The organism is Domibacillus sp. 8LH (genome assembly GCF_038806185.1).
In the GTDB taxonomy this organism is placed as follows: domain Bacteria; phylum Bacillota; class Bacilli; order Bacillales; family Domibacillaceae; genus Domibacillus; species Domibacillus indicus_A.
Map to the genome: position 1 here is coordinate 1 of NZ_JAVJNG010000027.1, position 48,387 is coordinate 48,387.

Annotated in this window: 45 protein-coding genes and 1 pseudogene; 31 read left to right on the forward strand and 15 right to left on the reverse strand. The window is 39.7% G+C overall.

Going from position 1 to position 48,387, the window contains the following annotated elements:
- The first annotated feature begins 456 nt into the window (after nucleotides 1-456).
- The 11 genes from RG959_RS20265 to tnpB all read left to right on the forward strand — a co-directional run bounded on the left by RG959_RS20265 (nucleotide 457) and on the right by tnpB (nucleotide 12,075).
- On the forward strand, nucleotides 457-1,230 hold the full coding sequence (locus RG959_RS20265) for a TerC family protein (RefSeq protein WP_342798663.1): 774 nt from the start codon (nucleotides 457-459) through the stop codon (nucleotides 1,228-1,230).
- A gap of 394 nt (nucleotides 1,231-1,624) precedes the next feature.
- Nucleotides 1,625-1,996, forward strand: a complete 372-nt coding sequence (locus RG959_RS20270; protein ID WP_342798664.1) for a hypothetical protein — start codon at nucleotides 1,625-1,627, stop codon at nucleotides 1,994-1,996.
- A 173-nt stretch (nucleotides 1,997-2,169) separates the two neighbouring features.
- On the forward strand, nucleotides 2,170-3,252 hold the full coding sequence (gene xylF / locus RG959_RS20275) for a D-xylose ABC transporter substrate-binding protein (RefSeq protein WP_342798665.1): 1,083 nt from the start codon (nucleotides 2,170-2,172) through the stop codon (nucleotides 3,250-3,252).
- Nucleotides 3,253-3,320: 68 nt separating this feature from the next.
- Complete coding sequence (locus tag RG959_RS20280) at nucleotides 3,321-4,859, forward strand: xylose ABC transporter ATP-binding protein (protein WP_342798666.1); 1,539 nt, start codon at nucleotides 3,321-3,323, stop codon at nucleotides 4,857-4,859.
- On the forward strand, nucleotides 4,837-6,006 hold the full coding sequence (locus RG959_RS20285) for a sugar ABC transporter permease (protein ID WP_342798667.1): 1,170 nt from the start codon (nucleotides 4,837-4,839) through the stop codon (nucleotides 6,004-6,006). The genes RG959_RS20280 and RG959_RS20285 overlap by 23 nt, the downstream gene beginning before the upstream one ends.
- Before the next feature lie 152 nt (nucleotides 6,007-6,158).
- The gene (locus RG959_RS20290) at nucleotides 6,159-6,527 is read left to right on the forward strand and encodes a carbohydrate ABC transporter permease (protein WP_342798668.1); all 369 of its coding nucleotides are present in this window, start codon (nucleotides 6,159-6,161) and stop codon (nucleotides 6,525-6,527) included.
- A gap of 32 nt (nucleotides 6,528-6,559) precedes the next feature.
- Entirely contained in the window at nucleotides 6,560-7,678 is a 1,119-nt protein-coding gene (locus RG959_RS20295; protein ID WP_342798669.1) for a Gfo/Idh/MocA family protein, read from the forward strand.
- A gap of 12 nt (nucleotides 7,679-7,690) precedes the next feature.
- Nucleotides 7,691-8,734: an NAD(P)-dependent alcohol dehydrogenase gene (locus RG959_RS20300; RefSeq protein WP_342798670.1), complete on the forward strand. Its 1,044-nt coding sequence runs from the start codon at nucleotides 7,691-7,693 to the stop codon at nucleotides 8,732-8,734.
- A 24-nt stretch (nucleotides 8,735-8,758) separates the two neighbouring features.
- Nucleotides 8,759-9,919, forward strand: a complete 1,161-nt coding sequence (locus tag RG959_RS20305; RefSeq protein ID WP_342798671.1) for a Gfo/Idh/MocA family protein — start codon at nucleotides 8,759-8,761, stop codon at nucleotides 9,917-9,919.
- A 25-nt stretch (nucleotides 9,920-9,944) separates the two neighbouring features.
- Nucleotides 9,945-10,694 carry a ThuA domain-containing protein gene (locus RG959_RS20310; RefSeq protein WP_342798672.1) on the forward strand — a complete coding sequence of 250 codons (750 nt, stop codon included), beginning with the start codon at nucleotides 9,945-9,947 and terminating at the stop codon, nucleotides 10,692-10,694.
- Nucleotides 10,695-10,860: 166 nt separating this feature from the next.
- Nucleotides 10,861-12,075, forward strand: a complete 1,215-nt coding sequence (gene tnpB / locus RG959_RS20315) for an IS200/IS605 family element RNA-guided endonuclease TnpB (protein ID WP_342798673.1) — start codon at nucleotides 10,861-10,863, stop codon at nucleotides 12,073-12,075.
- 392 nt (nucleotides 12,076-12,467) lie between these two features.
- Here tnpB and RG959_RS20320 read toward each other — a convergent pair whose 3' ends face one another.
- Nucleotides 12,468-13,613 carry an ROK family transcriptional regulator gene (locus RG959_RS20320; protein WP_242235518.1) on the reverse strand — a complete coding sequence of 382 codons (1,146 nt, stop codon included), beginning with the start codon at nucleotides 13,611-13,613 and terminating at the stop codon, nucleotides 12,468-12,470.
- Between the two features lie 136 nt (nucleotides 13,614-13,749).
- Here RG959_RS20320 and xylA point away from each other — a divergent pair, with 136 nt between their 5' ends.
- From xylA to RG959_RS20355, 7 genes are all read left to right on the forward strand, one after another.
- Complete coding sequence (gene xylA, locus RG959_RS20325; RefSeq protein WP_342798674.1) at nucleotides 13,750-15,066, forward strand: xylose isomerase; 1,317 nt, start codon at nucleotides 13,750-13,752, stop codon at nucleotides 15,064-15,066.
- A 120-nt stretch (nucleotides 15,067-15,186) separates the two neighbouring features.
- A complete protein-coding gene (xylB, locus tag RG959_RS20330) occupies nucleotides 15,187-16,683 on the forward strand; it encodes a xylulokinase (RefSeq protein ID WP_342798675.1) in 1,497 nt (498 codons plus the stop codon).
- Nucleotides 16,684-16,695: 12 nt separating this feature from the next.
- Nucleotides 16,696-17,622 (forward strand): aldose 1-epimerase, encoded by a 927-nt coding sequence (locus RG959_RS20335; protein WP_342798676.1) that lies wholly within the window; start codon nucleotides 16,696-16,698, stop codon nucleotides 17,620-17,622.
- A 79-nt stretch (nucleotides 17,623-17,701) separates the two neighbouring features.
- Nucleotides 17,702-18,688: a glycoside hydrolase family 43 protein gene (locus tag RG959_RS20340; protein WP_342798677.1), complete on the forward strand. Its 987-nt coding sequence runs from the start codon at nucleotides 17,702-17,704 to the stop codon at nucleotides 18,686-18,688.
- Nucleotides 18,689-18,787: 99 nt separating this feature from the next.
- Nucleotides 18,788-19,246, forward strand: a complete 459-nt coding sequence (locus RG959_RS20345; protein ID WP_342798703.1) for an aldose epimerase family protein — start codon at nucleotides 18,788-18,790, stop codon at nucleotides 19,244-19,246.
- Nucleotides 19,247-19,365: 119 nt separating this feature from the next.
- Complete coding sequence (locus tag RG959_RS20350; protein WP_342798678.1) at nucleotides 19,366-20,349, forward strand: aldo/keto reductase; 984 nt, start codon at nucleotides 19,366-19,368, stop codon at nucleotides 20,347-20,349.
- 358 nt (nucleotides 20,350-20,707) lie between these two features.
- Complete coding sequence (locus tag RG959_RS20355; protein WP_342798679.1) at nucleotides 20,708-21,331, forward strand: YesL family protein; 624 nt, start codon at nucleotides 20,708-20,710, stop codon at nucleotides 21,329-21,331.
- A 222-nt stretch (nucleotides 21,332-21,553) separates the two neighbouring features.
- Here the strand turns inward: RG959_RS20355 and RG959_RS20360 are convergent, their stop codons facing one another.
- The 5 genes from RG959_RS20360 to RG959_RS20380 form a co-directional block, all read right to left on the reverse strand.
- The gene (locus RG959_RS20360; RefSeq protein ID WP_342798704.1) at nucleotides 21,554-22,450 is read right to left on the reverse strand and encodes a carbohydrate ABC transporter permease; all 897 of its coding nucleotides are present in this window, start codon (nucleotides 22,448-22,450) and stop codon (nucleotides 21,554-21,556) included.
- Between the two features lie 17 nt (nucleotides 22,451-22,467).
- A complete protein-coding gene (locus RG959_RS20365; protein WP_342798680.1) occupies nucleotides 22,468-23,346 on the reverse strand; it encodes a carbohydrate ABC transporter permease in 879 nt (292 codons plus the stop codon).
- A 68-nt stretch (nucleotides 23,347-23,414) separates the two neighbouring features.
- Nucleotides 23,415-24,734 carry an extracellular solute-binding protein gene (locus RG959_RS20370; RefSeq protein ID WP_342798681.1) on the reverse strand — a complete coding sequence of 440 codons (1,320 nt, stop codon included), beginning with the start codon at nucleotides 24,732-24,734 and terminating at the stop codon, nucleotides 23,415-23,417.
- Nucleotides 24,735-24,843: 109 nt separating this feature from the next.
- Nucleotides 24,844-25,629 (reverse strand): response regulator transcription factor, encoded by a 786-nt coding sequence (locus RG959_RS20375; protein WP_342798682.1) that lies wholly within the window; start codon nucleotides 25,627-25,629, stop codon nucleotides 24,844-24,846.
- A gap of 1 nt (nucleotide 25,630) precedes the next feature.
- The gene (locus tag RG959_RS20380; RefSeq protein WP_342798683.1) at nucleotides 25,631-27,373 is read right to left on the reverse strand and encodes a sensor histidine kinase; all 1,743 of its coding nucleotides are present in this window, start codon (nucleotides 27,371-27,373) and stop codon (nucleotides 25,631-25,633) included.
- A gap of 304 nt (nucleotides 27,374-27,677) precedes the next feature.
- Here RG959_RS20380 and RG959_RS20385 point away from each other — a divergent pair, with 304 nt between their 5' ends.
- From RG959_RS20385 to arsC, 6 genes are all read left to right on the forward strand, one after another.
- Nucleotides 27,678-28,832 carry an endo-1,4-beta-xylanase gene (locus RG959_RS20385; RefSeq protein ID WP_342798684.1) on the forward strand — a complete coding sequence of 385 codons (1,155 nt, stop codon included), beginning with the start codon at nucleotides 27,678-27,680 and terminating at the stop codon, nucleotides 28,830-28,832.
- 13 nt (nucleotides 28,833-28,845) lie between these two features.
- Nucleotides 28,846-28,998, forward strand: coding sequence for a hypothetical protein (locus tag RG959_RS20390; protein WP_342798685.1), 153 nt, complete (start codon nucleotides 28,846-28,848; stop codon nucleotides 28,996-28,998).
- A gap of 219 nt (nucleotides 28,999-29,217) precedes the next feature.
- The gene (locus tag RG959_RS20395; protein ID WP_342798686.1) at nucleotides 29,218-29,979 is read left to right on the forward strand and encodes a polysaccharide deacetylase family protein; all 762 of its coding nucleotides are present in this window, start codon (nucleotides 29,218-29,220) and stop codon (nucleotides 29,977-29,979) included.
- A gap of 950 nt (nucleotides 29,980-30,929) precedes the next feature.
- Complete coding sequence (locus tag RG959_RS20400) at nucleotides 30,930-31,277, forward strand: ArsR/SmtB family transcription factor (RefSeq protein ID WP_251273004.1); 348 nt, start codon at nucleotides 30,930-30,932, stop codon at nucleotides 31,275-31,277.
- 15 nt (nucleotides 31,278-31,292) lie between these two features.
- Complete coding sequence (locus RG959_RS20405) at nucleotides 31,293-32,591, forward strand: arsenic transporter (protein WP_342798687.1); 1,299 nt, start codon at nucleotides 31,293-31,295, stop codon at nucleotides 32,589-32,591.
- Nucleotides 32,592-32,625: 34 nt separating this feature from the next.
- The gene (gene arsC / locus RG959_RS20410; protein ID WP_342798688.1) at nucleotides 32,626-33,045 is read left to right on the forward strand and encodes an arsenate reductase (thioredoxin); all 420 of its coding nucleotides are present in this window, start codon (nucleotides 32,626-32,628) and stop codon (nucleotides 33,043-33,045) included.
- A gap of 474 nt (nucleotides 33,046-33,519) precedes the next feature.
- Here the strand turns inward: arsC and RG959_RS20415 are convergent, their stop codons facing one another.
- The gene (locus RG959_RS20415) at nucleotides 33,520-33,717 is read right to left on the reverse strand and encodes a hypothetical protein (protein ID WP_342798689.1); all 198 of its coding nucleotides are present in this window, start codon (nucleotides 33,715-33,717) and stop codon (nucleotides 33,520-33,522) included.
- A gap of 1,346 nt (nucleotides 33,718-35,063) precedes the next feature.
- On the opposite strand from RG959_RS20415, the gene RG959_RS20420 reads away from it, so the two are divergent.
- Nucleotides 35,064-35,180 (forward strand): GapA-binding peptide SR1P, encoded by a 117-nt coding sequence (locus tag RG959_RS20420; protein WP_251273007.1) that lies wholly within the window; start codon nucleotides 35,064-35,066, stop codon nucleotides 35,178-35,180.
- 391 nt (nucleotides 35,181-35,571) lie between these two features.
- Here RG959_RS20420 and RG959_RS20425 read toward each other — a convergent pair whose 3' ends face one another.
- Nucleotides 35,572-35,892: a hypothetical protein gene (locus RG959_RS20425; protein WP_342798690.1), complete on the reverse strand. Its 321-nt coding sequence runs from the start codon at nucleotides 35,890-35,892 to the stop codon at nucleotides 35,572-35,574.
- 688 nt (nucleotides 35,893-36,580) lie between these two features.
- On the opposite strand from RG959_RS20425, the gene RG959_RS20430 reads away from it, so the two are divergent.
- A complete protein-coding gene (locus RG959_RS20430; protein WP_342798691.1) occupies nucleotides 36,581-36,835 on the forward strand; it encodes a hypothetical protein in 255 nt (84 codons plus the stop codon).
- 197 nt (nucleotides 36,836-37,032) lie between these two features.
- Here RG959_RS20430 and RG959_RS20435 read toward each other — a convergent pair whose 3' ends face one another.
- Nucleotides 37,033-37,884 (reverse strand): aldo/keto reductase, encoded by an 852-nt coding sequence (locus RG959_RS20435; protein ID WP_342798692.1) that lies wholly within the window; start codon nucleotides 37,882-37,884, stop codon nucleotides 37,033-37,035.
- A 424-nt stretch (nucleotides 37,885-38,308) separates the two neighbouring features.
- Nucleotides 38,309-38,743 carry a MerR family transcriptional regulator gene (locus RG959_RS20440; protein ID WP_342798693.1) on the reverse strand — a complete coding sequence of 145 codons (435 nt, stop codon included), beginning with the start codon at nucleotides 38,741-38,743 and terminating at the stop codon, nucleotides 38,309-38,311.
- 196 nt (nucleotides 38,744-38,939) lie between these two features.
- On the opposite strand from RG959_RS20440, the gene RG959_RS20445 reads away from it, so the two are divergent.
- The 4 genes and pseudogenes from RG959_RS20445 to RG959_RS20460 all read left to right on the forward strand — a co-directional run bounded on the left by RG959_RS20445 (nucleotide 38,940) and on the right by RG959_RS20460 (nucleotide 42,553).
- On the forward strand, nucleotides 38,940-40,112 hold the full coding sequence (locus tag RG959_RS20445) for an MFS transporter (RefSeq protein ID WP_342798694.1): 1,173 nt from the start codon (nucleotides 38,940-38,942) through the stop codon (nucleotides 40,110-40,112).
- Nucleotides 40,113-40,229: 117 nt separating this feature from the next.
- Nucleotides 40,230-41,390 carry an FAD-dependent monooxygenase gene (locus tag RG959_RS20450; RefSeq protein WP_342798695.1) on the forward strand — a complete coding sequence of 387 codons (1,161 nt, stop codon included), beginning with the start codon at nucleotides 40,230-40,232 and terminating at the stop codon, nucleotides 41,388-41,390.
- 81 nt (nucleotides 41,391-41,471) lie between these two features.
- A pseudogene (locus RG959_RS20455) lies at nucleotides 41,472-41,624 on the forward strand (oxidoreductase); the annotation flags it as partial.
- 260 nt (nucleotides 41,625-41,884) lie between these two features.
- On the forward strand, nucleotides 41,885-42,553 hold the full coding sequence (locus RG959_RS20460; protein ID WP_342798696.1) for a YjbE family putative metal transport protein: 669 nt from the start codon (nucleotides 41,885-41,887) through the stop codon (nucleotides 42,551-42,553).
- On the opposite strand, the gene RG959_RS20465 is transcribed toward RG959_RS20460, so the two are convergent.
- Nucleotides 42,535-43,065, reverse strand: coding sequence for a hypothetical protein (locus RG959_RS20465; RefSeq protein ID WP_342798697.1), 531 nt, complete (start codon nucleotides 43,063-43,065; stop codon nucleotides 42,535-42,537). The two genes, RG959_RS20460 and RG959_RS20465, sit on opposite strands and share 19 nt — an antisense overlap.
- Before the next feature lie 481 nt (nucleotides 43,066-43,546).
- Between RG959_RS20465 and RG959_RS20470 the strand changes: the two genes are divergently transcribed.
- On the forward strand, nucleotides 43,547-44,554 hold the full coding sequence (locus RG959_RS20470) for a rod shape-determining protein (RefSeq protein ID WP_342798698.1): 1,008 nt from the start codon (nucleotides 43,547-43,549) through the stop codon (nucleotides 44,552-44,554).
- A 350-nt stretch (nucleotides 44,555-44,904) separates the two neighbouring features.
- On the opposite strand, the gene RG959_RS20475 is transcribed toward RG959_RS20470, so the two are convergent.
- The 4 genes from RG959_RS20475 to RG959_RS20490 all read right to left on the reverse strand — a co-directional run bounded on the left by RG959_RS20475 (nucleotide 44,905) and on the right by RG959_RS20490 (nucleotide 47,900).
- Nucleotides 44,905-45,117, reverse strand: coding sequence for a hypothetical protein (locus tag RG959_RS20475; RefSeq protein ID WP_342798699.1), 213 nt, complete (start codon nucleotides 45,115-45,117; stop codon nucleotides 44,905-44,907).
- A gap of 205 nt (nucleotides 45,118-45,322) precedes the next feature.
- Nucleotides 45,323-46,099 carry a YibE/F family protein gene (locus RG959_RS20480; protein ID WP_342798700.1) on the reverse strand — a complete coding sequence of 259 codons (777 nt, stop codon included), beginning with the start codon at nucleotides 46,097-46,099 and terminating at the stop codon, nucleotides 45,323-45,325.
- Nucleotides 46,096-47,235 (reverse strand): YibE/F family protein, encoded by a 1,140-nt coding sequence (locus RG959_RS20485; protein ID WP_342798701.1) that lies wholly within the window; start codon nucleotides 47,233-47,235, stop codon nucleotides 46,096-46,098. Before RG959_RS20485 ends, RG959_RS20480 begins: the two co-directional genes overlap by 4 nt.
- Nucleotides 47,236-47,684: 449 nt before the next feature.
- Nucleotides 47,685-47,900: a hypothetical protein gene (locus RG959_RS20490; protein ID WP_342798702.1), complete on the reverse strand. Its 216-nt coding sequence runs from the start codon at nucleotides 47,898-47,900 to the stop codon at nucleotides 47,685-47,687.
- Nucleotides 47,901-48,387: the final 487 nt, after the last annotated feature.

A 48,387-nucleotide genomic window follows, 5' to 3' on the forward strand; every position in this document is an offset into this window, starting at 1 on the left:
GCCGTTAAGCTCTTCAGCGCCGATGGTAGTTGGGGGTTTCCCCCTGTGAGAGCAGGACGCCGCCAGGCAAAAGCAGAAAGGACAGCAGAAGCTGTCCTTTTTTGTGTTTTGTATAGGAATCGGTCTGCTGCTTCTTGTTTTAAGATTGGAAAATTAAATACGTTTAGGAAGCTGTATAATCCTTCTTTCAACGGTTTTATCTATATGATCGATTAGCATCGTGTCATGATGATTTTATTATAATTTATCTTTGTGATTTCAGAGAGACCGGTGTGTACGGCCTGTCACCCTGTTTAGGCAGAAGTCATTTTCTTTAAAACATAACTGGGCAATGCAGTGGACCAAAGTGTCAGAGCATGCAACACTGCTGTAGGATTAACTGTGGAATGTAAGGGTAATACTATTGTTATCGAAACTTTTATATAACAAATGGTGTTTTAGAAAGGGGAGAGATGAATGGAGTCAATCTGGCTAGAGTATGCTTGGGCATTGTTAATCCTAATTGGATTAGAAGGATTGTTATCGGCTGATAATGCCCTTGTATTAGCGGTTATAGCCAAGCATTTGCCTGAAGATCAGAAAAAAAAGGCTATAAGTTACGGAATTATCATGGCTTTCTTTTTCCGATTTGCTGCACTTTTTGCCATTTCTTTTATCGCAAACGTCTGGCAGGTACAAGCGATAGGAGCAGCTTATCTTCTTTACTTGGGCTTAAAGCATGTCATTCAGGCCCGGTTCGGGAAGAAAAATGAGAATATTCGTGAGGAAGTTAAAGAGGAAGCTGCAGGGAAAGGTTTCTGGCCTACTGTTGGGAAGATTGGTTTAGCCGATCTCGCTTTTGCCATTGACTCGATTCTAGCTGCGGTTGCTCTAGCCCTCGGCCTTCCGGATTCGCCGCTCGGTGAATTCGGCGGGATGGATGGGGGTAAGTTTATTGTTGTTCTTCTTGGAGGGATTGCTGGCCTTATCTTGATTAAGTATGCAGCAACCTGGTTTGTGCGGCTTCTCGATCAACGTCCGGCATTAGAAACAACTGCCTATGCAATTGTCGCCTGGGTCGGTGTCAAGCTCGCTGTCATCACTCTTGCCCATGAGGATATTGGTGTCTTAGACCATGATTTTCCACACAGTACCGCTTGGACTCTGGTCTTCTATGGAGTATTAATTGGCATTGCTCTGCTTGGCTGGTTTGCACCTGCCAATAAGTCATTAGAAAAAGAGGACTTATAAAAGGTAAAAAAAGAAAAGGTGACAGTGAGTATGAGAAAAGACGGGACTTTTATGAAGGATGAGCAGCTTACTATTCATTAATATTCATCTATTATAAAACTTGGCTTTCTAATACATGAGAGATATTATGTTGCGTTCAGAATAACCCAATAAAACAAGCGCTATCCTTTGAAAGACAAGGAACGGCGCTTGTTTTAGTTAGGAAGAAGAAGTTTCACCGTTACATATTGAATAATATATTCACGTTGAACGCGACATAACAAATAAAATAGGAGGGTCTTTTTGACAGCAAAGCAGGGATAAAATACGGTTGATCCGATTCGATACCCAGAACAAATCCGGGCGATGAAAGAATATCTGCGAATTAAAGAGAAAAAACAAGGAAAATCCTGTTATGTTAATGGATGTTCCCAAAATCAAGTCTGCACAGGATATGGCAGGGCTTGCTGCGGAAATTGAGCGCATGGAGTCGTCACTAAAGGTGCTGAAATCAGAGCTGAAAAGGTTTGTGGACCAAAATGGTGCGGTTGATACAGCAGACAAAGTGTGGACTTACAATGTGGCGGTCTCTTGGGAGTTTCATGAGTCTGGCCTGAGAAATATGGCAGACCAGCTGGCGGTTAAAGGAATAAACCCGTGGAAAGTCACGATGATCTCCGCGGTAAACCTGAAAAAATCGGCTGGGGTAAAGAGGTGCTGCGCTAATTTGGACAAAAAAAGAGAAGAAACGCTTTTCGTCTCAAAACAGATAAATAGAGGTAAGTGATAGTATAGCATATCCAAAATACCCCCCCTCTACGGTAATCTTATATAACTCACTATTAATTATTATAGTAAAACTTTGTTTAGCTACTAGACAAACAAAGTTGCTCCTGCTATACTCAATTCCAAGATTAAGAGTATTCAAATTCTTATTTGATAAAAAAAGGGGGCAAATAGATGAATAAATGTAAGGGGTTTCTAAATGTTTTAATGATATTGTTACTAGTATTTATCCTGGCAGCCTGTGGGCAAGATGCAGGAAAAAATGTAAGCGGTAGCAATTCAGGGCAAGTTGAAAAGGAGATTAGAATAGGTCTTTCTGTATCTGACTTATCTTTAGAAAGGTGGCAACATGACAGAGATATATTTGTTAAGAAGGCAGAGGAACTTGGATCTGAAGTCTTAGTTCAGTCAGCAGATGGTGACGAAGCAAAACAATTGTCACAAATTCAAAATATGCTTTCACAGGGAATTGATGTACTTGTTATTATTCCTATAAATTCTGATTCTTTAACACCGGTTGTCGATCAAGCAAAAGCTGAAGGTATTCCAGTATTAGCATACGATCGTTTAATCAATAATTCAGAAGTAGATGCATATGTTTCCTTCGATAATATACGCGTTGGAGAAATGCAGGCAGAATACTTGGTAAATAAAGTTCCCAAAGGTAAATACTTTTTAATGGGTGGATCACCGACGGATAACAATGCAAAGATGTTTAGGGAAGGACAAATGAATATTATCCAGCCTCTGGTAGATAAAGGTGACATTGAAATTGTAGGCGATCAATGGGCAAAGAACTGGGAAGCAAACGAAGCACTCAAAATAATGGAGAATGCGCTTACAGCTAATAAAAACCAAATTGATGCTGTTGTTGCTTCTAATGACAATACGGCTGGTGGCGCCATTCAAGCATTGTCAGGTCAAAACTTAGATGGGAAAGTAGCGGTTTCTGGACAAGATGCTGACATTACAGGTGTCCAACGTATTGCAGAAGGTACGCAATCAATGACAGTTTATAAGCCAATTAAAACTATTGCAGAAATGAGCGCAGAAGTCGCGGTTAAACTTGCGAAGGGTGAGAGTGTTCAAGCCGAGAGTTCTGTTAATAATGGAAAAATGGATGTGCCATTCATCAAACTAGATCCAATTATGGTAGGTAAAGAAAATATTGTTGACACTATTATAAAAGATGGTTTTCATTCCTATGATGAGATTTACAAAAATGTCCCTGAGAATGAGCGTCCACCACGTCTATAAAAATAAGAGTTGAACAGGGTTAGGGGGGGAAGCCCCCCTATTCTTAATAAGATAAGGAGGCCATCAACATGGATACTTTCGCACTTCAAATGAAGGGTATTACAAAAACCTTTCCCGGTGTAAAAGCATTAGATAACGTGACTTTTTCTGTACGTAAAGGGGAAATCCATGCATTGTGTGGTGAAAACGGGGCTGGGAAATCAACGTTAATGAAAATTTTAAGTGGTGTATATCCGGTAGGTACATACAGTGGCCAGATCTTAATTAACGGAGAGGCCGCGTTCTTTAAATCCATAAAAGAATCAAGACAAGCCGGCGTATCCATTATTTATCAAGAACTTGCACTTGTGGAGGAAATGACAGTCGCGGAAAACCTCTTTCTTAGTCATGACCTTATGAGACAAAAAGTGATTAATTGGAACAAGATAAATGCGGAAGCACAGAAGTGGCTTAGCAACATTGGATTAAGTATTGATCCGCAGACAAAGGTTGGTGATTTAACTGTAGGAAAACAACAGTTAATCGAGATTGCGAAGGCTCTCACTAATAAAACAGATATTTTAATTTTAGATGAACCTACTGCTGCATTAACAGAGAGTGATGTTGAGATCTTAATAGGACTCTTAAAAGATTTGAGGTCAAAAGGTGTTACGTGTATTTATATCTCTCACAAACTTGGAGAAGTCATGACACTAGCCGATACCGTAACAATCTTGCGTGACGGGCAAACAATCAGCACGGACCCAATTAAAGAGCTTTCAGAGGATAAAATAGTAACAAAAATGGTTGGAAGGGAACTGACGGAGCTTTTCCCTTATAGGGCTCGGCCAATAGGGGAACCAATCTTACAAGTAGAGAGCTATTCTTCTTTTGAAGCACATAGTGGAAAATCAATCATAAAAAATGTGTCCTTTACATTGAAAAAAGGAGAAATTCTCGGGTTTTCTGGCTTAATGGGTGCTGGAAGGAGTGAACTATTCACCAGCCTGTTTGGAGGGCTTAAAGAGAAAAAGCAAGGCAAAGTAATTATTGACGGAAAAGAAACAAATATTCAAAAGCCGGCCGATGCCATTCAAGAAGGCTTAGCCTACGTTTCAGAAGACCGAAAAAGATATGGGCTTATTCTGGGAATGGACATTGCAAAAAACTCGACGCTTGTTGCGTTAAACAAAGTCATGAAGTTTAACATTATTGACGATGCGCTTGAAGTAAAGCGTGCAGATGAGATAACAAGAAAAATGAAATTAAAGGCCCCTAGTCTTGAAACCAAGGTTGGCCAGTTGAGCGGAGGTAATCAGCAAAAGGTTGTCCTCAGCAAATGGATATTAAATAACCCCAAAGTCCTTATTTTAGATGAACCAACAAGGGGCATTGACGTAGGCGCAAAATATGAAATCTATAAAATTATTAATGAACTTGCAGAGCAAGGGGTTGGAATTGTCATTATATCCTCTGAATTGCCAGAGGTTCTTGGAATGTCAGACCGAATATTAGTCATGACAGAAGGAAGTATTAGTGGTGAATTTACAAGGAAAGAAGCCACACAGGAAAAAATAATGGCATGTGCCACAGGAGGGAAGATTCGTGAACAATCCATTGCCTACTAATACGAATGTAATTCCTAAAGAAAATAAAAAACTGAGCTTTAAACTTGATTTTCAAGCTTATACATTGATCATTGCACTCGTTTTAATTGCACTCATTTTTGGATTTTTTACAAATGGTGAATTTTTATCCTCTCGTAATCTATCAAACTTGTTCACACAGATGTCTGTTGTCGCCGTCCTTGCAATCGGAATGACTCTTATTATTGTCGCCGGACATATTGATTTATCTATTGGATCTTTAGTGGGTTTAACTGGTGGAATCGCAGCAATTCTCCAAGTTTGGTTTGGAATGAATACAGTTATTGTTGTCATTGCTGCCGTTGCAGTTGGTGCTCTTGTAGGTTTATGGCAAGGCTGGTGGGTTGCCTATCGTGCTGTACCCGCTTTTATTGTGACATTAGGTGGTATGTTGATTTTTCGTGGAATTTTAATTGGAATTAGTGAAGGACAGACAATTGCTCCGTTAAATGACAGCTTTAAACTCATTGGAAATAGTTACTTACCATACAGTATAGGTTATATTATTGCCGCTGTCAGTGTTGTCCTTCTCTTTGTGTCAATCGCACGTATGAGAGCGAAACGCCAAAGCATGGGCTTAGCCGTTCCATCTACTTTTGTTGATTATGGTAGAGTTGCAGTTTATTCCTTTTTTACTCTATTAATTACTTATATGCTAAATCGTTATTTGGGAATTCCTATTTCAATGTTGATTGCTATTTCATTTGCTGGATTGTTCCTTTTTGTATCTCTGAAAACATCTTTCGGACGATATGTATATGCGATCGGCGGTAACGCTGAAGCTGCAGCGCTCTCAGGGATTAATATTAAACGAAATGTATTGTACGTCTTTATCTTAATGGGCGCACTAGCAGGAGTAGCCGGAGTGCTTTTAACAAGCAGATTAAATGCGGCAACGGTAAGTGCCGGTAACATGCTTGAATTAGATGTAATTGCCGCCTGTGTAATCGGTGGAACAAGTTTAATGGGTGGAAAAGGAAAAATTATGGGTGCGATTATTGGTGCACTTATCATGGCCAGTATTGATAACGGAATGAGCATGATGAATATTGAGACGTTTTGGCAATACATCGTTAAAGGCTCTATTTTGATTTTTGCTGTGTGGCTTGACATTTCAAGCAAAAAATAAAAACCATCATAAATTAAAAAAGCACAAGCCACTATTGGCAGCCATGTTTAATCAAGCCTAGAATGAGAAAAAAGTCTAAGTGATTGGTAATACCCCTGTCAAGCAGATAAGTACAAAAAAGACTAGGCCACAAATGCACTTCGATTCCGGTCGTGATTTTCACTCTTTTCTTACAGGATCTTCCGAAAGAATTAGAAGAATCCGCTAAAATGGATGGGTGCAATCACTTTATGGTGTTTTGGCGAATTTTGTTCCCATTACTGACCCCTGCTATCTCGACAGTATCTATTTATAACTTCATTCACATTTGGAATGAGTTCATTTTTGCCCTGATCTTGACTAATTCACCTGAAAATTATACGTCGCCGCTCGGCTTGCGCGACTTTTACAGTGAATTCTCTATTAATGTACCCATGATTATGGCTTCACTGACAATGACCAGCTTGCCGCCCCTTCTTGTTTATTTCTTCGCACAAGAAGAAATTGTAAAAAGCGTGGCTGCAGGTTCTGTAAAAAGATAATATTGATTTCATTTTAGAAAGAAGGAAAAGAAATGAAAAAAGTACGTGTAGGGTTAATTGGATGTGGATTTATCAGCGGCATTTATCTTGAAAATGCAAAAAAGTTTAATTTTTTTGATATCACAGCATGTGCGGATTTGGATTTAAGCCGGGCAAAAGAAATAGCTGAAAAACATAATATCGAAAAAGCCTATTCACCGGAAGAATTGATCCAGGACCCGGATATTGACCTTGTTTTAAACTTGACGATTCCGGCTGCCCATGCCGATATTGCTGTTCAGGCATTAAAAGCCGGCAAGCACGTATACAGTGAAAAACCACTCGCTGTTACACGTGAAGAAGGACAAGCCATTCAGGAAGCTGCAAAAGAAAGCGGCTGCTACGTCGGAAATGCACCGGATACATTTTTAGGCGGAGGCATTCAAACCGCGCGCAAGTTAATTGAAGATGGCTGGATCGGGCGACCTGTATCTGCAACCGCTTTTATGATGAACCATGGCCACGAGCATTGGCATCCAGATCCAGGATTTTACTATCAAAAAGGCGGCGGCCCGATGTTTGATATGGGACCTTACTATATTACAGCACTTATTTCAATGATGGGACCTGTGAAGCGGGTGACAGGTGCTGCAAGCGTGACATTCCCAGAACGGACTATTTTAAGCGAGCCAAAGCGTGGAGAGAAAATCCAAGTCAATACTCCGACGCAGATTAACGGCATTATGGAGTTCCATCAAGGAGCCGTTGCTTCGATTATTACGAGCTTTGATACATGGCATCATAATTTACCGTACATTGAAGTGTACGGAGATGAAGGCAGTCTTGTTGTGCCAGACCCGAATACATTTGGTGGCCCTGTGCGGGTGCGCCGAAAAGGGCAGGAACAGTGGTCAGACATTCCGCTGACACATGGTTTCTCAGAAAACAGCCGTGGGATTGGCCTTTCGGAAATGGCGTATGCGATTTTAGAAGGCCGCTCACCAAGAGCAAGCGGCGACCTTGCATACCATGTACTTGATATTATGCATGGCTTTCATGATGCTGCCGAACAAGGAAAGCATTATGAATTGAGCAGTACATGTGACCAGCCGGCCCCGCTTCCAACAGGCATTGACCAGGATAATTTCCACGATCTCATGTCAGGAAAATAAGGAGGAATCGCTATGCAGTCAGCCGTATTGCAGAAACTAAAAGAAATTGATGTGCAGGAACAGAGCATTCCGGTTCCTGCTGACAATGAAGTCTTGATTAAAGTGAAGGCCGTTGGTTTATGCGGATCGGATATTCATTATTACGAACATGGAAAAATCGGCGACTTTATTGTGGAAAAACCAATTATTTTAGGCCATGAAGTGTCGGGAGAGATTGTAGAACTTGGGAAGGGTGTCCGGGGCCTTCAAAAAGGCCAGCGGGTTGCCATTGAACCTGGTAAAACATGCGGCATATGTGTTCATTGCCAAATCGGGCGCTACAATTTATGCAAGGAAGTGGAGTTTTTAGCAACGCCCCCGTATGACGGTGCTTTCTGCCAGTACATTGCGATACACAGCGATCTTGTGTTTCCAATCCCAGATGAAATGAGTGACGAAACGGGTGCGTTAATTGAGCCGTTTTCTGTCGGCCTTCATGCTTGCAGCCGGGGAGAAGTAAAGGCCGGTGATTCAGTGCTTATTTTAGGCATGGGCCCTATTGGCTTGCTGACGGCTGCAGCAGCAAAAATGAGTGGTGCAGGATTAATTATTGGCGTTGATTTAGAACAGACGCGCCTGGATAAAGCAAAAGAGCTGGGTGCAGACCGAGTGATTAATGTAAAAACTGAGTCGTTTGAGGAAAAGATCTTAGAATATACAAATGGACTCGGCGTGGATGTGGCCATCGAAACAGCGGGAAGCCCAGCAGCGTTAAAAAGCATGATCTCGGGAGTGCGTCGTGGCGGTAAAGCAGTCATCGTTGGGATGTCTTCGGAAGATGAAGCATCGCTTAACATTGCCCAGATTATTAACAAGGAAATCGATATAAGAGGGGTGTTTCGCTATCACCATACATACCCAAAAGCGATTCAGCTGTTATCAGAAAGCAAGATTGATATCGAGAAAATAATAACTGATCATTATGATTCGCTTCAGGATGTAGAGGCAGCGTTTGAAAAAGCCATTCAAGATAAGAAAAACACACTAAAAATTATGATTTATCCGAATGGGCGCTGAAAATAAGAAGGAGGGCATTCATCAATGAAAGAAATTCGAATTGGCATGGTCGGTTATAAGTTTATGGGAAAGGCACACAGTCATGCGTATCGCGATTTGCCGATGTTTTTCCCCGATCAGCCCCGGCCAGTTATGAAAATGATTTGTGGGAGAAATGAAGAAAATGTTCAAAAAGCAGCCCAGCAGTTTGGCTGGGAAGGGAGCAGCACGGATTGGCGGGAGTTAATGGATAGCCCGGATATTGACTTGATTGATATTAATGCACCAAGTGATGCCCATAAAGAAATTGCGCTGGCAGCTGCAGCAGCTGGAAAGCACATTTTTTGCGAAAAACCACTGGCATTGACATTAAAGGATTCCCGCGAAATCTTAGAAGCGGCAGAAAAAGCAGGAGTTAAGCACATGATCGGTTTCAACTACCGATTCGCACCTGCCGTTCTTCTCGCGAAAAAGTTGGTTGAAGAAGGCCGGCTCGGCGACATTTATCATTTCCGCGCCTGGTTTTTGCAAGACTGGCTTGTCGATCCGGAATTTCCATTAACGTGGCGCCTGCAAAAAGAAATTGCTGGATCGGGTTCACATGGAGATTTAGGCGCACATTTAATTGACCTGGCGCACTTCCTAGTTGGTGACATATCAGAAGTTATCGGCATGAGTGAGACTTTCGTAAAAGAGCGGCCTGTTCCCGATAATATGACGGGCTTAAGCGCCCAGGCAAGCAAAGATTCACCAAAAGAAAAAGTAACGGTTGATGACGCCACGCTGTTTATGGCCCGGTTTGAAAACGGCGCGCTCGGAAGTTTTGAAGCAACACGCTACGCTTCCGGACACCGCTGCACGAATTCGTTTGAAATTAACGGCAGCAAAGGCAGCGTGAAGTTTGACTTTGAACGAATGAATGAATTGCAGGTGTATTTCCAGGATGACGCAGACGATGTGCAAGGATTCCGCCGTATTCTGGCAACGGACCCTGCTCATGCTTATGCAGATGCATGGTGGCCGCCTGGACATACAATCGGCTATGAACACACATTTATTCATGAAGTGGTGGAGCTGATGAATGCCTTTAAGGAAGACCGTCAGCCGATTCCTGATTTTACAGCCGGTGTAAAGTGCCAGCAAGTATTGGAAGCAGTAGATTTATCTATTGAAGAACGCAGCTGGATTAAGCCGAGCGATTTGTAAAAGTAAAGAAAAAGGAGCGAATAAAATGAAGAAAAAAGCGCTAATCGTATGGGGCGGCTGGGACGGACACGAACCGGACCAGATTGCTGAGATTTTTAAAGGCATACTAGAGGGTGAAAATTTCGAAGTGGAAGTATCAGATACGCTTGAATCATATGCGGATCCGGAAAAGCTGAAGTCACTGGACTTAATCGTGCCACACTGGACAATGGGTGAAATTAGCAAAAAATATGTGCTGAATATTTCGGCAGCAGTTATGAGCGGTGTTGGCATTGCCGGCTGCCATGGCGGAATGTGCGATTCATTCCGCAACAACGTTGACTGGCAGTTTATGACCGGAGGGAATTGGGTAGCACATCCAGGAAATGACGGAGTAGAATACATGGTGAATATTAAGCATTCATCGAGTCCGCTATTAGAAGGGTTTAACGATTTTAAAGTCGTTTCAGAACAGTATTACCTTCATGTAGATCCGGCTGTGGAAGTATTAGCTACAACGAGATTCCCAGTTGTGGACGGGCCTCATAAAGCAAATGGAGCAGTTGATATGCCGGTTGTCTGGACGAAACGATGGGGGCTTGGCCGTGTATTTTACAATGCACTTGGTCATAAAGCAGACATCGTAGCGATGCCAGAAGTTTCATCCATTATGCGCAGGGGCTTTTTATGGGCTGCTGAAGGAAAAAAACTTTATAGCCGCTCAGATGCACCGACATATGGAACATATGGAAATGGTAAAAATAAAGTATATACGGGGATGGGGGATAGTGAGTAATAGTTAAGGGACAGTATCATTTATCATCTTTGGCGATTCATCCCCCACTTCAAGCTTGCTAAGTGGGGGATGAATCGCTGCTCTTTCAGTCATTCTTTTTCCTTGAACGCTCTATGGCTAAAATGGTATAATTAGGTATAGAACAAATGTTCAGGGGGTGAGGAAGATGGTAAAAACCAAAAAAGATGAAACAAAGAACCTTCATTTTAAAGCCTTTCGGTTTAAAATCCATCCAAGTGACGAGCAAAAACAACTGATTAACCAAACGATTGGCTGCTGCCGGTTTGTCTACAATTATATATTAAATGAAAACATCAAGAGTTTCGAAAAAACAAAAAAACGGTATACAGAAACGGCTGCTAAAAAGCTCCTCCCTGGGCTAAAAGAAACGTTGAAATGGTTGTCTGATTCTGACAGTATTGCTCTTCAGGCAAGCATCGAATATCAGTACGAAGGATTCAAAAAATATAAGGAACAGCCGAAAAAAGAATTAAAAAAACGAGCCGCTAAAAAATGCGCAGAAGGCTATACGCCAACGGCGTATGACTTTAAGGGCCATCCGACATTCAAAAGCAAGAAAAACCCGGTCCAAAGCTACACAACCAAAATGACAAATAATAATATTAAAATCGTAGACAATCGCGTTCAGCTGCCGAAACTCGGCTGGATTCGTTTTTCAAAGTCCCGAAACATCGAAGGTGACATTAAGCGTGTCACCGTGCGCCGAAGCAGTACCGGCCGGTATTCTATTTCAGTCATTTGCGAGATGCCTTATTCTCCGTACAAACCAAGCACTAAGGATGCCGTTGGCATTGATCTGGGATTAAAAGAGTTTGCCGTGCTTTCCAATGGTGAATCCATTGCCAACCCGAAATACTACCAAAAATACGAAAAACGGTTAGCCTTTCTTCAGCGTGCATTTGCACGTAAAAAAGAAGGTTCGAAATCGCGGGAAAAAAATAAAGCCCAGATTGCTAAACTGCACGAAAAAATCAAACACACAAGAGAAGATTTTCTTCACAAGCTGACGACCAGGCTCGTTCATGAAAACCAAGTGATCGCAGTGGAGAATTTGTCAGTGAAGAATCTTGTCCAAAACAAAAAACTAAGCAAGGGGATTCACGATGCGTCATGGTCGAGGTTCAACGAAATGCTCGCCTATAAAGCGAAGTGGTACGGACGGACAATTATAAAAGTCGATCCGTTCTTCGCATCAAGCCAGCTCTGTTCCGGCTGTGGCCACCAGCATAAGGAGGTAAAAAATCTCGCTGTCCGGGTGTGGGAGTGTCCGTCCTGCGGCGTGCGTCACGACCGGGACCTGAATGCGAGCCTGAATATTAAAAAAGAAGCCCTTCGGCTTCTTTCACTTCAGTCTATTTAAGATTAGTCATAAAACCGTTGGAATACGGGGTTAGCCTGATTACTGGGGGTCGAAGATCCTCTTGCCCGGGAATCCCCCACTTCAACCGTCAGGTAAGTGGGCGGTAGTTCAATCTAGGGGTTACTATTTGGAGTTTTAAGAATGAATTGTTAATTAAGATGAGTATACAAGTTCTATTTTCCTCTTAACTGTAAAACATATTCAAAAACAGTTTTCATGAAAAAGGATGGTCCTCTCCCATCCTTTTTTCTTATTATTATAGCTAAAACAACCTTAAATATTTTTAGTTAAGACACATGGGAAATATAGAATTCAGCATTCTATATCCTTTTCCCCGATATTGTGTCAAAAAGATAATAACAAAATCCATAATGAATAAGTTACGGATTTTGTTATGTAGTAAGCCCATTAATAAAGCGGCCAACCATCATTGAACATGCACCGAGTGCGGGTGCATTTTTGCCCAGGGAAGAAGGCAAGAAGGCACATTCCGCCTCAAATCGGATGTTCATTCGGGACGAAAGCGTGTTTTTGACAGCGTTTAGTACGAAAGGGTTTGACTCAATAAGTGGATTTCGTAAAATAATAGCTTCCGGATCAAATGTATTGGTAATGTTGACAAGGCCGATCCCGAGGTAATGGCCGAAATTTTCAAGTGCGGCGAACAGCTCGACATCGTTTTGCTTGTAGCGTGCCTCTATCTCTGCATCATTCCATGCAGCAGGCAGGGACTGGCGGAACGCTTTTTCAGAAGCGTACAGCTCCCAGCAGCCGCGGTTTCCACAATTGCATTTTGGGCCGTTAAAATCAATCGTCATGTGACCCATTTCGCCAGAAAAGCCATGTATGCCCTTGTACAGTTTATTATCTAGGACGAGACCGAGACCAATCCCAGTGCTCACACTTACATAAATGAAATTATTGTATGCTTTTGCAGCTCCATATATATTTTCTCCATAGGCGCCGGCATTTGCTTCATTTTCAATCGTAACTGGTACATGGAAGGCGTCTTCAACTATTTTTTTTAATTCAATGTTGTCCCAGTGAGAGTTTGGTGTTAAAACAATTTGTTCGGAGCGATTCACTAGACCGGGAACACAAATACCAATGCCGATAAGCCCGTACGGGGAACCGGGCATTTTATCAATCACTTGCTGAATGGTTTTTAAGAGAAGTTTAATTGTTTCATCTGGAGAGGACTGGTTTAAGTCAAAATAATGCTCGCTCACAATCGATCCGTCCAAATCCGTTAAAAGAACGATCATATCGTCCACACCGATGTCTACGCCAATGGCGTATCCCGCTTGTTTGTTAAACATAAGCATTACAGGCCGACGTCCGCCGCTTGACTGGCCCTGTCCGATTTCAAAAATGAATTTCTCATCAACCAGCTCTTGAATTTGAGCGGAAACCGTGGATTTGTTTAACCCGGTTGTTTTGGACAAATTAGCGCGTGAGATAGGAGAGTGATGAATGACCTCCTGCAAAAGCCGCCGTTTATTCATTTTTTTTACTAAGTTTTGATCTGCTATCATTATTCATATCACTCACTTTGTTGTTTATTTAAATAAAGTTTAAATTAATTATAACAAAAAGCTTGAAAAATGAAAGCGGATTCTGTAATATATGAGTTAAGTTAGTTTATCCATTCAACAAACATAAGGAGGAAAAGAAATGACATATTTTGAAAACGTAAACAAGATTCAATTTGAAGGGGCCAGTTCTAAAAATCCATTTGCCTTTAAGCATTACAATCCGGAAGAAGTTGTAGGTGGAAAAACAATGGAGGAACAGCTTCGTTTTTCTATTGCTTACTGGCACACCTTCACAGCAGACGGCAGTGATCCATTCGGTGCCGGCACGATGCAGCGCCCATGGAATAAATATTCTGCTATGGATCTCGCCAAAGCACGTGTTGAGGCGTCATTTGAACTATATGAAAAATTAGGTGCCCCTTATTTCGCATTTCATGATCGGGACATTGCCCCTGAAGGCAGTAACTTAAAAGAAACCAATGAAAATCTGGATGTTATTGTTTCGATGATCCAGGATTACATGAAAACGAGCAATGTGAAGCTTCTTTGGAACACAGCCAACATGTTTACCAATCCACGTTTTGTTCACGGGGCGGCGACAAGCAGCAATGCGGATGTTTTCGCTTATGCAGCAGCGCAGGTGAAAAAGGGATTGGAAACAGCAAAACTACTTGGTGCTGAAAACTATGTGTTCTGGGGCGGCCGTGAAGGGTACGATACATTGTTAAATACGGACTTGAAACTGGAGCTTGATAACTTGGCGCGCTTCCTGCAAATGGCGGTCGACTATGCAAAAGAAATCGGCTACGACGGCCAATTTTTAATTGAGCCGAAGCCAAAAGAGCCGACAACACATCAATATGATACGGATGCGGCGACAACATTGTCATTCCTGCGTCAATATGGACTCGACAGCCATTTTAAATTAAATCTGGAAGCAAACCACGCAACGCTTGCCGGACATACATTTGAGCATGAGCTTCGCACAGCCCGCATTAATGGCATGCTTGGTTCGGTTGATGCGAACCAGGGTGACCCGCTTATCGGCTGGGATACAGATGAATTTCCAACGGATCTGTATTCTACTACGCTCGCGATGTACGAAATTTTGCAAAATGGCGGGCTTGGCAGAGGCGGCTTGAATTTTGATGCGAAAGTACGCCGTGCTTCCTTTGAAGCTGACGACTTGTTCTTAGCGCACATTGCCGGAATGGACGCATTCGCCATCGGCTTGAAAACGGCGCATCAGTTACTTGAAGACAAGGTATTGGAAAATGCGATCGCGGACCGTTACAGCAGCTATACAACTGGCATTGGCCTTGAAATTGTAGAAGGACGCGCTGATTTCCAATCACTTGAAAAATACGCACTTGAGAACAGCCAAATTCAAAATCGTTCAGGCCGTCAGGAAAATTTAAAAGCGATCTTGAATCAGTATTTGCTGGGCAGCAACTAAAAACGGCTTGAACGGCCGGAAAATATAAAATGGATCGGAGAATTAACTTGAGCAGCTAGATTATTACAAATCTGGTTGTTCGGGAAAAAATCCGATCCATTTTTCAAAGGAGCGGAAAAAATGAACTATGTGATTGGGATTGACCTTGGAACGAGCGCCGTCAAAACCATCTTAGTCAATGAATCAGGCGAAATTTGCGCGGAAGCATCGAAAAGCTACCCGCTTTTTCATGAGCGAGCTGGCTGGAGCGAGCAAAATCCGGACGACTGGGTAACAGGGACGATTGACGCTTTGCAGGAGATGATGAAAGAGGCCAATGTTCCGGCAGAAAATATTAAGGGTATCAGCTATTCCGGGCAAATGCATGGGCTTGTCCTTCTGGACGAGCAGCATAACGTCCTCAGAAAAGCGATTTTATGGAATGACACACGGACGACAAAACAATGCGAAGAAATTACGACAGCGCTTGGAGCAGAAATGCTTTCTATTACAAGGAATCGTGTATTGGAAGGCTTCACGCTTCCGAAAATTCGCTGGGTGCAGGAAAACGAACCAGAGCTGTTTCAAAAAGCTGCCCTTTTTTTACTGCCAAAAGATTACGTCCGCTTGAAAATGACTGGCGAGGCGCATATGGACTACTCGGATGCGGCGGGTACGCTGCTTCTGGATGTGGCGAAGAAAGAATGGAGCGCTGCTATTTGCAAAACGTTTGATATTCCCCTTTCTCTTTGCCCGCCACTTGTTGAATCTACCGGACAGACAGGCACACTACTTTCATCCATTGCCGAAATAACCGGGCTGCGCGCGGAAACTCCTATTTTTGCGGGTGGAGCAGATAATGCGTGCGGAGCGATTGGCGCGGGGATTTTAAGTTCAGGAAAAACAATGTGCAGCATTGGAACGTCGGGTGTCATTTTAGCTCATGAAGACGATTCGTCACGGGATTTTGAAGGGAAAGTTCACTTTTTTAACCATGGTAAAAAGAATGCATTTTATACGATGGGTGTCACGCTTTCTGCTGGACATAGTCTGCAATGGTTTAAAGAAACCTTTGCGAAGGATGAATCGTTTGATGAGATGCTGAAGGAGGTAGGTAGCATTCCACCAGGGTCGGCCGGTCTTCTATACACCCCATATTTAGTCGGTGAACGTACGCCTCATCCCGATTCTGTTATCCGTGCGAGTTTCATTGGCATTGATAGTGCCCATACAAGAGCGCATTTCGCGAGGGCCGTAATGGAGGGCATTACCTTCTCATTACAGGAGTCAATCGATCTATTCCGGAAAGAGGGAAAAAATATCGACACGGTTATTTCAATTGGCGGAGGTGCCAAAAGTGATGTGTGGCTGCAAATGCAGGCGGATATTTTTGAGGCGAAAGTAGTAAAGCTGCAAAATGAGCAGGGGCCAGCGATGGGAGCTGCGATGATTGCGGCGGCCGGCAGTGGGATGTTTGAATCACTTGCGCAGTGCGCGGAGGTCTTTATTAGAGAAGGCCAGACATTTTTACCGGATACAGAACGGGCAGAGCAGTATAAATTATTGTTTTCTATTTATCAAACAGTATATGATCAAACAAAACCGATTAACGAACAACTGCAGTCATTTCGTGTATAAAGGAGTCTTATGATGATTAAACAGGTGCTGTTTGACGGGCAAGAAGCGATACAAGCATCAAACGGACAGCTTGAAATGATACTAATTCCGTCATTCGGAAGCAACGTCATTTCGCTCGTTGATGTAAAAACGGGCCGAGAGTTGCTGGTCAAGCCGGATTCTTTTGCGGCCTTAACGGAAAATCCAATTTTGCATGGCATTCCGGTGTTGTTTCCACCAAATCGAATCAAAGGTGGAACATTCCAATTTAACGGCGTTACGCATGAGTTTCCGATCAATGAAATCGGAAAACATCATATTCACGGTTTTGTGTATGACAAGCCCTGGCTCGTAACAGCTCAACACGAAAGAAATGGCATAATTACAATTGAAACAGCTATTCAACTCGAAAAACCAGCGATTTATAAAAATGCGTCGATTCATTTAACCTATGAGCTTGACGGGAGTGTCCTGCGTCAAAAAGCAGTTGTGGAAAATAATGGAAGTGAGGCATTTCCTTGGGGAATTGGCTACCATACTGCTCTGTTATTTGACGAAAAAAATTCGGTATTTTCTTTAACGAAAAAAAGCCAATGGGCGTTAAGTGATGAAGCGATTCCGACAGGTGAACAGGTTCCAGGTGAGCCGGTGGAAAAGAAAAACTTGCAGGGCATCCCACTTGACGATGCGTTTGCTGCTGTCGAACAAGGAAATGAAGCCGTGCTCCACAACAAGGAAACGGGCTGCACCATTACGTATCGAACGGATTCTGCGTTTAAACATTGGGTTGTTTACAATGGCAACGGCCTTGAGGGTTTCCTTTGTCCGGAGCCGTATACGTGTATCACCAATGCGTTTAACATGGATATGCCTGCTGAAGTGACTGGCCTCCGTGTACTGGAGCCAGGTGAAGAAGATGCTATAACAGCTGAAATAGAGGTAACATATTCAAAAAGTTAGTTGTTTCGATATACAAAGATAGCTAGCATCAGCTATAATAAATTTGTAAGTATGCAAACTTTTTTAATGGAGAGGGATTATGATGAAAAACTCAAAACCGAATGAACCTTTAGTTACGCATATTTTTACCGCAGATCCTTCCGCACATGTCTTTGAAGGGAAGCTTTATATTTATCCTTCTCATGACCTTGATCACGATGAACCTTCTAATGACAATGGTGATCAATATAAGATGGAAGATTATCATGTTTTATCTATGGAGGATGTAAATGCACCATGTGTAGACCACGGGGAAGTGCTTCACTTAAAAAATATTCCTTGGGCAAGTAAGCAGCTTTGGGCACCCGACGCCGCTTACAAAAATAACAAGTATTATTTATTTTTCCCGGCAAGAGATAAAGATGAGATTTTCAGAATTGGTGTCGCAACAAGCCCTAATCCTGCAGGACCGTTTACACCAGAGGAAAATTATATACCCGGCAGCTTCAGTATTGACCCCGCTGTTTTAGTTGATGATGATGACAGAGCCTATGTTTATTTTGGCGGCCTTTGGGGAGGGCAATTAGAAAAATGGCAGACAGGGGCATTTAATCCGGATGCTGAAGGTCCCGCTCCAACAGAACCAGCTTTAGGACCAAGAGTAGCTGAATTAAGCAACGATATGCTGACTTTTAAAAACGAACCGCAGGAAATCTCCATTGTGGATGAAAACGGCAATCCTATTCTTGCAAGTGACGAAGATCGCAGATATTTTGAAGGACCATGGGTTCATAAATACAATGGTCTTTACTATCTATCCTATTCAACGGGTACAACTCATAAAATTGTTTATGCTGTAAGTGAAAATCCACAGGGACCATTTGTGTTCAAAGGAACGATTCTTACTCCTGTCATTGGCTGGACCACACATCATTCAATTGTTCAGTTTAAGGATAAGTGGTATTTGTTCTATCATGATTGCTCGTTATCAAATGGCGTGAACCATAAGCGCTCGGTGAAATACACTGAATTAAAGTATAACGATGACGGAAGTATTCAAACGATTGACCCTTATACAGACAAGTAATAAAATTGACGGCCGGAACGGTATTTTGACTTTGAACTTAATACCAAAGCAGATGCTGGGAAGTTTTTTCTATATTATTCGTTTGACTAAACTACGTTAATAGGACAAGGCTCAGGCGGCTCTTACTATAAAGTAAATTTAGAATCTTACAAAAAAACCGCATTGGTCACATTAACAAATCATTCCTATTTTAATCTAAGTGGCAATCTGAAGAGAGAGATCTTGAGCTACAAATTAGCAATAAAAAGCGATAAGTTTCTTGAAATGGATAACACGCCATTTGATTTTAGAAGTGAAAGGTTGATAAATACTGGAACAAGATCAAGTCATCCTCAAAACGTACTGGCAGGGGAAGGCTGCGATCACTCGTTTCTTTTAGGCACAAATCATGATTCGAAAATTGTCTTAAAGGACAACGAAAGCGGTCGTACTTTAACAATTGAAACGGATCAGGCCGGTGTTGTGGTATACTTGGGAAATTCCTTGAAATCAGATGGTGAATTCCGAAGTACGCCATCCAGAAAATATCTGGGTATTTGCCTTGAGACGCAGGCTTGACCTGATGCCATCCACCATCCTCATTTTCCATCAACGATTCTGGATATCGATCAAAAGTATTCTTCTGTAACAGTACATAAGTTTGGGGTTGAAAAGAATTAAAATAAGGAGTGATTAACATGAATTATCGTGAACTGGGTAATACAGGGATCCTGATCAGTGAGGTCAGTTTTGGAACATGGGCAATCGGCGGTTCATGGGGAAAGACAAACGACACAGAAGCACTGAAATCTTTAGAGTATTCAATTGAGCAGGGTGTTAACTTTTTTGATACAGCGGATGTATATGGGGACGGACATAGTGAAGAGTTATTAGCCAAGGCCACTAAAGGCAAGGAAGACAAGATTCATATTGCTACAAAGTTTTGCCGCCAGGGTGATATTTTTGATCCGAAAAATTATAGTTATGAAACCGTTAGCTCTTATTGTGAAGACAGCCTCCGCCGTTTAAATAGAGAAGCGATTGATTTATATCAAATTCATTGTCCGGCAACGGAGATTTTAAAAGATGGCAGTGTATTTGAAGTACTGGATCGTCTGAAGAAAGAAGGAAAAATCCGTCACTATGGAGTAAGTGTGGAAACCGTTGAAGAGGGCCTTATTTGCCTGGAATATCCAAATGTTAAGAGCCTGCAAATCATCTTTAATATGTTCCGTCAAAAGCCATTGGGAAAACTAATCCCTGAAGCTTATCAAAAAGGTGTGGGACTTCTAGTCAGATTGCCGCTTGCAAGCGGGCTGCTAACTGGTAAATTTACCAATGATCATGTATTTGAAGAAGATGACCACCGCCGTTTTAATGAAAATGGGGAGGCTTTTAATGTCGGAGAAACCTTTGCAGGCCTCGGGTTCCACAAAGGTGTTGAATTAGCTGACCAGTTAAAGTGGATTGCAGAAGGCCGGAAAACTATGGCTAGTGCAGCATTGCGCTGGGTTTTGGATCAAAAAGAAATTACATGTATTATTCCTGGTTTTAAAAACGCTAAACAAGTCGAGGATAATCTTTCAGCATTGGAAACAAAACCATTCTCAGAAGAAGAGAAGCAAGAGATTCAACGTTTTTATCATGAAAAGGTAAAGGATTTTATCAGAGGCCCTTATTGATAAACGAAGTTTAAACTTCACAAGGCTATCAACTTGTGACCGTAAGTAAACTATAAAAACGATCTGATTTAAAGTAAGGGAAGCACAATAATTACTTTTGTGCTTTCTTTTATTTTTGTTTGAAAAGGTTTATCCGTTGAAGAAATTAAATTTTGTGATTTTCCACGCTTTACTTGGTACATTTTCAAAGGATAGAAGAAAGAGTAACCAAAAAAGAATATCCTCCATGATTATCCAGAGGAAAAAATTCTGGAGAAAGGCCCCGTAGAGGAAAACTGTTATATAATAGAAGTAGGTATTTTTTATTATAGTAATTGGCTGGAATAAATCCAAGAGGTTTCAAGTTTGGGGGGATTAGATGAATAATGCAGCAAATCGAGCTTATATTGCTGTGGAATGGATTGCAAAATTTGCGTATATTAACCTATTATGGATTAGTTTTTCTTTGATAGGTCTGGTTATTCTTGGGTTTTTCCCAGCGACGATTTCGATGTTTACCGTCATTCGTAAATGGCTGATGGGGGACACAGGCATTCCAATTTTTCGAACCTTTTGGACTACCTATAAATCGGAGTTTATACGAAGCAATGGTTTAGGTTTACTCATAGTGGTGGTAGCGGGACTTATTGTGCTTGACTTGGTTTTTATGAAGAATTTGGGGAATAGTTTTATAAGTGTTATTCAAATTCCTTTATATATAATTATGTTTGTAACAGTCATGACTATGTTCTATCTGTTTCCGGTCTATGTTCATTATGAGTTAAAATTGGCGCAAATGATCAAAAATGCATTCTTAATGATGCTTATTAACCCGCTTGAAAACCTTACGATGATTGCTGGAATTGTTGCCGTATTCTTTGTAGTGAAGTTCATTCCAGGTTTGGGCTTTTTTTTCGGGGGCAGTCTAACGGCAGCTATTATAATGGCTACCTGCTATCCTGTTTTTGAAAAAATGGAAAAAAAGCGGCGGACCTCTCTTTAGGCAAATTTTTTAAATAAAATGGACCGTATTTTAGCAGCCCTGTGAATAGAAGAGATAACCAAAAAGACAGAAAGGGAAGTTTCGCTTTTAAAAGGAAACTTCTCTTTCTGTCTTTTGACTGGCGGCTTATAAGAAAGTTTATCCTTTCTTATAAGCTAAGGACAAATACGCCTCTGTCTTCGCCTTGCGTCTCGCTAATCGGCGGGTTTTCTTTCAATCGAATTAACCTTTTACAGAACCAGCTGCCATTCCCTCAACAATCTTATTGCTCAGGAATAAGAAGGTGAGCAGAATTGGAACAATACTGATGACTAAAGTGGCACCAATAGCACCCCAGTCCGTTAAATATTGACCAACGAAGTTATTAATCCCAATAGTCAATGTTTTCCACTGGTCAGAACTGATGAATGTATTAACAAATACGAATTCATTCCAGTTGTAAATCATGTTAATGATCGCTGTTGTTGAAAGAACCGGTATGGTCATTGGAAGCGTAACCTGGAAGAAAATTCGGTGTACCGAGCATCCATCCATAACAGCCGCTTCTTCAATTTCACGAGGAAAAGCTTTATAAAAACCTAATAAAATCATAATAGTTAACGGTAAATTAAAGGTTGTTTGAGACAAAATAATCGATAATGGATTATCAATTAAACCTATAGTGTTATAAAAATTAAACAATGGGATTAACGTTGAATGGAGGGGAATCATATATCCTACCATAAATAATCCAAGAACAAGTCCGCTTAATTTCCAGTGCATCCGAGTAATGGCAAATGTAACAAAGCTAGCCAGAATAACTGTTAGAAATACAGATAAAACAGTCATCCACACACTATTGAAAAAGTAAACTCCAATGTTTCCTTGAGTCCATACTTTCACATAGTTTCCCCATTGCGGGTCCTGCGGCAAGGAGAAAGGGGACATACCGAATACTTCTTGATTGCTTTTTAATGAGAAGAAGACCAGCCAAATCAATGGATAAATCTGGATAACAGCGAAAGCACTTAAGATTAAGTAAAGAAAACCATATCCTAATTTACTCCAATAAGATTTTTTTGATCCTTCGCCCGCAGAAAGGTTTGGTGTTGTTCGTCTGTCTGTCGCAAGCTCGCTCATCTTCATTCACTCCCCCTTTAATATTGAACATCATCATTAGATTTCGTTAATCTTGAAGTCAGCCATGTCATTCCAAGACAAATGACCAATAAACCAAAGCCAACTGCACTTGCATAACCAAAATTGTTAAGTTCAAACGCTTCCTTGTACATATAAGAAGCCATTACTTCACTCGCCCCATTTGGACCTCCGCCAGTCATTACATAAATTAAATCAAAATACTTTAAGGAACCAACGAGGGAAAGCATAATCGTAACTTTAAATACAGCTGAGATCATAGGTAATTTAATTTTTAATGCGATTTGAAGCGGGGTAGCCCCATCAATTCTTGCAGCTTCGATAATTTCTTCCGGGACATTTTTCAAGGCTGCGTAATAAATAAGAATGTAAAAACCTGCATACTGCCAAACAATTGGAACGAAAATAGCATATAGAGCAGTGTTTGGATCGGCTAACCAAACTGGCGTATTTTCCACTTCAAACATCTCAAGTAATTTATTTAACATCCCATTCGAAGGGTCAAAAATTTTCAACCAAAGCTGAGCAATGGCAACAGATGACAATAGCATGGGAATTAAATAAATCTTTCTGAAGAAATCTGAACCTTTTATTTTACTAACTAAAACGAGTGAAACAGCTAAATAAAGCAGCAGGCTAAGCACAGAGAAAATCCCTAACAAGAAAGAGTGGCCTGCACTAGCCCAGAACTTTTCATCCTTCATCAAGTTTGCATAGTTTTCTAACCCGATAAACTGCATTTGGCCTATTCCGGTCCAATCCATTAGACCGTAATATCCTGATAAAGCAATAGGGACATAAATCAGAACAAGAAGAAGAAGTAAAGCTGGGAGTGTATAAAGGGTAATAATGTATTTATTGGACATAACGCTTCTCATGTTTTTATTCACTACCTTTCTATGAAGAAGAGAGCATATTCAGCAATATGCCCTCTCTATTACAATTTTTATTTCTTCTCAGCAGCAAGAGCTTCTTCTTGAGCTTTAACAAATTCTTTAGGGGATATTTCGCCACCATATAATGCCTGAATCTGATTCAAGTGAACATCCGCTACCCTGGCAGACATTTGAACATCTGCATATAATGTAATATTGGAAGCATTTCCTAAATCGTTCAGAATATCAATGTACATTTGAGCAAGCTCTGTGTTAGCAGTATCCACTTTTGTAGCTGGAATAACACCGGCTTCTGTTACGGAGCGCTTGCCCCATTCTTGAACTAAGTATGAAACAAAATCTTTTGTTTCATCTTTCACTTTAGAAGCTTCAGATACAAACAAACCAACTCCAGGTCCACCAACAAAGCTGTCGATGTTTCCTTTTCCGCCTTCATACGCAGGGAATTTGAAGTAACCAACTTTATCTTTAAAGTCCTGTGCAACATCAGGGCTTGTTGTATAGTTTGGCAATTCCCAAGTACCCATCATATACATAGCTGCCTGTTCATTCATAAAGTAACCTTTTGCTTCATCATTTGAAAATCCGTTATACCCTTTAACAAATGCATCCATATCAACCAGTTTTTTGAGTTCATCAGCGGCTTTTTCTAAAGCTGGATCTTCAAAGCTGCCTGTACGGTTAATTGCATTATTTAATGTTTCAGGTCCGCCAATACGATCGGCAAGATACATATACCACATAGAACCTGTCCAGCGGTCTTTATTTCCTACTGTAATTGGAGTAACATCGTTATCCTTAAGAGTCTTAACTACTTTTAAAAATTCATCATATGTTTTTGGTACTTCAAGGTTATACTTTTTAAAGATTTCCTTATTGTAATAAATAGGTGCAATATTCAGTTCAAGAGGTAATCCGTAAGTCTTGCTATCCGTTTGAAAAGCTTCGAGAGTACCTGGGACAAATTGCTCTTTAAGCCCGCCATCAAGAACATCATCTAATGGTGCAAGCATATTACCTTCTACGAATGGCTCCATATAACCAGCTGCCCAAGTGATTCCAAGGTCCGGAAGCTCATTTGATGCTGACAAAACTTTGATTTTTTCTTTATATTGTTCATTCGCTAAAATTTCTGTTTGAATATCTATATCAGGATGTTCTTTTTCATAAGTCTCGATAATATCATTCACAATAGTATACTGTGCCTTTGCACTTCCTTCAGGCCATAAATGCATCATTTTGACAACTGTTTTGTCACCGCCAGAACTACTTGAATCCTCCGATGTACTAGAGGATGATGAACAACCTCCTAAAACCAACCCGCCTACTAATGCGAAAGACATCACAGTGGAAAACGCTTTCTTTTTCATTTAGCAAAACCCCCTTAATGTGTGTTTGTCTATCCTTGCAACTAAGTTTAGTTTACCATCGGGAACATAATAAAAAAAGGAACTGTGATTAGGAAAAATACTACTATTTTTAGAAAGCCCTTTCATTGTATGTTTTTCGGTATGCGCTTGGTGTCATTCCCTCAATTTCCTTGAAGATTTTAATAAAGTATTTAGAAGTCTTATAGCCGGCTTCTTCAGCAATTTCATTTATCGGAAGATTGGTTGTAATCACTAATTCCTTTGCACGCTGAATCCTGCGTCTTGTAACATATTCACTAAAATTCATATTCACTTGCTCTTTGAACAACACGCTAAAATAACTCGGGTTTAAATGAACGTGGGCAGCAACATCTTTTAGGGTGAATTCATCCTTTAAATGCTGGTCAATATAGCTAATGGCCTTGCGAATGGTACCTTTGGCTGAATCCATTTTGGTGTTGGCATCGACTATTTTTTCATCCACTACTTTTTCGATCATCCCAGCCCGTACTTGCTTTTCCATAATCTTAACGGCTTCTTCAACCGCTTCAATCAGCTTCTTTTTTCCGATCGGCTTTAAAAGATAATTCACTACACCGAGTCTTAACGCTTCCTGAGCATACTCAAACTCGGAGTAAGCGGAAATAATAATGACCACTGGAGACAACCCTTTTTCTTTTAAAGTTTTTAATAGTTGTAAACCGGTCATTTCGGGCATCCGGATATCGGAAAGCAAAATATGAATCTTTTTTTCCTCCGCAATCCGGAGGACATCCTCACCGCTTTCCGCAGTGAGGATGGTAAATTCACTAGTATTCCAACTTTCCAGCGTTCTTTGCAAACCTTGCCTTGTTCTTGGTTCATCGTCAACGATTACAATATTTTTAGAATACATTTTATTCCCCTCCATCAATTGGCAGTTCAAACGTAATCTTTGTTCCCTCGTTTACTTTACTCTCAATCAAAAGGTCTGAATGTAAAATTCCTTTGTAATATAGCTGCAGGCGCTTGTAGACATTCGAAATAGCCATTCCTTTCCCGTTCGCGGAGGTTGTTCCACCAGTTTTCATGGCTTGAATGATCCATTCAAGCCGCTCTTTATCCATCCCGGAACCATCATCTTGTACAGAGATGCGAATCCGCTCTTTATCTTCTCGTTTAACTGGTTCAACTGTTACGGAAATTTGGCAATTTCCAACTTTTTTTCCAGCACCGTGCAAGGCTGCATTTTCTACTAAAGGCTGTATGATCAGTTTCGGTATTCTTACAAACTCATATTCTGCAGGAACAGAAACATGCCATTGTAATCTTTCATCAAAACGCATTTTCATAATTTCCATATAGTCGCTGATATGCTTGATTTCGTCTTTTAAGAACACCCAATCGTCATCAGTTTCTTTTGTAATGGTATAACGGAATAAATCGGACATAGCTACAACGAGTTCAGCCAACTCTTCTTCATCTTTTTCTTCAAGCGACCAATGAAGTGCATCCAATGTATTAAAAAGAAAATGCGGGTTTATTTGTGACTGGAGCGCTTTCAATTCACTTTGGCTGCGTAAAATTTCTTTTTGATAAACCATCTGGATCAAATGATTGGTTTCTTTTACAAGCTGATTATACGTACTGTTTAATTCAACAATTTCATTTACCGAAGAACTATCCGGATTCAGTGTTAATGAACCTTCTCCGGCACGCTGCATGGTTTTCGTTAATCTTACTATTGGTCTTGTAATGATCGTTGAAAGGAAAAAGGAGCTAATGGTAAAAATGAATACGCCAACAACTCCCGAAAAAATAATTCCTGTTCGGATCCCTGACAATCCTTCCGTTAGTTCACTTACAGGGGTTAAAATAAGAACGGTCCAACCTGTTAAGGCAGATGATTGCTTTGTCACCATATAATCCCGTTGATTTAATTGAATAATGCTTTCGTTGTTTTCAATAATGCTTGTTATATCTCCCGTGAAATTTTGGATAATCGGTTTTTCGTATTGATCTAACAGAATGGAATATTGATCGTTTTCATACTTTTCATTTGCAAAGTTAAAATGATCGCGGTTAATACTAATTAAAAGATAACCACCATTGCTATATTGTCGCTCTATTAAATTGACTCTGCGGATGGCCAGAAAGTAGTTTTTATCATGTGGATCTTCACCGATCCAAACCATTCTTCCTCTTGCTCGATTCGCTTCTTCAATCCACCTGGTACCAATTCGGTTTTTTAAATCGTCTTCATCAAGGGGAAGAACGCGCTGATGTTTTCCAGAAAAAAGTTGAAAGGAAAAGATTCCATCTGTATTTCCCATAATTCTGTCAATATGTCCCATTAATTTTTGACGGTCATTAAAGGTTACTTGTTTTCCTTCATAGACATTCGTTAAAACACGCTGGACCTCTTCATCGGTGATGACAAGCTTTGAATTCATATTGATTTGCTCGTAAAGGGATTCAATTCGGCCGTTTCCTTCAATAGCTACTTGCTGAATTTGCTTTTCCGCATTATTTTTCAACAAAGAGGAAACTTGTCTTAATGTAAGAAGACTGACAATCAATAAAACGATGATCATAACAAGTAAAAAAACAAACAAAATCTGGTTGCGTAATGTATTCCACTTCTTTAGTTGCTTCCGCATTGATGGTTCGCCTTTCTATAGTAAAATAATATCCAATTTTTATTAGGATCTAAAAAAGAACAGGAGCTTAGCCTAGGGCTATTTTATCATATTTTCGGAAATGTTTAAATTCTTAGTTTATTTAGTGGATAAACTAAGTTGGATGCTGTTATAATTAATTTGAGGTCAGGCCAGCAGGCTGTGAAAAATATGAAAGCCCTTACTTATTTTCCTGACTAGTAAATTAGAGTAAAGGGGGGAAGCTAGAGTTTTTTCAGGTTTTATAAAATACTAACATACTTTGAAAAAAAGGGGAGAAAAAAACATGTTAAAAGTATTGCGTAAACCACTTCTTTCTGGATTAGCTTTAGCTATAGTATTACCTGCTGGATTATCCAGTGCTTCTGCAGCTGAAAATCAACCAGTTAGTGCATTAGATGCAACGGTTCAACTTGATGAAAGATATGCAGACTCATTCGATATTGGTGCAGCCGTTGAGCCTTCCATGCTTCAAGGAAAAGATGCTGAAGTATTAAAGCGCCATTATAATAGCCTTGTGGCTGAGAATGTAATGAAGCCGATTAATATACAGCCTGAAGAAGGAAAGTTCACTTTTGAAGAAATGGATAAAATTGTTGAGTTTGCGAAAGAAAATAATATGAAGCTTCGCGGCCATACCCTTATTTGGCACAGCCAGGTACCGGAATGGTTTTTCCTTGATAAAGAAGGAAATAAGATGGTAGATGAAACAGATCCAAAGCAGCGCGAAAAAAATAAAAAGCTTTTACTTAAGCGTGTAGAAACTCATGTTAAAACTATTGTCAAGCGTTATAAAAATGATATCAGCTCTTGGGATGTAGTCAACGAGGTAGTTGATGATAATGGGGAATTACGTAATTCACCTTGGTATCAAATCACAGGTACTGATTATATCAAAGTTGCTTTTGAAACAGCGGACCGTTATGCAGGGAAAGACGCTAAGCTTTATATCAATGACTACAACACAGAAATAGATCCTAAAAGAGAAACCCTGTACAATCTTGTCAAGGAATTAGTGGAGGAGGGAGTTCCAATTGATGGAGTGGGACATCAAGCTCACATCCAAATCGGCTGGCCATCTATAGCGGAAATCGAGAAAACTATTAATATGTTTGCAGACCTTGGCCTGGACAACCAAATTACAGAACTAGATGTTAGTCTTTACGGATGGCCGCCAAAACCAGCTTACCCAACTTATGACGAAATTCCAGCAAGCGTATTCGATCGTCAGGCCGCTCATTACGATGAACTATTTAAGTTATACGAGAAATTGGATGATAAAATTAGCAGTGTGACATTCTGGGGCGTTGCTGACAACCATACATGGTTAAATGACCGTGCAGAACAATATAATGACGGGGTAGGCGTAGACGCACCATTTGTTTTCGATAAAGATTATAATGTCAAACCATCTTATTGGGCTATTATCGATCGCGATTAAGCAGAAAAAAGACATGATGAAGAAAAAGATTGCCTTAATTCTTATTGCCGCACTAGTGATGGGGATAAGCTTTATTCCATCTTTTAATAAACCATCTGCAGAAGCTAAAGCAGTTGGGAATGGAGGCCATTGGATCGGTACATGGCCAGCCAGTCAAGCAGGCTGAATCAATCGATCTTTTCATTTTTGAGAAGCCATTGAACAGAAAGCCAGGTGTGGACCAGTAAGATAACGAATCTCTTTTCGTTATTGAACTGTATATAATTCCTTTCGTTCTGTAATTGTTCACACCCACTTAGTTTGGCAAACCAACAAACTAAGTGGGTTAAATCAGGTTTTTGTTAGTTATTTCCATTTTATTTAAATGTAGAAAGGATGAATGTTGATGATAAGAATAATGGGCATTGTTTTTTCCTTCTTGTTATTACTCGTTTCTAACGCGGATTATATGTCAACAGCAAGCGCAAAACAATCACAAAACGTTGAAATTCCTGTCTTACTATATCATGTTGTAAAACCTGATCCTGACCCGAACAATCCATATCAATTTAGTCTTGAAGAATTTGAAAAACATGTGGCTTATCTTCATGAGAATGGCTATCGGACCTTAACGATGAAGCAATATTTCAACATCCTCGATAAAAAAGCAGCAATGCCAGAAAAGCCTATCCTGCTAACATTTGATGATAATTCGAATGATTTTTATCCTTATGTTTATCCAGTCTTACAGAAATATGGGATGAAGGCAACTCAATTTACTGTTTCAGATTGGGTGGATGGCAGCTGGAATATGACATCAAACGAGATCTTAACTGTAATGGAAAATGGTATTAATATCCAAAATCATTCGGTTTCACATCCCTTCCTCGCTCATTTAAGCAGAGAACAGCAATACGAAGAAATAAATGATACAACGACCGCTCTTAAAGAGTTAACAGGCAGGGCGACAAATGTCTTTGCTTATCCTTATGGAAATTATAACGCGGATACAATTTCTGTTCTGGAGGAATTAGGGTTTAAAGGAGCTTTTAAAGTAGGCGGCGGTCTCAGTACAGACCAGAGCGACCGATATGAATTACCTCGTATTATGATTCTTCAAAATCACACTTTAGATGACTTTATTAGAATGGTTAAAACAGGATATTAGACACATTTTCTTTAAGGATTATAAAAAAACGGGTACATTGTTAAAAAATGAGGCTGACTCAAAAGGTCGTTGATTTACGACTCTTTTGAGTCAGTTGTTTGTTGTGTAATAATTTTCGATGAGAAATTCACATTCATATTGAAATATAAGGGCAAGTATATTGAAATCTATATACGATCTTGATTAGTCGAAGCGATTATACAGGAACTTTCTGAGTAAAACACTTTATGGTATGACTAAACTAGTTGCTTAACTGACAATAATTAATCGTCCTAGCATTAAAATCTATTGTTTAAATTGAAGGAAAGAGTAAGTCTTTCCTCCATAGACACTATTAGCAGAAAGGGAAGAAGCCTGTTTTCACCGTTCTTTTTTCTTGTCTTATTATAACTATGTGTGAAATTTTAGTTTTAAGAAACTTTAAACATGAAAAAAGCGGATGCTTAAATAGCAGACCGCTTAACTTACTTTTTTAATAGTCGGTTTATAATAAGTCAGGTTGACTTCATGAGTGACCTGTTTTCCTCTGCTTCCATACTTAATAGGGAACTGAAATGGCTGAACGTATTTTTCCAGGTAGGGAAATAACCTTTGGTATTGCCGGGGAACTTCATACCGGGCAGGGACAAAAAGTCAGCTGGTGAGAACAGCTTCAGCGAATCATAAATAGCTGGAACAGGAGCCGTGATCTTGTAAACTCTGTTCCAGAATTAAAAACTAAAGACCTGCTTTTTGCAAATAGTACCCGGCTGCTAAGCGGGTTATCCTGCACCGATCATAATGGTATTTAACATACGCTCTTGCGTGGTCATTCCTCCTGAAAATATTTTGATATATGTATCGTATTGAAAAGAAAGTATTTTGCAGTTAATTGAACAATTTTTTTGATAAAAGCATGTACTTATATAAGTACATTATTATATACTGATACCGGAATGGGGGGATCATACATGAATGTCGATACAAAGTTAGATGTGCAGGAAGTATCCCAAATCATGAAGCTGCTTGGTGATAAGACACGCCTGACCATGATGAAAATGCTTCAATCGCAGGATTTCTGTGTATGTGAGTTTGTTGAACTTTTTAACATGAGCCAGCCAGCTATCAGCCAGCATTTGCGCAAGCTAAAGGACATTGGACTGGTAAAGGAAAGCCGGAAAAGACAGTGGATTTTCTACTCCTTTAACCGGGACCATGACTGTGCTTTTTTGGTCGAAGATTTATTAAAGCATCTTCCAGACCAAAGAGAACGATTAGCTGAACTGGAAGCGCAGGGATTGCGTATTTCCTGTGACTAGAAAGGAGTAAGAGGTTTGTTTTCTATTATTGCAGCATCCATTATTTTTCTCGTGACGCTCATCTTTGTCATCTGGCAGCCGAAAGGGTTATCCATTGGCTGGTCAGCCTGTGTAGGTGCTGTAGTTGCTTTACTGGCAGGAGTGGTAGACTTTGAAGACGTCATCGATGTAACATCGATTGTTTGGAATGCCACATTGGCGTTTATTGCAATCATTATTATTTCTCTCATTCTCGATGAAATTGGTTTCTTTGAATGGTCGGCTCTACATATGGCCCGCATGGCCAAAGGAAACGGCGTCAGAATGTTTGTATATGTATCTATACTGGGCGCTCTAGTTGCGGCTTTCTTTGCGAATGATGGGGCGGCACTTATTTTAACGCCGATTGTACTGGCAATGGTCCGAAACCTGAAATTTGAGGAAAAGATGGTGTTTCCTTTTATTATCGCTAGTGGATTTATTGCCGATACAACGGCACTGCCATTAGTCGTCAGCAACCTTGTAAATATCGTTTCAGCCGACTACTTTAACATTGGATTTGCGGAGTACGCATCCCGGATGGTTGTACCGAACTTATTTTCATTAATAGCCAGCATCACGGTGTTGTATCTTTATTTCCGCAAAAGCATCCCGAAACAGTATGACATGTCCATGTTAAAAGAACCGAATGAAGCGATCAAAGATCATAAGATGTTTCGCTTGTCCTGGCTTGTGCTGGGCATCCTGCTGATTGGTTATTTCGCCAGCGAGTTTCTGGACGTTCCCGTATCCATTATTGCCAGCATCGTCGCCGTATTCTTTTTGGCGATGGCACGAAAAAGCCCGGCTGTTCACACGAAAAACGTCATTAAAGGCGCACCGTGGGCAATTGTCTTTTTCTCGATTGGCATGTATGTAGTCGTTTACGGACTGCGCAATGCCGGTTTAACATCGGTTCTGGCAGATGCCATTCAAGCAACGGCAGAACAGGGTCTATTCGCTGCCACAATCGGTATGGGCTTTATCGCTGCTATTCTATCGTCGATCATGAATAACATGCCAACTGTCATGATCAATGCTTTGGCGATCTCTGATACGGCTACATCCCCAATGATCAGGGAAGCCTTAATTTATGCGAACGTTGTTGGCTCAGACTTAGGTCCAAAGATTACGCCAATTGGATCACTTGCTACACTATTGTGGCTTCACGTCCTTAGTTTGAAAGGCGTAAAGATTTCATGGGGTACTTATTTTAAAACAGGCATCATCTTAACCATTCCAACCTTGTTTATCACGCTGGTTGGCTTATATGTATGGTTATTGTTTATTCATTAATCGATCTAATCGAATGTAAAAGGAGATCATTACTATGTCTAAAAAAACAATCTATTTCCTATGTACAGGCAACTCTTGCCGCAGCCAGATGGCAGAAGGATGGGCGAAAGAACATTTAGGTGAGGAGTGGGAAGTAAGAAGTGCCGGATTAGAAGCACATGGATTAAACCCAAATGCGGTAAAAGCCATGAAAGAAGCAGGCATTGATATTTCAAACCAAACATCAGATGTGATCGATCCTGAAATTCTAAACAATGCGGAATTAATCGTTACATTATGCGGGCATGCGGCGGACAACTGCCCGGTAACACCGCCGCACATTAAACGTGTTCACTGGGGATTTGATGACCCTGCAAAAGCAGAAGGAACAGAAGAAGAAAAATGGGCATTCTTCCAGCGTGTTCGCGATGAAATCGGTGAGCGTATCGAACGTTTTGCAAAAACGGGCGAATAATAGAAAAGAAAAAGCCGTGAGACATTCTCGCGGCTTTCTTTATCTGCTCCTTATAAGTACATGATTATCTATGGAGTATAGAAGCTGTATGACAATGAAGAAAATTGAACAAAAATTAGCGCCTAAACCCTTTATTCTCCCTGTTCTTCTATATATATTTTCATTATACTGATTGCCGCTTACCATCACCCATATTCATTCGCTTTTTTTATAGGGATTTTACCACAATCATACTGTTATTTTTCCCATATGATAATAGTGAGCAGCAACGTGAATGATCTGGCTCTTTACGATGTTATACGGTTAAAAATGTTTTTGCAAAGAATAGGCGCCACTTTCTTATTTAGAGCAAAACAATCCCTTTATCTGTAAAACAATATGTATTCACCAAAAGAGCACAGAAATTAAAAAGAAGGGAGATGAAAAACATGCGATTTTATCCTCCGAATCCAGGGCCAAGACCGTTTGACTCGTTTATCGGACCATTTCCATCCAATCGAAGATCATTTCATCAATATTCCAGCCCCATCTATCAGGATCCGAGATATTTTTCACAAGGTCTGACTCAAATACCTCCTCAGGGAGCTCCACTTCCCCCTCAGAGACCTGGTATATTGGGGAGTTTTTTACCGGAGCTGACTCAAGGACCTTCTCTGGGATTTGTTCCTTCACCGCAGACACCGGTTATACCGGTGCCGTCTCAAGAAGAAGCTGCGTCTCCTCTGCAGACTGACCTTTTGGAGAATACTGATCAATTGCCGACTCAGGCGGGAGCTGGTGATCTTCCACAGACACCTGGCATATGGGAAAATATAAATCAAATGCTTACGTACGCCGAAGAATTGTCTAGAGGAATAGAGACCTTTAGAAAGATAGGGGCAGTTTTCACTAAAAGATAAGGTCAGTGAGGTATGGGATAAAACATTAAAAGCCCATTGGAAACAACTTCAATCAAAAAGTTATTAAACATAGTACTTAGTCAAAAGTGTCCATAAGCAAAATTCTACTTTTGCTTATGGACACTTTTGTTGTTGACAAAGCAGCCACACACAAAAGGTAACAGTGTACCTTGTATAATCCTCTGTATATTGATCAATGAACCTACGTTTTATACAGTGAGATAGAATGAGATTGATTAAACAAGAAAGAAGGCGGCATGCTCAGCCATTTCAAGCAGATGTCATATCCAGAGAAGCACTCAAACAAGCCGCTGCGGTATTGAAGCATGGAAAAGAACTAGCCTCTATTCTTGCTATGCATCGCATAGATTAAAGAAAAGGCGGGCAGATGGCTCAAAGATAGTGGATTTTTAAAAAGAACGGATGAAACGGTATTTCACTCTGTCCAATAACGGATAACACTCAAAACCGATTGATTCCTTAGGAATGAGATCGGTTTTTGTGTTTACAAAGCAAATAGGTTCGATCATTAAAGGCGTGTTTATCTCTTTAGGTAGGGGCGCTTTCGGCAGGAAAGGGTATTTTTAAAATGGAAAAAGCACTTGTTTTTTCTTAGGAACAGAAGTCATTGATCTGGGCATCGCTGTGCTTTCTTTAAAATGATACTCATTGCTTAATGCTCCTTTCGATAAAAGTTTAAAGCCCTAAAGGCTAATAAACACAAATCATTTAAATTTCTGTTTAATAGGACAAAAAAACATAACGTAGGGTCAACTTTTGTCCCTGTAGATTAAAAATCAAAATATTATTTTGACATCCCTTGATTTATCCAAAAAGTTTAAAGTCTCTAACATGAAACTTTATTTTGGTTAGCTGAGTAAATTCAAAGGAAATCAGACCAGAGAGCGGTTTTATGCTTGGAAAACCTTGATAATACAAAGTTTTTTAAATGAGTCCTTCTTATCTATTTAAAAAGAAAAGGGGTGTCTCATTTATAGAAAACAGATGTGAAATAAATAAATCGGGGATTTTTTGTCCCAATAACTTGATTCATCTTCTAATATGTATTATGATAAATTCAAATAAAAAACGCTTTCAAAAAGCTGGGAGGAATACACAGTGGGTACTATCGTTTGTCAAACTTGTCTAGAAACTATGGAACATTTTGAAGAAGAAAAGGTAACATTGTTGTATGCGGATTGCGGTTGCGGCCATGAAAATGGCAGCAATGAATAACTAGTTTAAAATTAAAATTTTACCATTATAAAACAGGCTGCATAACTCTGCCCGGATGAATGAATTCATCCGGGCAGAGTTATGCTATCGAATTTGAGTAAGTTGATGAATTTTTTAAAGGAAACCGATTCATATAATCTACAATCCAATATCTATACTCTATCGAAGCTAGCATAGATAAACTTAAGCAAAAGTACACTTTTGTTACTATGGAATTATTCCCGTCCAAAGGCTCTTCTAATATTTTAATTCTTTAATTTCCACTGCAATATTCTAAATACTCTTGCCCTGCTTTTCACCTTTAGCGGCCGTAAATAGTAGTTGTTTTTAATGTGCCATAATACGGTAGATCTGAAATACTGTTGTAGCAACGAATAAGAGGAACATAAACTTAATCATTTGGATTTTCCTCTTTCGTGGCATCGGATAATTCAATATGTACAATCCGATCAGGCCTTTTCTTGTCGCCAGCCATAAAGTCGATATCGTATTTTTTATCTTTCACAAGAAAAGAATCTTTATAGTCGTCCCAGTAAAGCTCTCGTCTTACACCATTGGGCTGCGTAAAAACCAAAGTCACATCATTCTTAATCTCTGTTTTCTTCACGTATGTCATATTGTTTAATGCTCTTATATTATAACTTTTTTTATCGTAACTGCAGCCGGCAGTAAGAAGTAGAATTGCTCCCGTCCATAAGATTATTTTCTTCATCATATTTCCCTCATTTAATCGATTCTTAATTTCCTGCATCTATTTGTACGGATTCCCTCATCAAAGGGCCAGTAAAACCTAATATGGATGTATTTTCGAATCCATTTATACTTTATGCTTCATCTATACTCTCACTATCGTATTCACAATCGTAATGTTCAATGAGGATAATTTTATTTGAAAGCTAATTTAAGTGTTAAACACAAAGCCGATACATATTCTTTTAAGAAAATATGTACATAGAACGATTAAAAGACCGCTGTATCATTCACATAAAGTAACAGAGCATCATCATAAACCATTACCTCTATCAAAAGCGGGGTTTATTTCAAAACTTACCAGAATCAAGATGCGAATTAGCTTTAAAGGGTTCAGAACTTCTAGTAATGCCTATTGCATGGTCGTTGGAATCTATAGGTGCTGATCCGGACGTTCTTTTTACGAATTGTTCGATTGGGTGAGAGCTGTTGAAAATAGATGCTGGTTTATTTCGTCAAATATTGTAGGGATAAGCGGGCAATCATGACTATTTAGGGTGCAGTTAAATCGTCGGACCGGGGAGAGATATTAAAAAGTAAACGCTCCACAATGAAGAAATTGTTTTGCAGAAGTAGATATGAGGGGCGAAACTTTGAGGGCCCGGACTGAAGATCACCTGGGGGGTATAATATTAAAGACCGGAGACCGCATGCTTAAAAAAACAGGGGAAGCAAATGTGAATGTAATTTCTAGGGGGAAATCTTTAATAGAACAAGAGAAATGTTTTCTCTTCCAATTACCAAAAACGGCCCAAAGAAAATGTCCATCTAAGACGTTTTCTTGGGCTGCCTATTCAATTTCAGGTAATGAGCAGGCGGTTATGGTTGCTGGTGATAAAAATCTGCGTAAAATCTCTTTTTTCCATATGAACTTCCATAGAGGTTTATGCAAACAACATTACTAATATGAAGATGTATCATTACAGGGCTGAGAAAAGTAAATTCGGCATTACTAAAACAATCGTAATGCTTTTTTTCTGCGAGTAACGTGCAGGTTAGTTTAATTATAGAAGTTACCGAGGATAATAAGAAAACCCAATCTTCATTTCTATAAGAAAATTGGGTTTTCATTTATTTATAATCAAAGAAATCTAGTAGTTCTTTAAATATCAAATTTAACATTACCGATCCATTTCACGAACTCAGGATCTCTATGTGAAAAGAACACGCTCTCTTTCGTATCTAATGTAGTAATGGTCTCCATATCTTCCTGGCTTAATTCAAAGTTAAAGATATCGAAGTTTTCAATGATTCGTTCCTTATGAACAGATTTTGGAATCACCACTACTTCTTTTTGTGTCAACCAGCGTAAAATCACCTGAGCAACGAATTTATTATACTTTTTAGCAACTGATACTAAAACTTCATTTTGGAACATGTTATTTCTTCCTTCAGCAAATGGACCCCAGGACATGATCTGAACATTGTTCTCTTTCATCAGGTTATGACTTTCTATTTGTTGGCAGAAAGGATGCGTTTCAACCTGGTTTACTGCCGGAACTACTTCATTATGGGTGATTAAATCGACCAGGCGGTCCGGATAGAAGTTGCTGACTCCAATTGCTCTAATCTTACCCTCACGATACAATTCCTCCATAGCACGCCAGGAACCATATACATCCCCAAATGGCTGATGAATTAAATATAAATCTATATAATCCACTTGTAGTCGTTCCAATGACTTTGCGAATGCTTTCTTTGCACTCTCGTAACCAGCGTCCTGAATCCAAAGTTTTGTCGTAATAAATATTTCTTCTCTTGGCACACCACTTCGTTTGATTGCTTTTCCAACCGCTTCTTCATTCATGTAAGCCGCAGCTGTATCAATCAAGCGATAGCCTGCAATAAGGGCATCGTAAACGGATTGTTCACATTGATTGGCGTCTTCAATCTGATAAACACCAAAGCCAATTATCGGCATCTCCACACCATTGTTTAAGATTACTTTTTGCATGTTCAATTCTCCTATCCTTTATTTTCGCCCTTTATATCCTTTGTGATAGATATTCACAACTTCAGTACACTAGGGCTATTATGAGGCTATCACCTTCGAGTAACACGAAGTCAATAGGTTTCGAACAATTTAAAAATGGCACAAATTATAATTCAAACTGAAGGATGCCATTTTCTTATCTTCATTTCCTCTAACATGTAAAGTGTTTTCCGCCAGCTTTACTCAGCAGTTTCGGTCAACTAGTAAATTCATTAAGAAGAAAAGAGTTCACGATATTGTATAAAGTCATCATGAGCTCTTTTGTTTTTATTTAAAACAACCGTAGTCATAACTTTACAGTTTTGAAGAAGCTTATTTTAAAAACAAAAAAAGCTCATGATTATGAACCAGATAATCGCGAGCTTTTTTCATACTTGTACTGAAATTATGAATGCAGTGTTTCGTGGGGTATATGGGTTTTGTTTTTTGTCCACTTCCCAGGATTCATGTCATCCGAGACCACTTGATTGATAATGTCAAGATAGTGGCTGGCTTTGTCCTCCATAAATTTGGCGATTCGTTTAGCTTCCTCCAACTGAGCCAGAGCAACGGCTTTTTGTTCCAAAATGATTTCGTAGCGTTGTGGAATGGTAGCGTCTCCTTCCAAACACAAATCTATATAGGCTTTAACGGCTTCAACTGACATACCAGCCTGTCTCAGATTTTTCACCCCCCTAAGCCAATTGATAGATTCGTCATCAAAAAGACGAATATTGTTTTTGTCACGCTGTACACTCGGAACTAATCCCTTATCTGTGTAATAGCGAACGGAGTGTTCGGTCAGATCAAGCAGCCTGGCCGCTTCTTTCACAGTATACATTTGTAAGTCCTCCCCGAAAAAAATGGTTTTTAATTATTCGAAACCCTTGACTTCGAGTTACTCAAAGGTGATAACCTCATCATAGTCTAAGGATACTGAAGTTGTAAACCCATCAATGAGTAGGGGAAATGGCTGGGCAACACAGCGGAATAAAGCACGGATAAACCAATCTAATGAAAGTAGGGAATGTATTTGTATGGATAAGCAAAATAATTTACTGACATTAATATTGACCATAGGAGTTTTCGGTATCCTCACTACTGAAATGGGGGTTATTGGGATACTGCCCTTAATTGCTGATCACTTTCAAATCAGCGTATCCAAAGCAGGGCTGTTAGTGAGTCTCTTTGCCCTTGCTGTTGCCGTTTCTGGCCCTATTATGCCGTTATTGTTTTCGGGTATAAATCGCAAGAAGGTCATGCTGCTTGTACTTGGCATTTTCGTTGTAGGCAATGTTGTCTCCATGTTTGCATCAAGCTTTACCGTTTTGCTTATTGCTCGTGTGATTCCAGCCATTTTTCATCCAATTTATTGTTCATTGGCTTTGACAGTAGCTGCTACATCTGTCAGCCAGGAAGAAGCTCCGAAGGCTGTTTCTAAAGTGATTTTGGGAGTAACTGCAGGTATGGTACTTGGTGTGCCAATTACTAATTATGTTGCTAGTACCACTTCTTTAGAAATGGCGATGTTATTCTTTGCTGTCGTTAACGCAGTTGCATTCATAGCTACATTGGTATTTATTCCATCTATGCCTGTTACGGAAAGACTTTCTTATGGAGCTCAAGTAAGCGTATTGAAAAAACCTCTTACTTGGCTGGCTATTGCGACTGTCATATTTATAGGTTCTGCCATTTCAAGTATTAATACTTTTATTGCAGAATATCTTGAAACCGTTACGAATGTATCGGGGAACATCTTAACTTTGGCGTTATTTATATTAGGCCTAGCCAGTTTAATTGGAAACCTTGTAGGCGGCACGTTACTTATGAGAAATGCCATGAAAACGGCAATAGCTTTTCCAATTGTATTAGGGATCGTTCATCTATTGTCATTATTTACGGGGAAATCCATTGGACCTATGATGATTACGATTTTGTTATGGGGAATTTTATTTGCTGTAGGAAATAATGTTAGCCAATATTGGATTACCTCTGCGGCTCCAGAAGCCCCTGATTTCGCAAATGGATTGTTTTTATCATGTGGTAATTTAGGGATCACAATGGGTACAGCAGTAGGTGGATTATTTATATCAGGAATGGGTGTGCAATACGTCGTATTAGGTGGAATAGTGTTCTTGATATTAAGTCTAGTATCTATTTTACTGAGAAGTTACTTGTATAATCCTGCAAAAAAACAACTTACTAGCTAAGATATAAAGCAGGCTTAAACAACTGGAGTCTATGAAGTATATGAAAAGTGCAGGGTAAATCACGAAAATCGTGAAATACTTGCGCTTTTCTTTTCATTATAAAAGGGAGATATTACAATGACTGAAAAAAATGCAGGAAAGGGTAAATTCTCGAGTGAATCAATCAATGACACTTTTACCGAATCCATTCAAGAAGCAAGCAAATCTGCTGTAGTTGTGGGTGCATCGCTTTCTGGACTAATGACAGGGATTGCTCTTGCGCGGGCTGGATTCATTGTGACAATTTTAGAGAGAGCTGCAGAAGAACGGCGTAGCGGCGCTGGTCTTCAAGTTGACAGTGGAGAAATTGATCGAACTAAAACAGGGAAATTCTTAAGAAACCTTGCTTCAGGTGGAATGAGGTCTGTTGAGGCTTGGTCATCTATAGAGTTTCGACTGCGCACAGAAGCCAAAGCTGACCCTAGAATTGACTTGCGTTATGAAACTCGCGTTCAAACTGTTAATCAGGACAGCGACTCTGCTTGGGTTGTGACGGATAAGGATGAGACATTCCGCGGAGATATTTTGATTGGTGCTGACGGACACCGCAGTACTGTGCGTCGTCATGTTGCACCGCACAAACCGAACGCAACCTTTGCAGGATACTTGATATGGGTAGCTATTCTAGGTGAGACTGACATACCTGAAGAACATCGACCTAGCTTTTACGCCCCGAAGTTTACTATGCCAGATGGTATTGGTGACTTTTTACTCGGTTCTATTATTGCTGGAGAAGACGGTTCCTATGATTTAGGAGATCGACGATTGGCGTGGGCTTGGTACGATAACACCCGAAATGACTTGTTACGTCGTCTTGGATGTGTAGAAGGAAACGTTGTGCGGCATTCGCTTAATGCCCCTGACATTCCAGAACAGACACTGATTGAGCTGGCTGAACAAGCTTCTGTTAGATGGCCTCAGCCATGGCTAGCCGCGACTCTTCATAGCATTCAAACACGTAACCTTATAGGAATACCAATAGCCGAATACCTTCCTGACAATCTTGTGAGAGGACGTATAGCATTGGTTGGAGATGCTGCCCATGTACTTACACCCCTAACGGCAAAGGGATTTAATACTTCATTGCAAGATGCGGCTACTTTGGCAGAATGTGTGGCAAAGGGAATACAAGGAACTGCAGCAGCTGAGGCTCTTTCGGAATATGAGTCTCGCCGTTTAAAAAATGTACGTGAGATTGTAGAATCTGGACAATCTTTCAGCCGCTCTTTTGGACGATAAATGTAGATATTTTAATCAAACCATCTATATTCGGAAATGATAGGATGACTCCTATAAATGTAAAGCGGAACAGTATAGTGTGGTACCAAACATGCCGTAAGAGCCATCTCTGAAGGTCTGCGTCAAGAGGAAGCAAATATCTGGATTGCTCGTGCAATCGCATTTGCCATTGAGCAGCCAGCAGATGTAGCTATCAACGAATTAATTATTCGTCCAACAATTCAAATGGGTTAATATTATTCTTTTTAATGCTCCTGTTATCCAACTCGGCCGATCTCCTGTACAGAAAAGGGAGCTTCGTTCAAAATTCTCAACCAACGAAGGGTGGCAGTTTAACAAACAGGCTAAGATGGCAACTATATCATCCCTTAAAAAACTCTCTGTCTGGAGAGTTTTTTTGCATTTATATCTGTGTATGGCTGTCTTCTTCTTGATGGGCGAATAACGAACGGACAAGTGAATACATATCAAGAAGAAGGGAGAGAGTGGTTTGAATGAATATTCCATTCTTTATTGATCTGTTAAATATTATCTTTGTTAATCTGCTTCTTAGTGCAGATAATGCTTTAATTATTGGAATGGCTATAAGGGAACTGCCATTTTCACAACGAAAAAAAGTATTAGTCTGGACGACTGCAGGAATTATCATGTTTTATGTGCTTTTTTCCAGTTTAGCAGCTTTGATAATGGACATCCCTTATATTAAAGCTATAGGAGGGATATTATTAATTTGGGTATCCCTTAAGCTTTTGATTGAAAATAACAGCGGTGGTTCTCCCTCAGTAAGATCGGCAAAAAGCATGTGGGAAGCTGTGAAAATTATTGTGATAGCTGACTTAATCATCAGCTTTGATAATGTTCTGGCTATTAGTGCCATTGCAAAAGGGAATTCTTCTTTAATTTTTTTTGGAGTACTTATTAGCATTATTCTTCTGGTGTTTGGCAGCTCTTTCGTCGCTAAACTGGTGAGCGAAAGGCCTATTCTTAATATCGTTGGTTCAGCAGTTTTGGTTTTTTCGGCCTTCACCACGATATTCGAAGATCCTCTTCTAAAATTTTATGAACTACAAGATCCCTTTTTGTGTTTGATCTTAACTTTAATCGTAGTCATGCTGGGGATGATTTGGAAAATAGAGTTTGCAGCTCAAATAAAAAAGCACTGAACATCATTAAGACGAAAGAAATTTTGGGTTTTTAATGTAGTTTTAACAAAATCTAATGGTAGTATCTCCGTAGCAACATCCTGCATACTTTTGCCTGTCTGTTCACCTTTTTTACACAGCCAACCCATAATATCAAGAGACAGCGAAACTGAAAGCAGTTCTTCCGCAGATTCTATACTGAGTGTGTCATATTCTTGAACATACCGCACACGCCTTTGTTTAATAGAGTGTTTAATGAAGTCAGCTAACTCAACTAAAACACCATTTAACCAGGCATCTTTCACATGAATGACCCACCGGTCCTTTAGCCGTTCCGTATATAGATTGACCACAGGAACCTGACGGTAAAGCAGATCCATCACTTGATAAGTAAGGGAATAAACTGCCGGCAGATTGAGTACCGCATATCCAGGCTTCGTACTGCGCTTGCCTATTTTAATGGAATAATTAGGTGTTAACCTATGTGTATACATCCCTTCCATGTAGCTGAACGTATCGTCTGTTCTCGGCACAATAAAGTACCAGTCTCCTCAACCTTTGCGCATAAGTTTTGCTTCCGGATGAAAGGGGAAGAAAAGCGCTGGTACACGGATTCTTTGGCTTTTTTGGTATAGTATTGGCACTGTTAAAGCCGGTCTTCCCAGATCTTCTTTTCGTGCAGCTCGCTAAATTTTTTCAACAGCCTATAGGGACTCGGAATTAAGAACAGCCAAATTATCCTTGATCAAACTTTAGCTATAAGGCACGCTTGGAGCGAAGTTGATGATGGATGCTGGATTTCGATTACAAGAAAGGAAACAGAATCCTATACAAAGTTGTTTCAAATCCCTTACAATTTGGTTACAGACACTATTCGATATTTATCATGAAAAATGAGTATGATAAATGATTGATAATGTTATTGTAGATTACTATTATTGTTACCCAATGGTTATCCTTAAAGCAGCAGTTAACGGTTAGTAAGAAGAACTCAGTTTAGAGGGAGAAGGGAATATGTTTAAAATTAGATCGAAGGATCTTGGAATTGACTTAGGAACAGCAAACACACTTGTTTATGTAAAGGGAAAAGGTATTATGCTTCGAGAGCCCTCTGTTGTAGCGATTCAAACAGAATCTAATAAAATTCTTAGCATCGGACATGCCGCCAAAGAGGTGCTCGGACGTGCTCCTAAAAGTGTGGCGGTTGTTCATCCTCTAAAGGATGGGGTTATTGCCGATTATACCTCTACGACAGCTATGATAAAACATTTTCTAACGGAATCTAACAAAAAAAGCCTGATGGGCGGCAAGCCTTTTGTGATGATTTGTGTGCCTTCTAGCATTACGGCGGTTGAACAGCGCGCTGTTACTGATGCAGCTAGAGAAGCGGGAGCGAGAGATGCTTATGTAATAGAAGAGGCATTGGCAGCAGCCATCGGCGCAGGTTTACCAGTCTGGGAACCAATTGGAAGCATGGTGGTGGATATTGGCGGTGGTACAACGGAGGCGGCAGTTATTTCTTTAGGTGGAATTGTGACCAGCAACACAATACGAGTAGCCGGGGATGAGATGGACAAAGCAATTATTAACTATGCCCGGAAGCGGTACAATTTGATGATAGGGGAGCGCACCGCGGAAAGTATAAAGATTGAAATTGGTTCTGCTGGAGATTTAAAGGATGAAATAAGGAAAGCCGTGCGGGGACGAGACATGGTCACGGGGCTCCCGAAGACGATTGAAATCTCGGGTTCTGAAATCTCTAATACATTAAGTGACTCTGTGAATGCCATAGTGGATACAGTTAGGCTGACATTAGAAGAAACGCCGCCGGAACTAGCAGCTGACATTATGGACAGAGGTATAACGTTAACGGGAGGGGGGGCCTTGTTAAATAATTTAGATAATAAATTGAATAAAAAAACAGGTATTCCGGTTTTTATTGCTCAGGATCCGCTTGATTGTGCGGCGTTGGGAATAGGAAAAGCTTTAGATCAAATTCAGCTGTTTAAATCCAAAGGTTAATAACTAATCCCAGGTCACATATATACTGACAAAAAGTAATAGGTCCTAAAAAATTATATTATGCTTATACCGGTACAAAAATAAAAAATCCTCTTCATAAAAATGATAAGAGAGATACTATCAGCGTTCTCTCGTGGAGAGGATTTTTGTGTGAAGAAATTGTCTGCAACCCATAATATAATAACACTTTTTATTAAGGCTCTAAAATAAGTAACAAAAAAGAGAGCACTGTGCTCTCTTTATCCTTTGATTAAGGGAATGCAGTTTTGTTCCCATTGATGTATTTCTTCAAGTATCTCCGCCGCAATGTTCTGCATACTCTTGCCTGTCTATTTGCCTTTTTTGCGTAACTAATCTTTAATATCTACCGAAAGCGAAACTGAAAGCAGTTCTTCTTCCGATTCAACACTGAGTGCCTCATATTCTGGAACATACCGCACACGCCCTTGTTTAATAGAGTGTTTAATGAAGTCAGCTAATTCAACCGAAACGCCGTTTAACCGGGCGTCTTTCATGTAAATGATCCACCGGTCCTTTAACCGTTTCATATACATATTGGCCACTGGAACCTGCTTCCTCTGCGGATTCATCGCTTGAATCTACAGAGGAAGCAAGGGCGCTGATTAGTGCTGAACACGGATACAATTCAAGAATCAAATCTTATAATGCATAACAAAAAGCCCCAGCGCGGCCGGGGTTATTTCTTTGATTCAGTAATTTCAGGCCATTCATCCAAGTTAATTTCTTTTATTTGCCTCTCGGGATAAATTATTTGGATGCCTCTTTCTTGTCTCTTTGTGTGACTAAAAAATAGGAATTAATCCAGGAAGCAATTGGAATGATGAGAGCGATGCCAATTCCAGCACAAAATATAGATATGATTTCAGCACTAAATACTTTTGAATTTATGATTTCTCCAAAAGAATAAGATAAATCCTTAAACCATATCAGCAACCCTATATAGCCTCCAAAGAAAGCGAAAAATAACGTATTTGTATTTGTCCCAAGGATATCCCTTCCAATACTTAAGCCAGATATAAATAAGTCTTTTCTGCTAATTAAGGGATTGTGATTATATATTTCACGCATGGGAGATGTAATTGAAATCGCAACATCAGTAATCGCGCCTATGGTACTCATAATAATCACAGAAGCACCGATCTTAACAAAATCTACTCCAATATAAAGAGAAAATATGCTAAGCTCCTCTATTTCTTCTTCACCGAACCCCTGAATCATTGCTTTTTCTGCCACAATGTCAATAAATAAAAGTAAAATCACAATGGTGATAACAGTGGAGATAAACGCTGTTATTGTTTTACTGTTCACTTCATTTATATAAAATAAATTAATACAACTGATTACTGCACATGCGATCAATGTTACGATCATTGGATCAGCATTTGGATCCAGCATAAAAAGTATGGTGAAAAGCAGAACAATGAAGTTTAAAAATAAAGAAACAAATGATCTTGCGCCTTTTTTTCCGCCAATAAGGACCATCAGTATACATAAAATGGCTGCCAGCCATGCCAGCACATTCATAATTTCGCCCTCTTCCGCTTAATAAAATAAATAGAAGTGTATAGGCCTATCGGGATCGTTAAGACGATTCCAATACCACCAGCCAGGGCTCGCGCTAATTCTAATGAAAGATTAATGGAAAGCGTAAAGGCTAAGGGAGAAGCATTTTTCAGATACAAAATAAGCATGGGAATAGAACCACTGATATAGGCAAAAAACAAAATATTTGTCATGGTTCCCATAATATCTTTACCAATTTCCATTCCTGACGTTTTAAGTGCTTTTAATGATATATTCATATCCTTTTCATATAATCCAAAGATAGAAGAGGACATGGTAATGGCTACATCCATTACGGCTCCTAAAGATCCAATGAATAATCCTGCCATAAATACCACTTGATAAGTACGAGTTAAAAATTGCATTTCTTCGTATCGAAGACCATTGCCAGAAGTTACCCACATAACAAGGTAGGTAATCAGCAGTGAAATAAAAGTTCCCAGCAGAGTCGCAATAACAGCTGCGTAGGTTTTTTCATTAAATCCGTTAACAAGTAATAGGGAAATAACAGTAAATAAAACAATACTGACACAAGATATAAATATCAAACCTACATTCGAGTTTTTTACATAAACATCCAATGCGTAGGATAATAAAGCCGCATTAACTCCCAAACTGATAATTGAAAATAACCCTTGTTTTTTTCCCACGATAAGCAGGGCAAAGATAAAGACCCAGGCTATCATTAAAACATATTTATCACGCTTTACGTCTTGTATAGTTCCTGTTAAATTCACATTTTCTTTTGTGTGCGTGTCAATCGCAACAAACAGTTCATTTCCAACATGGTATTCTTGATCATACGCTTTAGATAATGAATACTTATTGGTTAAATAAATAAGCCGCCCTTTCTCCTCTCCATTTTTTAATTCTGCTACTATCCGCTGAGTGAATGAACGATCTTCATTGTCATTTATATCGATCATTTCAGCTGTATCTTCCAGATTGGTTTTAATGACTTTCGCTATTGGCTGTTCATAGAAAGAATAATTATGATGCACAAAAAAAAGAGAGGCGGCAAAACAAATTGCTATCACAATGTACAAAAGAATTTGTTTGTAATTCATATTTTGTAATTTATTTACTATAAGATTCAAAAAAACTCCTCCATTACCGGCATGGAATTCAGTTTAAAAATTTGAATGATCCGGCTATATCTTAAGCACAAAGAACTCTATACGCTTCTTACTCGGTAACAGATTCTTTAAACTAAAGTCCTGAAATAACAAACACAAGAACAAACGATAAGAAAAATCTTCACTAACCAGTAATTCACGATAGAAGGCAATGGTGTTAAATCTTTAAAAACGTGAAATTTTTCTGTATGTAAAACATGGTGTTTTGTGAACCAAAAAAAGAAAAGTAAAGACTAAACAACAAAAAAGCATGATAAATATAGCAGGCAGTAATTGCTCCTTTATTTTATTTTGCTCCTTCTGAGGTAGCGTATCCTTATGGAAAAAATATTTGCTTATCTAATGTATCATCATAAAAGTAAAAACTTAATCAACAGTTTGCCGATACTGTTGATTAAGTTTAACGTGATTCATGCTATTATCAACCAAAAAATGCCTATAAAAAGAAGGACAGGCACAAATAAAAGAAAGACAAATAGTATGCCGTATTTTCCTTCACCTTTAAATTCTTGTTGTATCTCTTGATTTCTTTTTCTAGCCGTTTCTTTGTTTCGAGAAGTCCAAAGAAAATAAAAAATACCATAAATACAGACAGCAATTATTGTCAGATCCATACTATCAATCATATTTATCACTGCATTTCATTTTATATTACGATAAATCATATAGTTACCTTTTCAAAGTTTAACTGCATCTCCTTTTAAAGAAAAGATGCATTACCTAAATAGTTAATCAAGAGTTCGTCCATACAGCATATAACAGAGCAATCAGGACTTTTACCAACAACGGACTTTAACAGAGCCTTTGCTTATTGTTATTCAGTGCATTCCCAGGCTGTATTGCCGCTGGAAGAGCCGGTCTTCCTAAATCCTCTTTTCATGCAGCTCATTGAACTATTCCAGATCACCTTCATTAATAACGGGAATAAGTTTCCCTTTTACCTGGCCTTCTTTAATAAATTAAAAAATACTTATGAATGTTAAAATGTCAGATAATATCCTTTTCAGTTTTTTTAAATAATTGATTAGAAATTGATGAGAGCGTAAAATATTTTGTGTAAATGAGTAAATAGAAAAAGGAAGACCTTTTCTTGTAGAATTGAATCACCACAAC

Coding starts and splice junctions, on each gene's coding strand:
- RG959_RS20395 (WP_342798686.1), top strand. CDS start 29,218: ATGATAAGAATAATGGGCATTGTTTTTTCCTTCTTGTTATTACTCGTT.
- RG959_RS20380 (WP_342798683.1), bottom strand. CDS start 27,373: ATGCGGAAGCAACTAAAGAAGTGGAATACATTACGCAACCAGATTTTG.
- RG959_RS20490 (WP_342798702.1), bottom strand. CDS start 47,900: ATGATTGATAGTATGGATCTGACAATAATTGCTGTCTGTATTTATGGT.
- RG959_RS20400 (WP_251273004.1), top strand. CDS start 30,930: ATGAATGTCGATACAAAGTTAGATGTGCAGGAAGTATCCCAAATCATG.
- RG959_RS20370 (WP_342798681.1), bottom strand. CDS start 24,734: ATGAAAAAGAAAGCGTTTTCCACTGTGATGTCTTTCGCATTAGTAGGC.
- RG959_RS20470 (WP_342798698.1), top strand. CDS start 43,547: ATGTTTAAAATTAGATCGAAGGATCTTGGAATTGACTTAGGAACAGCA.
- RG959_RS20375 (WP_342798682.1), bottom strand. CDS start 25,629: ATGTATTCTAAAAATATTGTAATCGTTGACGATGAACCAAGAACAAGG.
- xylB (WP_342798675.1), top strand. CDS start 15,187: ATGAACTATGTGATTGGGATTGACCTTGGAACGAGCGCCGTCAAAACC.
- RG959_RS20300 (WP_342798670.1), top strand. CDS start 7,691: ATGCAGTCAGCCGTATTGCAGAAACTAAAAGAAATTGATGTGCAGGAA.
- RG959_RS20270 (WP_342798664.1), top strand. CDS start 1,625: ATGTTAATGGATGTTCCCAAAATCAAGTCTGCACAGGATATGGCAGGG.
- RG959_RS20310 (WP_342798672.1), top strand. CDS start 9,945: ATGAAGAAAAAAGCGCTAATCGTATGGGGCGGCTGGGACGGACACGAA.
- RG959_RS20355 (WP_342798679.1), top strand. CDS start 20,708: ATGAATAATGCAGCAAATCGAGCTTATATTGCTGTGGAATGGATTGCA.
- xylF (WP_342798665.1), top strand. CDS start 2,170: ATGAATAAATGTAAGGGGTTTCTAAATGTTTTAATGATATTGTTACTA.
- RG959_RS20350 (WP_342798678.1), top strand. CDS start 19,366: ATGAATTATCGTGAACTGGGTAATACAGGGATCCTGATCAGTGAGGTC.
- RG959_RS20335 (WP_342798676.1), top strand. CDS start 16,696: ATGATTAAACAGGTGCTGTTTGACGGGCAAGAAGCGATACAAGCATCA.
- RG959_RS20435 (WP_342798692.1), bottom strand. CDS start 37,884: ATGCAAAAAGTAATCTTAAACAATGGTGTGGAGATGCCGATAATTGGC.
- RG959_RS20365 (WP_342798680.1), bottom strand. CDS start 23,346: ATGAGAAGCGTTATGTCCAATAAATACATTATTACCCTTTATACACTC.
- RG959_RS20430 (WP_342798691.1), top strand. CDS start 36,581: ATGCTTAAAAAAACAGGGGAAGCAAATGTGAATGTAATTTCTAGGGGG.
- xylA (WP_342798674.1), top strand. CDS start 13,750: ATGACATATTTTGAAAACGTAAACAAGATTCAATTTGAAGGGGCCAGT.
- RG959_RS20460 (WP_342798696.1), top strand. CDS start 41,885: ATGAATATTCCATTCTTTATTGATCTGTTAAATATTATCTTTGTTAAT.
- RG959_RS20390 (WP_342798685.1), top strand. CDS start 28,846: ATGATGAAGAAAAAGATTGCCTTAATTCTTATTGCCGCACTAGTGATG.
- RG959_RS20480 (WP_342798700.1), bottom strand. CDS start 46,099: ATGAATGTGCTGGCATGGCTGGCAGCCATTTTATGTATACTGATGGTC.
- RG959_RS20440 (WP_342798693.1), bottom strand. CDS start 38,743: ATGTATACTGTGAAAGAAGCGGCCAGGCTGCTTGATCTGACCGAACAC.
- RG959_RS20280 (WP_342798666.1), top strand. CDS start 3,321: ATGGATACTTTCGCACTTCAAATGAAGGGTATTACAAAAACCTTTCCC.
- arsC (WP_342798688.1), top strand. CDS start 32,626: ATGTCTAAAAAAACAATCTATTTCCTATGTACAGGCAACTCTTGCCGC.
- tnpB (WP_342798673.1), top strand. CDS start 10,861: ATGGTAAAAACCAAAAAAGATGAAACAAAGAACCTTCATTTTAAAGCC.
- RG959_RS20295 (WP_342798669.1), top strand. CDS start 6,560: ATGAAAAAAGTACGTGTAGGGTTAATTGGATGTGGATTTATCAGCGGC.
- RG959_RS20445 (WP_342798694.1), top strand. CDS start 38,940: ATGGATAAGCAAAATAATTTACTGACATTAATATTGACCATAGGAGTT.
- RG959_RS20340 (WP_342798677.1), top strand. CDS start 17,702: ATGATGAAAAACTCAAAACCGAATGAACCTTTAGTTACGCATATTTTT.
- RG959_RS20265 (WP_342798663.1), top strand. CDS start 457: ATGGAGTCAATCTGGCTAGAGTATGCTTGGGCATTGTTAATCCTAATT.
- RG959_RS20425 (WP_342798690.1), bottom strand. CDS start 35,892: ATGAAGAAAATAATCTTATGGACGGGAGCAATTCTACTTCTTACTGCC.
- RG959_RS20450 (WP_342798695.1), top strand. CDS start 40,230: ATGACTGAAAAAAATGCAGGAAAGGGTAAATTCTCGAGTGAATCAATC.
- RG959_RS20360 (WP_342798704.1), bottom strand. CDS start 22,450: ATGAGCGAGCTTGCGACAGACAGACGAACAACACCAAACCTTTCTGCG.
- RG959_RS20385 (WP_342798684.1), top strand. CDS start 27,678: ATGTTAAAAGTATTGCGTAAACCACTTCTTTCTGGATTAGCTTTAGCT.
- RG959_RS20305 (WP_342798671.1), top strand. CDS start 8,759: ATGAAAGAAATTCGAATTGGCATGGTCGGTTATAAGTTTATGGGAAAG.